This is a genomic window from Bacillus sp. LUNF1, assembly GCF_011008975.1.
Classification (GTDB): domain Bacteria; phylum Bacillota; class Bacilli; order Bacillales; family Bacillaceae; genus Bacillus; species Bacillus velezensis.
On the sequence record NZ_CP048876.1, the window covers coordinates 749213 to 806883 of the forward strand.

57 protein-coding genes and 2 pseudogenes (2 of these 59 running past the window's edge) are annotated in these 57671 nt (G+C 46.8%); 35 read left to right on the forward strand and 24 right to left on the reverse strand.

Annotation, left to right across the window (positions count from 1 at the left end; genetic code table 11):
- The 4 genes from G4O42_RS03810 to nosA all read left to right on the forward strand — a co-directional run.
- On the forward strand, positions 1–479 hold the end of the coding sequence (locus G4O42_RS03810) for a tripartite tricarboxylate transporter substrate binding protein (protein WP_032872280.1). Its footprint begins 484 nt before the window's first position; 479 of the gene's 963 nt are visible here — the last part of the coding sequence; the start codon falls outside the window, past its left edge; it ends in the stop codon at positions 477–479.
- A 193-nt stretch (positions 480–672) separates the two neighbouring features.
- Positions 673–1971, forward strand: a complete 1299-nt coding sequence (gene citM / locus G4O42_RS03815) for an Mg(2+)/citrate complex secondary transporter CitM (RefSeq protein WP_032872282.1) — start codon at positions 673–675, stop codon at positions 1969–1971.
- A 51-nt stretch (positions 1972–2022) separates the two neighbouring features.
- Positions 2023–2817 carry an MBL fold metallo-hydrolase gene (locus tag G4O42_RS03820; RefSeq protein ID WP_014417176.1) on the forward strand — a complete coding sequence of 265 codons (795 nt, stop codon included), beginning with the start codon at positions 2023–2025 and terminating at the stop codon, positions 2815–2817.
- 123 nt (positions 2818–2940) lie between these two features.
- Positions 2941–4032 (forward strand): nitric oxide synthase, encoded by a 1092-nt coding sequence (gene nosA / locus G4O42_RS03825; RefSeq protein WP_032872284.1) that lies wholly within the window; start codon positions 2941–2943, stop codon positions 4030–4032.
- Here nosA and G4O42_RS03830 read toward each other — a convergent pair.
- Positions 4026–4298: an acylphosphatase gene (locus G4O42_RS03830; protein ID WP_032872286.1), complete on the reverse strand. Its 273-nt coding sequence runs from the start codon at positions 4296–4298 to the stop codon at positions 4026–4028. The genes nosA and G4O42_RS03830 overlap by 7 nt on opposite strands.
- A 67-nt stretch (positions 4299–4365) precedes the next feature.
- Here G4O42_RS03830 and G4O42_RS03835 point away from each other — a divergent pair, with 67 nt between their 5' ends.
- Positions 4366–5025 carry an MOSC domain-containing protein gene (locus tag G4O42_RS03835; protein WP_032872288.1) on the forward strand — a complete coding sequence of 220 codons (660 nt, stop codon included), beginning with the start codon at positions 4366–4368 and terminating at the stop codon, positions 5023–5025.
- Between the two features lie 39 nt (positions 5026–5064).
- Here the strand turns inward: G4O42_RS03835 and G4O42_RS03840 are convergent, their stop codons facing one another.
- The 4 genes from G4O42_RS03840 to map form a co-directional block, all read right to left on the reverse strand.
- Entirely contained in the window at positions 5065–5199 is a 135-nt protein-coding gene (locus G4O42_RS03840) for a YflJ family protein (RefSeq protein ID WP_003155609.1), read from the reverse strand.
- 178 nt (positions 5200–5377) lie between these two features.
- On the reverse strand, positions 5378–5533 hold the full coding sequence (locus tag G4O42_RS03845; RefSeq protein ID WP_007610027.1) for a hypothetical protein: 156 nt from the start codon (positions 5531–5533) through the stop codon (positions 5378–5380).
- Between the two features lie 82 nt (positions 5534–5615).
- Positions 5616–5927 carry a DUF3243 domain-containing protein gene (locus tag G4O42_RS03850; RefSeq protein WP_003155607.1) on the reverse strand — a complete coding sequence of 104 codons (312 nt, stop codon included), beginning with the start codon at positions 5925–5927 and terminating at the stop codon, positions 5616–5618.
- Positions 5928–5983: 56 nt separating this feature from the next.
- Positions 5984–6733, reverse strand: a complete 750-nt coding sequence (map, locus tag G4O42_RS03855; RefSeq protein WP_014417181.1) for a type I methionyl aminopeptidase — start codon at positions 6731–6733, stop codon at positions 5984–5986.
- Between the two features lie 164 nt (positions 6734–6897).
- Here map and nagE point away from each other — a divergent pair, with 164 nt between their 5' ends.
- Both nagE and G4O42_RS03865 read left to right on the forward strand, forming a co-directional pair.
- Positions 6898–8280 (forward strand): N-acetylglucosamine-specific PTS transporter subunit IIBC, encoded by a 1383-nt coding sequence (nagE, locus tag G4O42_RS03860; RefSeq protein WP_032872290.1) that lies wholly within the window; start codon positions 6898–6900, stop codon positions 8278–8280.
- Positions 8281–8407: 127 nt separating this feature from the next.
- The gene (locus tag G4O42_RS03865; protein WP_032870670.1) at positions 8408–8851 is read left to right on the forward strand and encodes a YfmQ family protein; all 444 of its coding nucleotides are present in this window, start codon (positions 8408–8410) and stop codon (positions 8849–8851) included.
- Between the two features lie 40 nt (positions 8852–8891).
- Here G4O42_RS03865 and ltaS read toward each other — a convergent pair whose 3' ends face one another.
- Positions 8892–10829 carry a lipoteichoic acid synthase gene (gene ltaS / locus G4O42_RS03870; RefSeq protein WP_032872293.1) on the reverse strand — a complete coding sequence of 646 codons (1938 nt, stop codon included), beginning with the start codon at positions 10827–10829 and terminating at the stop codon, positions 8892–8894.
- A gap of 246 nt (positions 10830–11075) precedes the next feature.
- On the opposite strand from ltaS, the gene G4O42_RS03875 reads away from it, so the two are divergent.
- Positions 11076–11453: a DnaJ family domain-containing protein gene (locus tag G4O42_RS03875; RefSeq protein WP_007610033.1), complete on the forward strand. Its 378-nt coding sequence runs from the start codon at positions 11076–11078 to the stop codon at positions 11451–11453.
- A 9-nt stretch (positions 11454–11462) separates the two neighbouring features.
- Here the strand turns inward: G4O42_RS03875 and G4O42_RS03880 are convergent, their stop codons facing one another.
- From G4O42_RS03880 to G4O42_RS03890, 3 genes are read right to left on the reverse strand one after another with little or no spacing between them, the layout of a single operon-like run.
- Positions 11463–11894, reverse strand: coding sequence for an Hsp20/alpha crystallin family protein (locus tag G4O42_RS03880; protein ID WP_032872295.1), 432 nt, complete (start codon positions 11892–11894; stop codon positions 11463–11465).
- 15 nt (positions 11895–11909) lie between these two features.
- Positions 11910–12152 (reverse strand): spore germination protein, encoded by a 243-nt coding sequence (locus G4O42_RS03885; protein ID WP_013351373.1) that lies wholly within the window; start codon positions 12150–12152, stop codon positions 11910–11912.
- A gap of 14 nt (positions 12153–12166) precedes the next feature.
- On the reverse strand, positions 12167–12427 hold the full coding sequence (locus G4O42_RS03890) for a spore germination protein (RefSeq protein ID WP_032872298.1): 261 nt from the start codon (positions 12425–12427) through the stop codon (positions 12167–12169).
- Between the two features lie 270 nt (positions 12428–12697).
- On the opposite strand from G4O42_RS03890, the gene treP reads away from it, so the two are divergent.
- From treP to G4O42_RS03910, 4 genes are all read left to right on the forward strand, one after another.
- Entirely contained in the window at positions 12698–14113 is a 1416-nt protein-coding gene (treP, locus tag G4O42_RS03895; RefSeq protein ID WP_032872301.1) for a PTS system trehalose-specific EIIBC component, read from the forward strand.
- Between the two features lie 75 nt (positions 14114–14188).
- Positions 14189–15874 carry an alpha,alpha-phosphotrehalase gene (treC, locus tag G4O42_RS03900; protein WP_032872303.1) on the forward strand — a complete coding sequence of 562 codons (1686 nt, stop codon included), beginning with the start codon at positions 14189–14191 and terminating at the stop codon, positions 15872–15874.
- A gap of 21 nt (positions 15875–15895) precedes the next feature.
- Positions 15896–16612 (forward strand): trehalose operon repressor, encoded by a 717-nt coding sequence (gene treR / locus G4O42_RS03905; protein WP_032872305.1) that lies wholly within the window; start codon positions 15896–15898, stop codon positions 16610–16612.
- A 133-nt stretch (positions 16613–16745) separates the two neighbouring features.
- A complete protein-coding gene (locus tag G4O42_RS03910) occupies positions 16746–17411 on the forward strand; it encodes an NAD(P)H-dependent oxidoreductase (RefSeq protein WP_029974056.1) in 666 nt (221 codons plus the stop codon).
- 35 nt (positions 17412–17446) lie between these two features.
- Here the strand turns inward: G4O42_RS03910 and G4O42_RS03915 are convergent, their stop codons facing one another.
- The 3 genes from G4O42_RS03915 to G4O42_RS03925 all read right to left on the reverse strand — a co-directional run bounded on the left by G4O42_RS03915 (position 17447) and on the right by G4O42_RS03925 (position 23846).
- A complete protein-coding gene (locus tag G4O42_RS03915; RefSeq protein ID WP_007408500.1) occupies positions 17447–18208 on the reverse strand; it encodes a YibE/F family protein in 762 nt (253 codons plus the stop codon).
- The gene (locus G4O42_RS03920) at positions 18205–19344 is read right to left on the reverse strand and encodes a YibE/F family protein (RefSeq protein WP_032872307.1); all 1140 of its coding nucleotides are present in this window, start codon (positions 19342–19344) and stop codon (positions 18205–18207) included. Before G4O42_RS03920 ends, G4O42_RS03915 begins: the two co-directional genes overlap by 4 nt.
- Positions 19345–19553: 209 nt before the next feature.
- A complete protein-coding gene (locus tag G4O42_RS03925; protein WP_087920753.1) occupies positions 19554–23846 on the reverse strand; it encodes a multifunctional 2',3'-cyclic-nucleotide 2'-phosphodiesterase/3'-nucleotidase/5'-nucleotidase in 4293 nt (1430 codons plus the stop codon).
- Between the two features lie 220 nt (positions 23847–24066).
- On the opposite strand from G4O42_RS03925, the gene G4O42_RS03930 reads away from it, so the two are divergent.
- A complete protein-coding gene (locus tag G4O42_RS03930; protein ID WP_003155578.1) occupies positions 24067–24582 on the forward strand; it encodes a type 1 glutamine amidotransferase domain-containing protein in 516 nt (171 codons plus the stop codon).
- Positions 24583–24602: 20 nt separating this feature from the next.
- Here the strand turns inward: G4O42_RS03930 and G4O42_RS03935 are convergent, their stop codons facing one another.
- The 5 genes from G4O42_RS03935 to G4O42_RS03955 form a co-directional block, all read right to left on the reverse strand.
- Positions 24603–25634 (reverse strand): LacI family DNA-binding transcriptional regulator, encoded by a 1032-nt coding sequence (locus tag G4O42_RS03935; protein ID WP_032872311.1) that lies wholly within the window; start codon positions 25632–25634, stop codon positions 24603–24605.
- Between the two features lie 136 nt (positions 25635–25770).
- Positions 25771–26655, reverse strand: coding sequence for a shikimate dehydrogenase (locus G4O42_RS03940; RefSeq protein ID WP_032872314.1), 885 nt, complete (start codon positions 26653–26655; stop codon positions 25771–25773).
- A 65-nt stretch (positions 26656–26720) separates the two neighbouring features.
- A complete protein-coding gene (aroD, locus tag G4O42_RS03945; protein WP_032872316.1) occupies positions 26721–27482 on the reverse strand; it encodes a type I 3-dehydroquinate dehydratase in 762 nt (253 codons plus the stop codon).
- 26 nt (positions 27483–27508) lie between these two features.
- On the reverse strand, positions 27509–28702 hold the full coding sequence (locus G4O42_RS03950) for an MFS transporter (RefSeq protein ID WP_007408506.1): 1194 nt from the start codon (positions 28700–28702) through the stop codon (positions 27509–27511).
- 332 nt (positions 28703–29034) lie between these two features.
- Entirely contained in the window at positions 29035–29250 is a 216-nt protein-coding gene (locus G4O42_RS03955; protein ID WP_003155571.1) for a DUF1128 domain-containing protein, read from the reverse strand.
- 155 nt (positions 29251–29405) lie between these two features.
- Here G4O42_RS03955 and G4O42_RS03960 point away from each other — a divergent pair, with 155 nt between their 5' ends.
- The 3 genes from G4O42_RS03960 to G4O42_RS03970 are packed head-to-tail and all read left to right on the forward strand — an operon-like array spanning position 29406 to position 31070.
- Complete coding sequence (locus G4O42_RS03960) at positions 29406–29879, forward strand: low molecular weight protein-tyrosine-phosphatase (RefSeq protein ID WP_012117078.1); 474 nt, start codon at positions 29406–29408, stop codon at positions 29877–29879.
- Between the two features lie 13 nt (positions 29880–29892).
- Positions 29893–30219, forward strand: coding sequence for a hypothetical protein (locus G4O42_RS03965; RefSeq protein ID WP_032872318.1), 327 nt, complete (start codon positions 29893–29895; stop codon positions 30217–30219).
- Between the two features lie 11 nt (positions 30220–30230).
- Entirely contained in the window at positions 30231–31070 is an 840-nt protein-coding gene (locus tag G4O42_RS03970; protein ID WP_032872320.1) for a YihY family inner membrane protein, read from the forward strand.
- 186 nt (positions 31071–31256) lie between these two features.
- On the opposite strand, the pseudogene G4O42_RS03975 reads toward G4O42_RS03970, so the two are convergent.
- A pseudogene (locus G4O42_RS03975) lies at positions 31257–32433 on the reverse strand (MFS transporter).
- A 158-nt stretch (positions 32434–32591) separates the two neighbouring features.
- Between G4O42_RS03975 and cax the strand changes: the two are divergent.
- Together cax and G4O42_RS03985 are read left to right on the forward strand one after the other, a co-directional pair.
- Entirely contained in the window at positions 32592–33647 is a 1056-nt protein-coding gene (cax, locus tag G4O42_RS03980; RefSeq protein WP_007610064.1) for a calcium/proton exchanger, read from the forward strand.
- A 70-nt stretch (positions 33648–33717) separates the two neighbouring features.
- Positions 33718–34512 (forward strand): YfkD famly protein, encoded by a 795-nt coding sequence (locus G4O42_RS03985; RefSeq protein WP_087920754.1) that lies wholly within the window; start codon positions 33718–33720, stop codon positions 34510–34512.
- Between the two features lie 28 nt (positions 34513–34540).
- Here G4O42_RS03985 and G4O42_RS03990 read toward each other — a convergent pair whose 3' ends face one another.
- Both G4O42_RS03990 and yfkAB read right to left on the reverse strand, forming a co-directional pair.
- Entirely contained in the window at positions 34541–35374 is an 834-nt protein-coding gene (locus tag G4O42_RS03990; protein WP_007408513.1) for a mechanosensitive ion channel family protein, read from the reverse strand.
- A gap of 6 nt (positions 35375–35380) precedes the next feature.
- Positions 35381–36502, reverse strand: a complete 1122-nt coding sequence (gene yfkAB / locus G4O42_RS03995) for a radical SAM/CxCxxxxC motif protein YfkAB (RefSeq protein ID WP_032872324.1) — start codon at positions 36500–36502, stop codon at positions 35381–35383.
- A 146-nt stretch (positions 36503–36648) separates the two neighbouring features.
- Between yfkAB and G4O42_RS04000 the strand changes: the two genes are divergently transcribed.
- From G4O42_RS04000 to G4O42_RS04030, 7 genes are all read left to right on the forward strand, one after another.
- On the forward strand, positions 36649–36834 hold the full coding sequence (locus G4O42_RS04000; RefSeq protein ID WP_003155558.1) for an SE1561 family protein: 186 nt from the start codon (positions 36649–36651) through the stop codon (positions 36832–36834).
- A gap of 101 nt (positions 36835–36935) precedes the next feature.
- A complete protein-coding gene (pdaA, locus tag G4O42_RS04005) occupies positions 36936–37727 on the forward strand; it encodes a delta-lactam-biosynthetic de-N-acetylase (RefSeq protein WP_014417202.1) in 792 nt (263 codons plus the stop codon).
- Positions 37728–37937: 210 nt separating this feature from the next.
- Complete coding sequence (locus G4O42_RS04010; RefSeq protein WP_014417203.1) at positions 37938–38858, forward strand: ABC transporter ATP-binding protein; 921 nt, start codon at positions 37938–37940, stop codon at positions 38856–38858.
- Positions 38851–39588: an ABC transporter permease gene (locus G4O42_RS04015; RefSeq protein ID WP_032872325.1), complete on the forward strand. Its 738-nt coding sequence runs from the start codon at positions 38851–38853 to the stop codon at positions 39586–39588. Before G4O42_RS04010 ends, G4O42_RS04015 begins: the two co-directional genes overlap by 8 nt.
- Before the next feature lie 96 nt (positions 39589–39684).
- Positions 39685–40284 carry an undecaprenyl-diphosphatase gene (locus tag G4O42_RS04020; RefSeq protein ID WP_022552759.1) on the forward strand — a complete coding sequence of 200 codons (600 nt, stop codon included), beginning with the start codon at positions 39685–39687 and terminating at the stop codon, positions 40282–40284.
- A 372-nt stretch (positions 40285–40656) separates the two neighbouring features.
- Positions 40657–41370, forward strand: a complete 714-nt coding sequence (locus G4O42_RS04025) for a response regulator transcription factor (protein WP_014417206.1) — start codon at positions 40657–40659, stop codon at positions 41368–41370.
- Positions 41360–42385, forward strand: a complete 1026-nt coding sequence (locus G4O42_RS04030; protein ID WP_032872326.1) for a sensor histidine kinase — start codon at positions 41360–41362, stop codon at positions 42383–42385. The genes G4O42_RS04025 and G4O42_RS04030 overlap by 11 nt, the downstream gene beginning before the upstream one ends.
- A gap of 106 nt (positions 42386–42491) precedes the next feature.
- Here the strand turns inward: G4O42_RS04030 and G4O42_RS04035 are convergent, their stop codons facing one another.
- The 3 genes from G4O42_RS04035 to corA all read right to left on the reverse strand — a co-directional run bounded on the left by G4O42_RS04035 (position 42492) and on the right by corA (position 45073).
- Complete coding sequence (locus tag G4O42_RS04035) at positions 42492–43352, reverse strand: NAD(P)-dependent oxidoreductase (protein WP_032872328.1); 861 nt, start codon at positions 43350–43352, stop codon at positions 42492–42494.
- 50 nt (positions 43353–43402) lie between these two features.
- A complete protein-coding gene (locus G4O42_RS04040) occupies positions 43403–44050 on the reverse strand; it encodes a hypothetical protein (protein ID WP_032872331.1) in 648 nt (215 codons plus the stop codon).
- A 63-nt stretch (positions 44051–44113) separates the two neighbouring features.
- Entirely contained in the window at positions 44114–45073 is a 960-nt protein-coding gene (gene corA, locus G4O42_RS04045; protein ID WP_032872334.1) for a magnesium/cobalt transporter CorA, read from the reverse strand.
- Between the two features lie 106 nt (positions 45074–45179).
- Between corA and G4O42_RS04050 the strand changes: the two genes are divergently transcribed.
- Both G4O42_RS04050 and rlmD read left to right on the forward strand, forming a co-directional pair.
- Entirely contained in the window at positions 45180–46043 is an 864-nt protein-coding gene (locus tag G4O42_RS04050; protein ID WP_032872337.1) for a DNA-3-methyladenine glycosylase family protein, read from the forward strand.
- Between the two features lie 128 nt (positions 46044–46171).
- Positions 46172–47572 carry a 23S rRNA (uracil(1939)-C(5))-methyltransferase RlmD gene (rlmD, locus tag G4O42_RS04055; RefSeq protein ID WP_007408520.1) on the forward strand — a complete coding sequence of 467 codons (1401 nt, stop codon included), beginning with the start codon at positions 46172–46174 and terminating at the stop codon, positions 47570–47572.
- 156 nt (positions 47573–47728) lie between these two features.
- Here the strand turns inward: rlmD and G4O42_RS19900 are convergent.
- Positions 47729–47890, reverse strand: a pseudogene (locus G4O42_RS19900) (aminotransferase-like domain-containing protein); the annotation flags it as partial.
- A gap of 447 nt (positions 47891–48337) precedes the next feature.
- Between G4O42_RS19900 and G4O42_RS04065 the strand changes: the two are divergent.
- From G4O42_RS04065 to G4O42_RS04100, 8 genes are all read left to right on the forward strand, one after another.
- The gene (locus G4O42_RS04065; RefSeq protein ID WP_032872339.1) at positions 48338–48637 is read left to right on the forward strand and encodes a YfzA family protein; all 300 of its coding nucleotides are present in this window, start codon (positions 48338–48340) and stop codon (positions 48635–48637) included.
- Positions 48638–49518: 881 nt separating this feature from the next.
- Positions 49519–50502 (forward strand): tRNA dihydrouridine synthase, encoded by a 984-nt coding sequence (locus tag G4O42_RS04070; RefSeq protein WP_032872342.1) that lies wholly within the window; start codon positions 49519–49521, stop codon positions 50500–50502.
- Between the two features lie 145 nt (positions 50503–50647).
- Positions 50648–51148: a DUF6884 domain-containing protein gene (locus G4O42_RS04075; RefSeq protein WP_032872344.1), complete on the forward strand. Its 501-nt coding sequence runs from the start codon at positions 50648–50650 to the stop codon at positions 51146–51148.
- A gap of 256 nt (positions 51149–51404) precedes the next feature.
- Positions 51405–52406 (forward strand): acetoin:2,6-dichlorophenolindophenol oxidoreductase subunit alpha, encoded by a 1002-nt coding sequence (gene acoA / locus G4O42_RS04080; RefSeq protein WP_032872346.1) that lies wholly within the window; start codon positions 51405–51407, stop codon positions 52404–52406.
- A 1-nt stretch (position 52407) separates the two neighbouring features.
- Entirely contained in the window at positions 52408–53436 is a 1029-nt protein-coding gene (gene acoB / locus G4O42_RS04085) for an acetoin:2,6-dichlorophenolindophenol oxidoreductase subunit beta (RefSeq protein WP_032872348.1), read from the forward strand.
- A gap of 14 nt (positions 53437–53450) precedes the next feature.
- Positions 53451–54644 carry a dihydrolipoamide acetyltransferase family protein gene (locus tag G4O42_RS04090; protein ID WP_032872350.1) on the forward strand — a complete coding sequence of 398 codons (1194 nt, stop codon included), beginning with the start codon at positions 53451–53453 and terminating at the stop codon, positions 54642–54644.
- 14 nt (positions 54645–54658) lie between these two features.
- Positions 54659–56038, forward strand: coding sequence for a dihydrolipoyl dehydrogenase (gene lpdA / locus G4O42_RS04095; protein WP_032872352.1), 1380 nt, complete (start codon positions 54659–54661; stop codon positions 56036–56038).
- A 106-nt stretch (positions 56039–56144) separates the two neighbouring features.
- Positions 56145–57671, forward strand: partial view of a sigma-54-dependent Fis family transcriptional regulator gene (locus G4O42_RS04100; RefSeq protein ID WP_032872354.1) — the 5' portion only. The gene runs 282 nt beyond the window's last position; the window shows 1527 of its 1809 coding nt (coding positions 1–1527); the start codon lies at positions 56145–56147; its stop codon lies beyond the right edge, outside the window.

Genomic DNA, 57671 nt, shown 5'->3' on the forward strand with positions numbered 1-57671 from the left:
ATGACCAGCTCTCCTTTGCGAGAGCGGCGGAAATGGCCGGAATTTCTCCGTTTGATATCCGCTTTTTTCAATACGGGAGCAGCAATGAAGTCATTGAAGCTCTTATCAGCCACGAGATAGACGCCGCCTCAATGACCATTTCAGAAGCGAGAGACGCCTATCGGAAAGGGAAAATCACATTGGCGGCCGTTACGTCGGACAAAAGGCTCTCCGGCTTCAGCGATGTGCCGACATGGAAAGAGCAGGGGGTGCCGTTTGTCTTTGCGCACTGGAGAGGCATCATGGGGCCGAAAGACATGACCGAAGGCGAGATCGCCTATTGGGATCAGGCTTTGAAACAGATTACCTCATCCGCGGAGTGGAAGCAAATGTTGAAAAAACGGGATTGGGAGAGCTTTTACAAAAACAGCAGCGGCGCAAAACGCTTTTTAGAAGAGCAGACCGAGTTCTATAAAGAGATGATGAGCAGCGAAAAATAAGCCTTCCGCATATTTGCGGGGAGGCTTTTTATTTATAAATGAACAAAATGAACGAAAAGGTTATAAAAAATTAAAAATCTTTAAAATCCAAAATATTTACTTCAATATCCAATTCTCATAAGATAGCAAAAAGGCGGATAAAGGGGATCGGGCCTTTAAAATGTAAGCGTATTCATAATAAGGGGGACATACTGTGTTAGCAATCTTAGGCTTTCTTATGATGCTTGTTTTTATGGTGCTGATTATGACAAAACGGCTTTCCGTGTTAACGGCGCTCGTATTAACACCGATCGTGTTTGCGCTGATTGCCGGGTTTTCTTTTAACCGGGTCGGCGAGATGATGATCTCCGGTATTGAACAGGTGGCGCCGATCGCAGTTATGATTATGTTTGCGATTCTTTATTTCGGCATTATGATTGATACCGGTTTATTTGATCCGATGGTGTCGCGTATTTTAAAGCTGGTTAAAGGCGACCCGCTCAAAATTGTAGTCGGAACAGCCGTTTTGACCATGCTTGTCGCACTGGACGGAGACGGCTCGACGACGTATATGATTACGACAAGCGCAATGCTGCCTTTGTATATCATGCTCGGAATCCGTCCGATTATTTTAGCGGGAATCGCCGGTGTCGGCATGGGTATCATGAATACGATCCCATGGGGCGGCGCGACGCCGCGTGCGGCGAGTGCGCTCGGCGTTGACCCGGCAGATCTGACGGGGCCGATGCTGCCTGTCATTGCCAGCGGAATGGTGTGTATGATTGTGGTCGCTTATGTACTCGGAAGGATGGAAAGGAAACGGCTCGGGGTGATCGAATTAAAGCAGCCGTCCCATACAAATGAAACGGCTGCGGCTGCGGAAGATGAATGGAGGCGGCCGAAACTATGGTGGTTCAATTTACTGTTAACGCTTTCTTTAGTGGGATTTTTAGTGTCAGGAAAAGTGAATTTAACCGTGCTGTTCATCATTGCGTTTTGTATCGCGCTGATTGTCAACTATCCGAAGCTTAACGATCAAAGGGAGCGTATTTCAGCCCATTCGAGCAATGTGCTTGCGATCGGTTCGATGATTTTTGCCGCAGGCGTGTTTACCGGAATTTTAACAGGGACGAAGATGGTTGATGAGATGGCCATTTCCCTCGTATCGCTTATTCCGGAACAGATGGGGGGGTTTATTCCGGCGATTGTTGCCTTAACGAGCGGTATCTTTACGTTTCTGATGCCCAATGACGCCTATTTTTACGGCGTGCTGCCCATTTTATCCGAGACCGCCGTGGCGTACGGTGTAGATAAGGTGGAAATCGCCCGCGCTTCGATCATCGGCCAGCCGATTCATATGTTAAGCCCGCTCGTGCCGTCGACACATTTATTAGTCGGGCTTGCCGGGGTCACGATTGATGAGCACCAGAAGTTTGCGATGAAATGGGCGGTTCTTGCTGTTATCGTCATGACGGCCTTTGCGCTCATCATCGGCGCAATCACGATTTTTTAACATAAAACACCCGGTTCGTCGCACACTAAAGGCATCAGAGGAGGTGCCATGATGAGTGATCCGTTTATGCCGCTTTTTTCAGTGAGAAGCGGCGCCGGTTTTAAAGCGGCGGACGGCGTTTACGGATTGACCGTGCAGATTGCGAATGTTTACTTTATCGAAAATCCCTCAGCTCCGCGGGAAATCATTCTGGTTGACGCGGGAATGCCTCAATCGGCGGAGATGATAACAGAAGAAATGAAACGCCGATTCAAAGAGGGGTATCAGCTGAAGGCGGTCATTTTGACACACGGCCATTTTGATCATGTCGGTGCGATTGAAGAACTGCTTGAGCTTTGGAATGTGCCGGTTTACATTCATGAAAAGGAGCTCCCGTACGTCACGGGGAAAGCAGATTATCCGCCTGCCAGGCCCGATGCGAAAAAAGGGCTTGTCGCAAAGCTGTCACCGCTGTTTCCGCGCCATACGATCCGCATTCCGTCCGTTCAGGCACTGCCTTCAGACGGTACCGTTCCGTTTCTTGAAGAATGGAAATGGGTGCATACGCCCGGCCACACACCCGGCCATATTTCATTATTCCGGGATAAAGACCGCGTTCTGCTTGCCGGTGATGCCGTGATCACTGTTGAACAGGAATCGCTTGCGGACGTTGTCATTCAAAAGCAAGAGCTTCACGGGCCGCCCGCCTATTTTACAGCGGATACGCAGACGGCGGCCGCGTCCGTTCAGAAACTGGCCGAACTGGAGCCGGAAGCGCTTTTGACGGGTCACGGAATTCCGATGACGGGAAAAAACTACCGTGAAGATTTGCTTACACTGGCTGAAAAACTGCATTCCGTTTTGTAAAACACCTGCGAAAATCACAGGTGTTTTTTCTATGCAGTTTCCAGTATGATACAAAAAAACCATTGTGTTCACTCCTAAAAACGATACAATGGGAAACAGATGTAAATTGAAGGAGAGAGTTTTTTGAAACATACGGAAATACTTTGGGATGAGGCGAAGGATTTTATTGATGTCTGCTATCAGGAACTCGGAATGGAATCGCAAATCAACGCGCGTCTTCACGCGATAAAAGATGAGATAGATCGGACGGGAAGTTACGTCCATACGGCGGAAGAGCTTGAACACGGGGCGAAAATGGCGTGGCGCAACAGCAACCGCTGTATCGGGCGTCTGTTCTGGCAATCGCTGAACGTCATTGACCGGCGCGGTGTGAACACGAAAGAAGAGGTGCGCGACGCATTATTTGAACATATTGAAATCGCCACGAACGGCGGAAAAATTAAACCGACGATTACGATTTTCCCTCCTGAGCAGAATGGCGAGAAACAAGTGGAAATCTGGAATCACCAGCTCATCCGCTATGCGGGATATGAGACTGAAAAAGGAAGAGTCGGTGATCCGGCATCATATGAACTGACGGCTGTCTGCGAAAAACTCGGCTGGCGCGGGAAGCGGACCGATTTTGATATTCTGCCGCTGCTTTTCCGGATGAAAGGGGACGGGCAGCCGGTCTGGTATGACCTGCCTCAGACGCTCGTGAAAGAAGTGCCGATCACCCATCCGGATATTGAAGAGTTTGCCGATTTAAATCTCAGATGGTACGGGGTTCCGATTATCGCCGATATGAGGCTTGAAATCGGCGGGCTGTCGTACAACGCGGCGCCTTTTAACGGATGGTATATGGGAACCGAAATCGGCGCAAGGAACCTTGCTGACGAAAAACGGTATGATATGCTCAAAAAAGCCGCTTCGGTCATGGGGATTTCCGCCAGCCTGAATACCGACCTATGGAAAGATCAGGTGCTGGTGGAACTGAATAAGGCAGTGCTCTATTCATACAAAAAACACGGTGTCAGCATTGTCGATCACCATACGGCGGCGAATCAATTTAAACGCTTCGAAGAACAGGAACAAGACGCGGGCAGAAAGCTGACGGGCGACTGGACCTGGCTGATTCCGCCGATCTCGCCGGCTTCCACCCACATTTTCCATAAATCATATGACAATACGATTGTGAAGCCGAATTATTATTATCAGGACAAGCCTTATCAGTAACTGATGGAAAAGGTGCGGTACCCTTTCAGACGGTGTGATTCTTCGATGGTTACGCCTGTGACATTTGAGAAGGGGCTGCCTTTTCTGACTGCTTCGGCAAATTGTTTTAACGACTCTTCAGGACCTTCGGCAAGGATTTCCACCCGGCCGTCATCACGGTTTTTTACCCAGCCGGCTATCTTATGTCTGTCGGCTTCCATCTGGACGAAGTAGCGAAAACCTACGCCCTGAACCCGACCGTCTGCAATCATATGATATTGAAGCATGGAAAAACCACCTTTTTCTTACTATGATAAAGGAAAGATATGAGATTTCGCAAAGGATGTGAACGAGGTGACGGAAGACTATTCTGTCTTATCTATCAATCTCGGAAAGCCCGCAATTCATGAATTTGCCGGCAGACAAATCAATTCCGGCATCATAAAGCTGCCCGCAGATTCTCCCGTCATGCTGTATAAAACCCATTTTGACGGGGACGGGCAAGCCGACTTGAAGCATCACGGAGGCCCCGATAAAGCGGTGTGCGTGTATCCCGCCGTGCATTATTCATATTGGGAAACAACGCTCGCGAGAAAACTTCCCGCCGCCGCGTTCGGGGAGAATGTAACGGTCAAAGGACTGGCCGAACAAGACGTGTGGATCGGAGACGTCTTTCAGCTGGGGGAAGCCGTCGTTCAAGTAAGCCAGCCGCGCCAGCCCTGCGTCAAACTCGCGCTCAAATATGGCATCAAAGATATGGTGCTCCGTGTACAGCAGACGGGATTTACCGGCTTTTATTTCAGGGTGCTTGAAGAAGGATATGTCGATCCGCGTCCCGTCCTCAAGCGTCTGTCGAGAGGCAAAGAAAGCATTTCCGTCTGGTATGCGAATGAAGTGAAATATCGTGATTCCGGCAATCTGTCAGCGATTGAAGAAATACTGCGGGAAGAAGCGCTGTCAGAAAGCTGGAGGGAGTCCTTCCTTAAAAAAAGAGACAGGCTCACTAATGTATAGAAAAAAGCCGTGCTGCACTGCCAGCACGGCTGATTTACGTTATGCTTGTTTTTTTGTTTCCAGCAGATTGGCAAGGAAGTACTTTTTGAAGCTTTGAAGCTTTCTTCCTTCATAGTGGGTAATTCCTTTTTTCTTTAACTCTTCTACATACCAGCCTTTACTGCCATAATGCATGTCAGAAAACTCCTTTCTCCGCTCTCCCGCTGGGGAGGTTTCTTCAGTTTTTGCCAAACTTTTGGCATTGTAACATCTATAAAAAGACGATGAAAAGGGATAACGCAAAAACTGAGACTTTCGATTCAGAGATGTAAAGCTTTCTTACATATATATGTAAAGGGCGGTCTTTTCATGCTTAATGGCCGGTTAATTTTAACAGCACCGTTCCGAGTGTCATGATTCCGAAAACGACGCCGAAATAAACCAGCATCCCCTTCTTTTTCTTCACTCCGTAAACGGTGAGAATGATGCTTTCAATAAAGAAAATAAACCCGAAGATAATAAACCACATGTTGAAAAATGGCTCCTTTCACAGACATATGTCCAGTGTAGCACAACTCTTATAACGGAGCATAAAAAAGCCGGGCACTGTATCAGTGTCCGGCAAGTTTGACGAGAAGCTGGGCCAAATGCTGTTTTTCATTGTCATCCGCAATGTCCCACAGTTCTTGTAAGAGTTTTTCTTCCGCATTGCGGGGCTCCTCGTGTTTGGCGAGATAGTCCCCGAGGATGGCGGCGCTTTTGATGATTTTGCTGTCATCCAGACCCAGTTTTTTTCCGGCGGAAATTTTCTGATGAAGGTACGCCTTAAATTCCTCGAAATCCTCTAAAATCTGCTGTTTCGTTACGCCGTGCATGGCGTGTATTTCGTTTTCGATTTTGATTTTTTCTTTATCTTTTTTCATGCGTCTCCCTCCTTCGGGTTAGTTGTTGTATACCTGTTTGGAAGGGAGATGAAACATTACAATGCAGTTAAAATAATCGGTTTGTCTTTTGTGATCACGATGGTGTGTTCCACTTGGGCGACAAGGCTTTTATCCGGCGTTTTATACGTCCAGCCGTCTCCCGTTTCAACAATCGTTTCCGCTTTCGTGGAAATAAACGGCTCAAGCGCGATCACGGTTCCGTTTTTAAGAAGCGCGTTATCAAACGGATCGTAGTAATTCATGATGTGGTTCGGCGCTTCATGGAGGTTTCTGCCGATTCCGTGGCCCGTCAGCGTTTTAATGACGGTAAATCCGTTGGAGCGGGCTTCATGGTAGACGGCTCTGCCGATCTGGTTTTGGCGTTTGCCGGCTTTTGCCTGATCCAATCCTTTCTGAAATGCGGATGCTGCGCAGTTACAAAGCTTTTGCAGACGTTCATCGCCTTCTCCGAGTACAAATGAAATTCCCGTATCGGAATAAAAACCGCCGAACTCCGCCGAAATATCGATATTGACAAGATCTCCGGCTTTTAAGATTTTAGAGGCGCTCGGAATGCCGTGAGCGACTTCGTCATTTACGCTGATACATGTCACGCCCGGGAAATCGTATTCCTTCTCCGGAGCGGAAGCGGCTCCGTGCTCGTCAAGCACCGCCTTTCCGATCAGGTCAAGATCTTTCGTGCTCATGCCGGGCTCGGCTTTTTTCTTCATTTCTTCACGCGCCAGCGCGACAATTCTGCCGATTTTTTTAAGGCCTTCTAATTCTTGATCGTTCGTTACAATCATTGTCATTCCCGCTTTCTATTTTTAATCATCTGATTCAAGCTTACCACAACTGGTTTATAAATAGAAAACCAACAAGCCTTATGTGAATAAATGAAGGAAAATTGGTATAGATCACTAGATAACTTATGTGGTATATTTAAGAAAAAAGAAGGGGGATGGGTAAAATGCTTCAATTTTTGCAAAAACTAGGAAAATCATTTATGCTTCCGATTGCCGTTCTGCCCGCCGTTGGTATTATTTTGGCCATCGGCAGAGAGGACTTATTAAATATTCCGTTCATTTACGCGGCGGGGACCGCGGTATTTGATCATCTGCCGCTGATTTTCGCGATCGGAATCGCGATCGGGATTTCCAAAGACAGCAACGGGGCCGCCGCTCTGTCGGGAGCAATTTCTTATATCATGCTGGACGCGGCTGTAAAATCAATCAATTCGACAAATAATATGGCCGTTTTCGGAGGGATTATCGCGGGGTTAATTGCGGGATACACGTATAATCGCTTTAAGGATACGAAGCTGCCCGAATATCTCGGGTTTTTCAGCGGGCGCAGGCTCGTTCCGATTGTAACGGCGCTGATTACCATTATTTTGGCGGGGATCTTCGGATTTGTGTGGCCGCCGATTCAGTCGGTGATTACGTCTTTCGGGGAATGGATGATCGGGCTTGGCGGAATCGGCGCGGGGATTTACGGGATTTTTAACCGGCTTTTGATTCCGTTCGGTCTTCATCATGTGCTGAATAATATTTTTTGGTTCCAATTTGGCGATTTTCACGGAAAAACGGGAGATCTGGCCCGCTTCTTTGCGAAGGATCCGACGGCGGGAACTTATATGACGGGATTTTTCCCGATTATGATGTTCGGGCTTCCGGCCGCATGTCTGGCAATGATTGCCGCGGCTAAGCCAAGTAAGCGCAAAGCGACGGCCGGAATGATGATCGGTCTCGCGCTGACGGCATTTATTACCGGAATTACAGAGCCGATTGAATTTGCATTTATGTTTTTATCACCGCTTTTGTACGGGGTTCATGCTATATTAACCGGGTTCTCTTTATTTATCGTGAATGTTCTCGGAATCAGGTCAGGTTTTTCATTCTCGGCGGGGGCGATCGATTATCTCCTCAGCTACGGCATTGCCGAAAAACCGCTTTTGCTGCTCGTTGTCGGGCTTTGTTATGCGGTGATCTATTTTGTCGTCTTCTATATGCTCATCAAAACGTTAAACTTGAAAACGCCGGGACGGGAAGATGATGAGGAAGAGGAAGAAGTGCTTAGTGAAGATACGGCCGGTTCCGTCGAAGAACATGCCATGCTCAAGGGGCTCGGCGGCAGGCAAAACCTCGAAACGATTGATCACTGTGCGACCCGCCTCAGGCTGACCATGCAGGATACGTCTCTCATTAATGAGGCGGCGCTTAAAAAAGCGGGAGCAAAAGGGGTTATCAAAACGGGGAATAAAACTGCGCAGGTCATTATCGGGCCGAACGTCGAATTTGTCGCGGAAGAGCTGAGGGAAGCCGTCCGCCGTGACGACCAGAAGCAGACTTGAAAAATCCGGATCACCTAGGTGATCCGGATTTTTTTTTGAACATATATCAAGTTTCACATAATGTACAAAAAACAACGTTTTCTTCTATGTTAAGATTCATGTAGAACAAGTATGGAGATGATGTAAGGTGACATGGATTGCAGTTGTTTCAATTGTTGTCATAAGCCTGATTAAGATTGTGCTGACATGCCTTCCTACCGGAGCGGTGGAATGGATTCTCCGCAAGTTTGAAACCCATTCGAAGCTCAGTGACGCGTCCGCTGCCGTTTCCCTCGGCGGAAAACGTCTGGAAGGCGAAGACAAACGCCGGGTGATTGATGATTTTAACGAAGCCGTGTTTATCGAACGGCATTATATATACCCAGGGGATGAAGAGCGTTATCTTCATCCGCAAAACGGAGCCGATCCGCTTGTCATTAAGACGAGAAAAGGAAAAAAAGATATGACGGTGTTTGTATACAGCTACGAAGACCATGTAGATGTCGTCAAACAGCAGAAAAAGAAAGTCGTCGCTTATTCAGTTCTTTCCGACAGCCTGCAAAAGCGCTCTATGGCCGCCGCCGGGAGCTGAACATAAAAAAGCCAGATCATTGATATGATCTGGCTTTTGTTTATTCTTTTTGATCATCTGCTGAGGAATCTTCACGCTTCGTATAATCGAATTGTGAAGGGTCCACTTTCTTAAAGCCTTTCGGCTGATAGAAACGAAGCAGATCGCCGTTGATGATCTTATCAGACATTTCAAGCTCAGTCTTGACGAGAGAGTCTTCTTTTTTGTCGACTTCTGAATCATCTAAAAGTCTTCCGGTTTTCGTATCGTAATACTTGCCGGACACTTTCGTATAGTTCGGCGAGATGAAGTCTCCGTTACGGAACGGAATGACTTCTCTGTGCTCTTTCGATAAGATATCTGAACCTGACATGAGATAATCTTTCGTATCGACGCCGAGCAGATGAAGAACGGTCGGCGCGACATCGACTTCACCGGCAAATTTATGATTGCGGCCGCCTTTCACGCCGGGAGCGTGGATAAAGAGCGGCACCCGCTGAAGCTGGGCATTGTCGTATTCATTGATCTCATCTTTGCCGAGCACTTTCGCCATCGCTTTATTATGGTTTTCGGAGATGCCGTAGTGGTCTCCGTACATCACGATAATCGACTTATCGTACAGGCCGTCTTTTTTCAGGTCATGAAAGAACTGTTCGATTGATTCATCCAGATAGTTCGCGGACTGGAAGTAATTATTGACGACTGAATCGCCAAAGTCTCCCGCCGGGAAGTCCGTGTCTTCTTTATCCATCCCGAACGGGAAGTGGTTTGACAGCGTAATGAACTTCGTATAGAACGGCTGCGGCAGGCTCTTTAAGAGCGGCATGGATTCTTTGAAATACGGTTTGTCTTTCATGCCGTAGTTTTTCGTGTTTTCTTCGCTCATGTCATAATAAGCGGAATCAAAAAACTTATCGATGCCTTCCGCTTTGTACATTTCGTTACGGTTCCAGAAAGTCTGCGTATTTCCGTGGAAAGCGGCAGACGTGTACTTTTTGCCTTTTAGGATCGCAGGAACGGACTGCAGCGTGTTTTGCGCTTTATTGACGAAAACCGAACCTTGCGACAGCGGGTACAGAGAGTTCTCCATCATAAATTCCGCATCAGATGTTTTACCTTGTCCCGTTTGGTGGAAAAAGTTATCAAAGTAGAATGTTTGATTATCGTGCGCCAGTTTGTTTAAAAACGGCGTCACTTCCTTGCCGTTAATTTTATAGTCAATGATAAAGGATTGCAGAGACTCTAATGAGACGTAGATGACGTTTTTTCCTTCGGCTTTTCCGAAGTAGACGTTGTTCGGCACGTCATAGTTGGCCTTCATATAGTTTTCCACATCCGTTACATCGCTTGAATCGGCAAGCGCGCGCTGGCTGTTTGATTTCACATTCTGCACGGCATCGTAAATCGTAAAGTTGTACGTGCCCAAGTATTTCACCAGATAGTTTCGGTCAAATGAGCGTGTCAAAAGCTCAGGACGGTCGGATTCCGCGACGGCGAGGTTGATCAGGAACATAAGCACGGCGGAAGCCAAAACGATTCTGAATGATTTCTTCGCCGGTTTTTCAGCCGGTTTTTTCATCTTAAGGGCCAAAATAATCAAAATGACGGTATCCAGGAAGTAGAAGGCGTCTGTCCATCTCATTAACGAGAACGCGCTGTCTCCGAGCTGGCCGCCGTTTGTCTTTGCCTGCATCATGACCGGGATGGTAATGAAATCATTAAAGAATCTATAATAGACGATGTTTGCAAAAAGCAAAAAAGACAATAAAAAATGAATCACAATAATGGCTGTCTGCTGTAATTTTTTCTTGAAAAGAAGCCCAAGTCCAAGAAAGAACAAGCTGGAGCTCAGCGGATTCACAAAAAGCAATATTTTCTGGATCGTGTTGTCTATGCCGAGGTTAAAGTTTAAAATATAAGCGACATATGTTTTCACCCACAATAACACGACCGCTATCAAGAAGAAGGCAAGTCCTCTTTCTTTTATAAATGTTTTCATTGTTACACTCCTTTTTTCCGATCACGGTTTACACGGAACGATAGAAAAAACGAACGTAATCAATATACCATGAAACCAGCAAATAGAAAAGGTGGAAAAGGCTCATCGGAAAAAGGGCGAAAAACGCTGTCGCAACGGCGGTTGATCTGTTGAATGACAGCTTTAAAACATATAAATGGAACAAACTGGGACCTATGTTTCCGTATGATCACACCCGGTTTCTATTGAAAAAAGAGGTGAACAGTAATGGATATTGCCCATATCGTGGCTGAAGATAAAATCAAGCGCGCCATTAAGGATGGAGAGTTCGCCGGCATCAAAGGAATGGGAAAGCCCCTGCCGAAAGACGATGCCGCACATCTTCCAGAATCGCTCAGAATGGGCTACCGCATATTAAAAAACGCCGGGATCGCCGAGGATGAAGGCGCGCTGAAGAAAGAGCTGATGACGCTCGATTATTTGATCGCCAAGTGCCGCAATGAACAGGAGCGGGATCACCTGCGGAACAAACGGACGGAAAAACAAGTCAGACTCGACAAACTGACGGAGGAGAAAGCCATGTTCTCAAAACCCGCATCTTCTCATTATAAGGAGAAAGTGTACAGACGGCTGGGCCGCCCGTAAGCCGGCTCTTTAGATTTTTTTCTGAAAAGGAATGTGCTCCATAAGGCGCGGGTAGGAAATGTGGAGCAGGCCGTTTACGCACTGCGCCTGTAACAGGCGGGGCTCAGCCGGTTCAGGAAGCTCAATCGTCTCATCGATTTCCCCGTAATACCGGTTTTGGCAGACGCCCATGTTCTTTGGAAAAAGGGGTGTGATGTTTCCTCTTATATGCAGCCGTGTTCTTGACAGCAGCCCCAATGTCAATTCTTCTTCGTAAACGCCGGGCATTTCCACAATGACAAATGTGTGCTGTTCATCCTGATAAATATCATAAGTCAGGGTGTTTTTTTGTAAGGAGAAAAAATCTTCGGGAGATTTCCGTTTCAGGACATTGGTCCAAAAGTCGCTGGGCTTGTGCTCGTTCGTAATCTCAAGCCACTTTCTCATTTTTTCGATATCCACTTCGGCAGAACCTCCCTATATTTGATTTGCGATCGGCATTGACGGGTTGGCGATCTGATCCTGGTCGCTCACGTCAGGGTCAAGATGGCCCGAATTCAAACATCCGGCGGCCGGCGAAAAATCCCCTAAAGAAAAGTTCGCGCCGACAAGTTTGCTGTTGGCGGTGTGGCTGTTTTGTACGGTCTGACCGATATCGACGTTTCCGTTTTGCGTTGCTCCGTTTACTTTTATATTGACGACGTTAATTTGGTAAGGCATTCATAAAAACCCCTTTAATCTATAGTGGGCGGTATCGGCATAACATTTGCGGTATCTGCGTTTCCGATTTCTGTCTGGTCGTTGACATCAGGATCATTTAACAAGTTCTCCATCATCGATTCTATAGGTGACGTATCGCCGAATGAAGAGTTCAGTCCTTGTGATTTGTTATTTGTGGTGGGACTGTTGTATGCCGCTTCCCCAATCGTAATAGATCCGTTGCCAGAAATACTGTTAATCTTCAAATAGTACAGGTTGATAACAGTGGATGGCATCTCTTCACACCTCTTTAACTTAGTTGTACAGTACTGTATGCTTTTTGTGCTCCTGTTGTGAATTCCGCCCGGACATGTTCCCGATAAAACAAGAAGTCAAGGCCCGGTTCCGGCGGGGCTTTTTTTGTTTCAGGGTCTTTCGCAGTATATTTGTGATGAAAGCGCTATAAAAATAGATTGACGACATGTATATACATCATTACAATAGAGTCATAAACATGTATATACAAGTTTGCGAGACAAAATGAAAACGGTTACGGAGGGGTTGGCATGGGTGAGTTTAACCGGGCTGCGCGGCAGATCGCTGAAGCTGTCGGCGGAATCGAAAATATTGAGGCGGCGACTCATTGTGTGACGCGTTTGCGGTTTGCATTAATAGATGAAACCAAAGTAAACCAAAAAATGCTTGATGCAATAGACATTGTCAAAGGATCTTTTGCGGTAAACGGGCAGTTTCAAGTCGTGATCGGGCAGGGGACGGTCAACAAAGTATATGCGGAATTAGTGAAGGAAACGGGGATGGGTGAAGCGTCCAAGGATGACGTGAAGAAAGCGGCAGCGCAAAACATGAATCCTTTACAGCGTGCTGTGAAAACGCTTGCAGACATCTTTATTCCGATCTTGCCGGCGATCGTCACGGCTGGACTTTTAATGGGTCTGAACAATATCTTAACGGCGGAAGGCATTTTCTACAGCGCCAAATCGATTGTCCAAGTGTATCCGCAATGGGCGGATCTCGCCAATATGATTAATCTGATCGCGGGGACGGCTTTCGCTTTTCTGCCGGCTTTAATCGGCTGGTCGGCAGTGAAGCGGTTCGGAGGAAGCCCGCTTTTGGGCATCGTGCTCGGGCTGATGCTGGTGCATCCTGATCTGTTAAACGCATGGGGCTACGGGGCTGCCGAGCAGAGCGGCGATATTCCGGTGTGGAACCTGTTCGGCCTTGAGGTGCAGAAAGTCGGGTATCAAGGTCAGGTGCTCCCGATTCTGCTGGCGTCTTATTTACTTGCCAGGCTTGAGCTCTTTTTGACGAAACGGACGCCGGAGGGTATTCAGCTGTTGGTCGTCGCGCCGGTGACGCTTTTGGTCATCGGTTTTCTATCCTTTGTCATCATCGGTCCGATTACCTTTGCGATCGGTAACGCGCTGACGGCGGGATTGATTGCCGTTTTCGGCCAATTCTCCGCCATCGGAGGCCTGCTGTACGGAGGGCTGTATTCGGCGCTTGTGATCACGGGGATGCACCATACGTTTCTCGCGGTCGATCTTCAATTAATCGGATCAAAGCTCGGCGGCACATTTTTATGGCCGATGCTCGCATTGTCAAATATCGCTCAAGGATCGGCGGCTTTGGCCATGATGCTGATCACAAAAGATAAAAAACAGCGGGGGCTTTCACTGACGGCCGGCATTTCCGCATATTTGGGCATTACCGAACCGGCGATTTTCGGCGTGAATCTGCGTTACAAATTTCCGTTTGTGATCGCCATGATCAGTTCGGGAATCGCGGGGATGTTCATCTCCGTCAAAGGCGTTCTCGCAAGCTCAGTCGGAGTTGGCGGCGTGCCGGGGATCTTCTCCATTATGAGTCGGTACTGGGGTCCGTTTGCGATCGGAATGCTGATCGTGCTGATTCTCCCGTTTGCGGGAACATACGGGTATGCGCGGCTGAAACGGCAAAAATAGAAAACCTGCGGGGCGCCTTCTATCAGGCTGTCCCTTTTCCCTTTCAATTCAAAACAATACAGGCGGTGAAGAAAAATGAAAAAAGACAGCACACCATGGTGGAAAAAGGCAGTGGTATATCAAATTTATCCGAAGAGCTTTAATGATACGACGGGAAACGGGATCGGTGATCTGAACGGCATTATCGAGAAGCTTGATTATTTGCAGAAGCTTTTGATTGATGTCATTTGGCTTACGCCGATTTACGATTCGCCGCAGAATGACAACGGTTATGACATTCGCGATTACTGCACCATTTATGAAGAATACGGAACGATGGAGGATTTTGAACGCCTTCTCGCTGAAGCGCACAAAAGAGGAATCAAGGTCGTCATGGATCTTGTCGTAAACCATACATCAGTCGAGCATCGGTGGTTCAAAGAAGCGGTCTCGTCACCCGACAGTCCGTATCGGGATTTTTACATTTGGAAAGACGGAAAGGAAGACGGCCGGGCGCCGAACAACTGGGAATCAAAATTCGGCGGTTCCGCTTGGGAGCTCGACCCGGCGTCAGGCCAGCACTATCTGCATTTATTTGATGTGTCGCAGGCCGATTTGAACTGGGAAAATGAAGAGATGAGAAAAAAGGTCTACGACATGATGCATTTTTGGTTCCGGAAAGGGATCGACGGCTTCCGGCTGGATGTGATCAACCTCATTTCTAAAGACCAATCGTTTCCTGATGCCGAGGATGGGCGTGACGGGCGCCCTTATTATACGGACGGGCCGCGCGCGCACGAATTTCTTCATGAGATGAACCGGGAAGTGTTTTCGAAATATGACAGTATGACGGTCGGGGAAATGTCCTCGACAACGGCTGACCACTGCATCCGGTACACAAACCCTGAGAATAAAGAACTCGATATGACCTTTAACTTTCATCATTTAAAAGTGGATTATCCGAATGGTGAAAAATGGGCGCTCGCTCCGTTTGATTTTCTGAAGCTGAAACGGATTTTAGCGTTTTGGCAGACGGAGATGCAAAAAGGCGGAGGCTGGAACGCATTATTCTGGTGCAACCATGACCAGCCGCGGGCCGTATCCAGATACGGAGACGACGGCGTATACCGGACGAAATCAGCCAAAATGCTGGCGGCGGCCATTCATATGATGCAGGGCACGCCTTACATTTATCAAGGTGAGGAGATCGGCATGGGCAATCCGAAGTTCGATGACATCGGCTCATACCGCGATGTCGAATCACTGAACATTTACAAAAAGATGAAGGAAGAAGGCGTGCCCGAAAAAGACATTATCGCCATTTTAAAAGAGAAATCAAGAGACAATGCAAGAACCCCCATTCAGTGGAACAGCGGGCCGCACGGCGGTTTCACGACGGGCACGCCTTGGATTCCGGCGGCGGATGATTATCGGGACATTAACGCGGAAGCGGCTTTGCGGGACCCGGATTCAATTTTCTACCATTATCAGAAGCTCATCAAGCTCAGAAAGGAATATGACATCGTGACTGAAGGAACGTTTGAGCTGCTTGCTGAAGACGATCCGGCAGTTCTGGCGTACGTCAGACACGGCAAGGATGAAAAACTGCTGTGCATCAACAATTTCTACGGGAAAGAAGCGGACTTTACGGTTCCGCTTAAAGACACGGACGGCTGGCGGTTTACGGTGCTGCTGACGAATGATGAACCGAGGGAAGGGCGGCCGGAACGATTGACGCTCCGTCCGTATGAATCGATCGTTTATCATCTGACAAAAGCGTGATACACTAATCTGGGTGGTCAAATGAAAGTGAATAAATACATCACAATCTATAAAGATATGGTGCGGCAGATCGAAAGCGGCCAGCGGAAGGCTGAAGACGTTCTTCCGTCTGAAAATGATTTGTGCGATCAATACGGCACATCACGAGAAACCGTCCGCAAAGCGCTCAATATGCTGGCGCAAAACGGCTACATCCAGAAAATCAAAGGCAAAGGCTCCGTCATATTAGACAGAGAAAAAATGCGTTTTCCCGTCTCAGGCCTGATCAGCTTCAAAGAGCTTTCGGAAACGCTCGGAAAAGAGACGAGAACGACGGTTCACCGTCTCGGGCTGATCCTGCCTCCCTCAGAAGCCGCAAAAGAGCTTGGTACAGAAGCGGATGAAAAGGTGTGGGAAGTCGTCAGATCAAGACGGATTGACGGAGAACATATTATTTTGGACAAGGATTACTTTGTGAAAAAACACGTGCCTCTATTGACAAAGGCGATTTGTGAAGATTCGATCTATGAGTATCTCGAAGGAGAGCTCGGCTTGTCCATCAGCTACGCGCAAAAGGAAATTGTCGTGGAGCCGGCGGGGGAAGAGGACCGGAAGTATTTGGATCTTGGCGGATTCAGCCATATGGCGGTCGTGAAAAACAGCGTCTTTTTGGAGGATACCAGCCTCTTTCAGTACACGGAAAGCCGGCACAGGCTCGATAAATTCCGTTTCGTCGACTTTGCGAGAAGAGAAAAATAAAAACGGACTGCCGCGGCAGCCCATTTTTTTTGTCAGTATCAAAATGAATACTATCCAACAAAAATGTGCGTACTGGTACTTTCAAAAATAATGGCTACAATAGTACATAACGATTGAAAAGGAGAGATCACCAATGTCAGATAAAAAACAGCAGATCATCGAAGCGTATCAATTCAGACACGCCACAAAGGAATTTGATCCTGAGAAAAAAATTTCAGAAAGCGATTTTGAATTCATTTTAGAAACGGGAAGATTATCGCCAAGCTCGCTCGGTTTGGAGCCTTGGAAATTTGTCGTCGTTCAAAATCCGGAGCTTCGTGAAAAACTCCGCGAGTTCACATGGGGCGCGCAAAAGCAGCTGCCGACCGCAAGCCATTTCGTACTTCTGCTTGCCCGGACGGCAAAGGATATCCGTTTTGACGCCGACTATGTCAAAAATCACTTGCGGGAAGTCAAAAAAATGCCGGAAGATATGTATGAAGGCTATATCAGCAAAACGGAAGACTTCCAGAAAAATGATTTCAATCTGCTTGAATCAGATCGCGCGCTGTTTGACTGGGCATCCAAACAGACTTACATCGCCCTCGGCAATATGATGACAGCCGCTGCGCAGATCGGAATCGACTCCTGCCCTGTAGAAGGCTTCAACTACAAAGAAATTCACCGGATTCTTGAAGAAGAAGGACTTCTGGAAAACGGAAGTTTCGACATCTCTGTTATGGCCGCATTCGGCTACCGTGTCAGAGACCCGCGCCCGAAAACAAGATCTGCCTCAAAAGACGTTGTAAAGTGGGTATAAGATAAAAAAAGCTGCCGGGCGTGTCCCGGCAGCTTTTAACGTTTATTTGGTTTTGCTAAAAAACAGGCGGTGATCCAGGACGTAACGGGAATGATGATGCCGATCCCGATTCCGGCGCAAAGAATGGTGACGGCTTCCGCACTGAATACTTTTGAGTTCACTATTTTTTCAGCTGAGTATGATAAGTCTTTAAACCAGATAATTAAAGCCAAATAGCTGCCGAAAAAAGCAAAGAATAACGTATTCGTATTCGTTCCTAAAATATCTCTCCCGATGCTTAATCCGAATGTGTACAGATCTTTTCTGCTCATGGACGGATTATGACTGTAAATTTCCCGCATGGGTGAAGTAATGGAAATCGCGACATCGGTAATCGCCCCAATCGTGCCCATGATGATCATGGCTGCGGTAACCTTCACAAAATCCACCCCGACAAACAGTGTGAATATGCCGATATCACCCAATTCTTCTTCACCGAATCCCTGAATCGAAGTATGTTTTGTTACGGACATAATAAAAAACAGCAGCAGTACAATCGTCAGCATTGCAGAAATAAAGGCGGTTACGGTTTTGACGTTTCCTCCATTAATATAAAAAAGAGTAATGCTGCAGATCACGGCGGAAGAGAGCAATGTTAAAACAATCGGATTGATATGCGGGTCTGTCATGAAAATGATGGTGAGAAAGAGAACTCCGAAATTTAAGAATAACGCAATAAAAGACCTCGCTCCTTTTTTTCCGCCGATGATGACCATTAATAGAAATAAAATCGCCGCGAGAATTACGATGACATTCATGAGCTTGCCTTCTTTCGTTTAATAAAAAAGATAGAAGCATACAGACTGGCGGGTATGGCTAATACGATTCCGATCCCTCCGGCCAATGCTCTGGCTATTTCCAAGGAAATGTTCATAGAAAGAGTGAATCCTATCGGGGAATCATTTTTCAAATACAAAAGCATCATCGGAATAGAGCCGCTTATATAAGCAAAAAACAGAATATTGGTCATCGCCCCCATGATGTCTTTTCCGATCTCCATCCCGGAACGTCTGAGAGCTTGTAATGAGATACCCTTGTTTTCTTCATATAATCCGAAGACAGATGATGTCATGGTAATGGCTACATCCATGACCGCTCCCAGTGATCCGATAAATACCCCGGCCATGAACACCGTGTGATAAGGGCGGGTTAAATACTGCATTTCCTCATATCTGAGACCTTTCTCTCCGGTTGCCAGCATCACCAGATACGTAATCAGCAGGGAAACGAAAGTGCCTGCGAGCGTCGCGGCAATGGCGGCGTATGTTTTCGCGTGAAAACCGCTGACAAGCAGCAATGAGATAACAGTAAAGATGAGAATACAGATACCGCAGATGAAAATTAACCCTATATTAGGATGCTTCCTGTACAAATCTAATGCAAACGACAGTAAAACGGCATTAAACATCAGGCTGACGATCGAAAAGAAGCCTTGTTTTTTTCCGACGATAAGCAAGGTGAAGATGAAAACCCAAGCGATCAGCAAAAGCTGTTTATCCCGTTTTTTATCTATAATGCTTCCCGATATATCCTTGTTTGATGGTTTCCCTTTATCAATAGAAACGAATACTTCATCGCCAATCGAATATTTCTGATCATTCGCTCCGGATGATGAATACTGATTGGACAAATGAATGAGCTGTCCTTTCTGACTGCCGTTTTCAAGTCGGGCAGTGATCGTCTGACTGAAAATCTTATCTTTGTTTTTATGCATGTCCTGTACGTCAGACTGATGTTCCAATGTTGTTTTCGTCACTTTGGCAATCGGCCGCTCATAAAAAGAAGCGTTGTGAGTGACGAAAATGAGCGAGCTGATAAAACAGAGCGCTGTTATCACGTAAAACAGCTTTTTCTTGTAAGACATGCGGTTTCGTTTGTTTCCTGTTATCTTCAAAAAAAGTCCTCCAAACAGGCGGCGCCGTGTGAAAGAGAGGCCCTGCCGTGAAGTGTTAAACGATGCGGATGCAGTCTTTCGCGAATAACGGTCATATTTTATCATTCGGCCGTACGGCTGTCGACTCAGAAGGGGACCGAGAGAAAAAGCTCCCCTGATTTCAGATCAGGAGAGCTCTTGGGATGAACCGCACGATAAAAGCGGTCTTTTTATGCTTCGTTCACTTTTTTTGCTTTTCTTCTTTGATGCAGATACAGTGCCGTTCCGAGCGCGCTGATGAGTAACCCGGCAAGAAGGATGGAATACATCGTCGTGGCCGTATCAGGAAGCAGGCCGCCCGGCGATACCCCGTCCTGTGCAGGGCCGGATGACGGTTTTTGTCCGCTTGGCTGCTTTCCGGAGCCGTGGTCTCCGCTTGTCGGCGGCGCGCTCTTCGTGTTTGCGTTTAATATGGTGTATTCACTGAAATGATTTGTATAGCCCGTGACGAGATCGTGTGAAACCGAACCGTTGTCTGTTTTTGTATAGACGTTCTTTTTCCGGTCTACATGGTAAATGCCGGGCTGTTTCGCCTTTTTCGTATTCTCAATGCGCAGGGTGAGCTTTACCGGCGCTTTGAATGTTTTGATGTCTTTGTTTTTCTGCTTCATTGTAAAGTCGTATACATTTGAAAGCGCCCCGCTTACTTTTCCTTTCGGCGTCACGCCGAATCGTGTATCAGCTGAAGCAGCGTTTGCCATCGGCATTTTCATGCTGAACTTGTCATGCAGGATCGTAAGGGAAGAATCCGATGTTCTGTCCTTTAACAGGCTGATTTGTTTTTTTGTCACGCTGAGATCAATCGGCTTTTTGGCGCCGTCATTCTTATCGTAATACACGATCGGCGTGTTGGCGTTTTTGGCATAAACGGCAAATGCGCTGTCATCTTCAAGCGTCCACGAACCGTTTTTTTGTTTCGTCGGCAGGTACACTTCCTGCGCGCGGCCGTCAACTTTCGGTTCCACCGCTTTTCCCGCTTTTTCAAGCTGCTCGGTGAAGACCTCATAGTCGACAAAGCCAAGGTCTTCTTTATGGGACGCTTCGTTAAAGACGGAATATCCGTCTCCGCCTTCACCGACAAAGTTACTGGTGGCGACTCTGTATGTCTTCTTATCAGAAATCGGCTTTACGCTGCCGTCATCCTGTACGGCCGCAGCTTGAAGAACGCGGTGTCCCGGCTTTTTATTCAGTGTAAACGTGTATGTTAAACCGGCAACTTGAGGGAAGGCGCCGCCTTGAGCCTCAATTCCGCTTAACCCTTGTTCCAAGGCTTGTTTGATCTGTTTGCCGGTTAAATCCGCGACGTAAAGCGTGTTGCCGAACGGCATTACATTCAGCACATCGCCGAGTGTGATGTCTCCTTTATCAATGCCCGCGCGGATGCCGCCCCCGTTTGTGATCGCGATTTGGGCGCCGGCCGCTTCCTTCGCTTTTTGCAGCATGCCGTCCGCGATGAAGTTTCCGAGATTGGTTTCTTTGGAGCGGACATGCTCGCGCTGGCCGTCAAGTGCGACCTTCGTTGAGCCGACTTTTTCATTTTTGACTGAGACGAGCTCTTTTTTAAACGGATCAAGCTCTTTTTTCAGACCCGGGTCTTCTTTCGTCTGCTCGTTCACCGGCAGCGCTTGAAGAGAGGATTGTTCCGGCAGAACGACGCCGTTTTTGTCAAATGCGACATCGACACGGCCTAAATATTCGCCGTATTCTTTTGCCTGAGCGACGATGGTCGGCTCTTCGTTTTTAACAATTTCCATTTTATCTACAAGCGTATGCGTATGTCCGCCGACGATTAAGTCGATGCCTTTTACTTTTTTGGCAAGATCGAGATCACGCTGATGCCCGATATGGGTCAGGGCGATAATTTTATTGACATGTTCTTTGTTCTTTATTTCTTTTACCGTATCTTGTGCGGATTGGAAGGCATCATGAAAGACAATGCTTTTTCCCGGGCTTGATGTGACGGACGTATCTTCTGTCGTTAAGCCGAATACGGCGACTTTTTCTCCGTTTACATCAAGCAGAATATATGGATAGATGCCTGCTTTTTTCTTTTTCCCTGCCGTAAATGTGTCTGCTTTTTTCATGAATGGTCTGAGTTTTGACTCTTTGGACACATCGACATTTGAGCTGACGAGCGGGAAGTCAGGCGCTTGGAAATCGTATTTTCCGGACGGGTCAGCCGCGCTCCCGTTACCGCTCAGGAAGCTGGCGAGAGCACCCGGTCCTTTATCAAACTCATGATTTCCGAAGGTCATTGCGTCGTAGCCCATGCTGTTCATCAATTTTAAATCAGCCAGCCCCTGCCACTTTGTGAAATAGAGATCGCCTGAAAAAACGTCTCCCGCATCCAGTAAAATGCTGCGGTCGGTTTCGCTTCTGATTTTCTTGATTTTCGTCATCCGCCTCGCCGCGTTATCAAGGTGGGCGTGCGTGTCGTTTGTATGCATAACGGTGAGTTTCCATGCATCATCTTTCGGCGGATCTGTGCCCGGTTCATCATCTTTGAATTGGAGCTTGTACTGTCCGTAGCCCGCGTTTTGTGATTCACCGATATAGGCGACGTCATCTGCGCGGTCGGCAAACGGCTTTGCGGCCAAGGAAGATTCAAATGTCAGGTTTGTCCCTTTGACCGGAAGGATGGACCAGTTATGATCAGCCTGCGGATTAATCGTTTTCTGCTGTATGATGTAATCCATTAAGACCTGCCTGTTCTCATCGGCTGATGAATATACGATTTTATCATTGCTTAAGTGAGGGAATCCTCCGCCGCCTGAAGCGCGGTAATTATTTGTGACGATCAGAAATTCCTGCTTGGCGCTGACGGGCTTTCCTTGATAAGAAAGGTTGACGATCCGGCTTGCATCGGGATGAATGACTGTTCCGTTTTCGTTGTATTTCGCCGGTTTTGTGACATCGACCTGATAGGTGACACCGTCAATGACATCAAAATTGTATGAGCGGTAGGCATCATTTAAAAGCGCTTGGCTGCCGCCTTTTGCCTGATCGATCTGATTAAATTGCCCCGCGGACATTTCGAGCCAGTCCTTCACTTCGCTTCCGTTCAGCTTGACGATCTGAACCGTGTTGTCATACAGGTACAAATCGCCGATATTTTTGATGGCGAGGTCGCCTGCGGAAATGTTTGTATAGTAGTTTGAGCCGTTCCGCCCGCCGGCTTTAAACGGGGCGCCCGCCGAGAGGATAGGCAGATCTTTGTATTCCGTATCCTTCATCTTATTTTCGGCGTACCATTTTTGCGCATCCGTTACGATTTGAATGGACGGATCATCTTTGACTTGGGCGAAGAAACTGTTGATATCGGCTTTTGTCTGGCCGACGGGTTCTCTGATGTATTTCAAAGTGCCTTCGTGCGCTTTTTTGACGGTATTGACGACGGTTTCGTTTTCCGACGTCACATTGCCGGCAATCGGCTCGATGCTGCCTTTTGCATCTTCCACATGCCACGCGCTGTCTGTTTTTTTAAGCCGGAGGTCGATGACGCCCGCATATTTGCCCCAGCTGCTTGACATAACAACGGGGATGCCGTTAATCGTGCCTTTATCGACGTCGAATTGATCAGCGCCTTTGTATTCGGCATCAGGGAAAAGCCCGTGCTGATGGCCGGATACGATCGCGTCAATTCCGGCGACTTTCGTTGCCAGGTCAAAAACGGCGTTTTCCGCTCCGGAAGACTGCGCTTTTTTTTCGATGCCGCTGTGGGCGAGGGCGATGACGATATCGGCTCCTTCAGCTTTCATTTTCGGAACGGTTTTCTTTGCGGATTCCACAATGTCTTCGACCTGAACGTGGCCTTCGAGATTTTTCTTATCCCACGTCATGATTTGGGGAGGAACAAAGCCGATGTAGCCGACTTTTATCTGATGCTTGCCGCCTTTTTCATCCGTGACGGTTTTGTCTTTTATGACATAAGGCGTATAACGGTTTTCGCCGCTTAATGTTTTCACATTGGCGTTGACGATCGGATAATCAGCGCCTTTGATTGTCCCGTCCAGAAATTCAAGCCCGTAATTAAATTCATGATTGCCGAGTGTTCCTGCGTCATAATGCAGACTGTTCATCACTTCAATGATCGGATGGGTCTTTGCGCCTGAAATGATATCATTTTTCTCATATTTTACGGCGTATTCTCCGAGGGGATTCCCCTGAATCAGGTCTCCGTTATCGACAAGCAGCGTATTCGGGTTTTCGCGCCTGTGCTTCTCAATAAGCTGAGCCGTTCTGGCCAGCCCGAATTCCGTTGTCGGTTTGTCGCTGTAGTAATCGTAGTCCATCATGTTAGCGTGAACGTCAGTTGTGGCTAAAATGCTGAGATTCACACTGGAGGATTTGTTTTCTTCTGCTTTAATGGGTGATGTTGGGAGGATTAGACTAAGTATCATAACTAGGGGCAGCAGAATACGGAGTGTCATATTGACGCTGCATCGTCTTTTCTGTATTCTCACCTGTTCTCCACCTTTCAACAAATTTTGTCATGCAGTACCATTGTAAGAATATTTTGTGAAAGTTCATATAGATTTCATGATGATTCTTGTAAAAAGATGAAAAATGAGGATAATGACCTATGTAAAACGGATGAGCGGCAAACGCGTTACCTATGTTTGATGTTAGTGTGGCTGGGGTACATAGATTTATGTAGACTTCATCAAGCAGGAGGTAGTAACTATGGGTAAAAAAATTGCAGTTGTATTAACGGATTATTTTGAGGATGTCGAGTATACTGAACCTGCGAAAGCTTTTAAAGATGCAGGTCATGAATTAACCGTAATTGAACAGGAAAAAGGAAAAACAGTCAAAGGCAAACAAGGGGAAGCGGAAGTGAAAGTGGACGCGTCCATCGATGATGTGAATCCGAAAGACTTTGACGCATTGCTGATCCCGGGCGGATTCTCTCCTGACATGCTGCGTGCGGATGACCGTTTCGTCCAATTTGCCAAAGCGTTTATGGATGATAAAAAACCGGTGTTCGCCATCTGCCACGGACCTCAGCTTCTTATCAACGCGAAAGCATTGGACGGGCGCAAAGCGACAGGATTTACTTCTATCCGAATCGACATGGAAAACGCGGGCGCGAATGTGGTGGATGAAGAAGTTGTCGTCTGTCAGAACCAGCTGGTCACAAGCCGCACACCGGATGACATTCCGGCATTCAACCGCGAATCATTAAAACTGCTTGCGTAATATAAAAGCGGAGCGCCGTATCAGGCGTTCCGCTTTTTTTGTGAAGATTCCCGGATGACCAGCTCAGGCGCCAGAATAATGCGTTGTTTTTTGTGCTGGGAATTGGTGATTTTATGATGCAGCAATTGAGCCGCTTCTTTTCCCGACTGCCGCGGAAAGGAAGAAACGGTTGTAAGCGGGGGATAAGAAATTTCAGCTTCCGGCACGTTATCAAAGCCGACAATGTCAATATCTTCGCCCGGAATGAGCCCGGCTTTTCTGATCCCTTGCATGACGCCGAACGCGACCAAATCACTGAAGCAGAAAATCGCGGTCGGGCGCTCAGACCGGCGGAGGAGCTCCGTCACGGCTTCACAGCCTGCTTCGCGGGTCGGCGTGCTGTCAATGACATAGTCATTTTTTACTTCCAGATCCGCTTCACGGAGCGCTTTTTTAAACCCTTTCATACGTTTCGTCCATGTTGACGAGTGCTTCACGCCGCCCAGAAACGCAATCTCCTGATGGCCTTTCTCAATGAAATGACGCACTGCCTTATAGGTGCCTTCCTCATAATCGGCTCCGACAAAATCACAGTCGGCATCGGCAATCTCCCTGACGGCGAGCACGACCGGAATGTCAAGCTGCTCAAGGCGGGAAAGGGTTTCCTCAGCCGTACCTGAAACCGGACACAAAATCAATCCGCCTACCCTGTGCTCCAGCATGGTCGAGATCAGCTGCTCCTGCTTGGCGACGGAATCAAATGTCGTGCCTAACAGCACCGTTAATCCGACTTCCTCAAGCGTATTCTGAACGCCGATCAGAAACTCTGAGAAAAACGTATTGGAAATGTCAGTGATAATCAATCCTACCGTTGTGGACGTCTGTGATCGTAAATTCGCGGCAACCCGATCATATACGTACCCCAGCTCCCGCATGGATTGCAGCACTTTCTCACGGGTCGCTTCGGAAATTCGGGGATTATTGCGGACAATTAATGAAGCGGTGGATGTTGAGACGCCGGCATGCTCAGCGACCTGCTGCAATGTCACCCGGCGTTTTTTTTGCTGTTTCATACGTCGCATTCCTCACTTGGTTTTTATTCGTTACATCCATTATAAGCGTTTTGGAGGCTGAGAAGAAAGAGAGAGGGGGAGAAAATGATAAAGCGCCGGAAGACGGATTGTCCTTCGGCGCTTCTGTCACAATAGGTTATTCAAACATTTGCTCTTTAATATACTGAACCGGCATTTCACGGCCTGTCCAATATTCAAACGCCATGGCGCCCTGCCAAAGCATCATGCCGAGGCCGTTAATGGTGTTGCAGCCGGCCGCTTGAGCTTGTTCAAGCAATTTCGACGTCACGGGGTTGTAAACGACGTCTGTCACAATCAAATCAGGACGGAGCATGGATGTATCTTCAATGACGCTCAAGCCTTCAAGCGGTTTCATACCGACACCCGTTCCGTTTGTGAAAATATCGCTTGAAGCGATTTCAGCACGCAGCGCATCTTGATCTTCGAGCGGGAAGACTTTCGCTTTGCAAGAAGATCCCTTCATTTCTTCATTGATGATGCGGACGTTTTCTTCCGCTTTTTCGAAAAACGCGTCATTGCGGGCGAAAATAGAGATTTCTCCGAGGCCTTCCAATGCGGATTGAATCGCTATCGGAGTGGCGGCCCCGCCGGAACCGACCAGCGTCATTTTTTTGCCTGTGATATTGATGCCGTGTTCTTTTAAGTTGCGGACGTATCCCATACCGTCAGTGGAGTGTCCGATCAGTTTGCCGTTTTCATTAACGACTGTATTCACCGCGCCGGTGAATTTCGCTGAATCCGCGAGTTCATCGAGGTAAGGGAGAATGTTCATCTTGTTCGGCATCGAGACATTGAATCCTCTGACGTTTAAGGCGCGCATTCCCGTTACCACATCTTCCAGCTGTTCATTGCCGACTTCAAACGCGAGGTAAGCGTAGTTCAATCCTAATTTTTTAAACGCCAGGTTGTGCATCGCCGGAGATAAAGAGTGTCCGATCGGTGTCGCGAATAATCCGATAAGCTGAGTTTTTCCGTTAATCCGTCCTAATTCTTTCTTCATGATGTATTCCTCCGTAAGTCCATTCATTTGTTTTTCATCCCGCTTTGAGGGCAGAAAAACGCTGATTACATATGTTTATTTAAAATGCTGAGTACGCTGCGCAATTCTTCAACGGGAATCTGTCCGGGCGCTGATGCTTCTTTGCCCGCTCCGAACGTGCACGCTGAGCCGAAGACTTCGCCGGCCAGGCGGCTGATCAGGCCTGTCCCCGCCATTGACATTGTGATGATCGGCCGGTCCGCGTATTGTGTTTTCATCGTGTGAGTGGCATCCAATAAGACGAAAACATCTTCAGTGCTTTGCGGCATCACCGCGATTTTCGGAATGTGCGCGCCGTACGCCTGCATGTTCCGCAGCCGGGAAATGATTTCTTCTTTTTTCGGTGTCTGATGAAAATCATGATTGGACATGACGACATATACGCCGTTGTCTTCAGCGGTTTTCACAATTGATTTGACTTCCGCTTCTCCCGTAAACAACTCAACGTCCACAAGGTCAATGTGTTTTGTTTCGATGGCGGTTTTAAGCAATTCAATGTAAAAGCGATCATCAATAACTTTATTTCCGCCTTCTTTATGAGTTCTGAATGTGAAAAGCAGCGGTGTTGCGCCTGCGGCTTTCCGCAGCTTTTCAAGCATGCTTTTTACGGCGTTCAGGCTGTCAACGTGCTCGTACACATCCGCCCGCCACTCAATGATATCCGGGCGAAGCCTGTTGACGGCTTCAATTTCTTCGAGCAGTTCTTTCTCTCCGGCCGCCATCAGCGGCACAATGATCTTCGGAAGCCCTTCGCCGATGACCGTGTTTCTGATCGTGATAGATTGCATGATAAATCCTCTCCCTTAAAAAATAGTCAGGCTTTCATCACTTGCTTAAAGCGGATTCCGATAAACAATGCGAGAAGGGCGCTGACGGCCGCAATTCCGATATCAAGCAGAAAAACAGGCGTCAGGCCGGCCGCTTTGGATATCGCTCCCGTTACAAGCGGAATGACAATAAAAGATAAGCTTGATGCTATATTAACAAAAGATGTGATCGTACCTTTATTTTTAGGGAATAAAACAGCCATAACCGTCATCGCCAATTGCAGAATGCCCGCAGTTGAAAGTCCGATGACAAAGGAGCTGATGACCGATACGGCCGGCTGATGAATGAAAATCAGAGCAAGCAGCGCGATTGCCGCGATCACAGGGTACAGCACCATTACCGTAATCGGCTGAATCACTCTGTTTAACAGCACAGCCAGCAATAATACGGATACAAGCGCCCCGATGCTGTAATAGCTCAACAATTTGACGGCCTGCACCTCAGGCATGCCCAAAACGGTTTGCCCGAACTTAGGAAGCCATACTTGAACGAGCATAAACAGCGCCGTAGATGAAAAGCCTAACAGAATGATCGCAAGACCTTCGCGCCATATCGACGGCTGTGATGTGAACGCGTCATCAGACGGAGAGGCTTCCGTCCGGCCGCCGTCTTCTTTTTGCTTATGATTCGGAAACGGAACTTTTAACAGGAAAAAGCCGTTCAGGAAGAAAATAATGCCCGGTACGAAAAACGTCCAGCCGTAAAACAAATGCCTGTCCGCAATAAACGCGATAAAAAACGGAAGCACCGTCGCACCGATGGATACAAACGCTTTGATTAACACGGTTGCAGAGCTTGCGTTTTTCGGAAATCCTTCAATAAGCGCCGGATATGTCCCGGAATCCAAAAAGGAATTGGCGATCCCGGCGAAAATGGCGAAGATAAACGCGGCCGTGTAGTTTGTCGAAAGCGGAATTCCGATTAGGAAAATCAGATACAGAAAGGCGCCCGACACGATAAACGGCCGTCTCCCGAATGTATCCGAAAGCTTCCCGGCAAACAGAAGCGAAATCAGCTTTCCGATCCCGATGGCGGAGACCAAATAGCTGACCCCGGCTGCGGATGTATGAAGCTGTTTTGATAATGCCTCCATATTGGATGCGATAATAATATTGATCATGCCCAGCAGGAAATAGTTAATATAAAGACCCGCTGCCATTTTGGTGTATATGTTTTTCATGATGACATCCCCTAATGCGGTTAATAAAGAATTAAATTATTTTTTAAATTGATAAGCGCAGATCCATTCCCCTTTATTGAACCACTGCCTTTCTTTGAAAACTGTTTGATAAAACGGCTGCTGAGACAAACTTGAATAACGCTGATATCACAATGAGTATATCGTTCTACTAAATAAAAAAAGATAAGCGGCCCGCTCATTTAGTATATCGTTCTACCAAGTTCACAGTTACTATACTCCTTCTTTTTATATGTGTCAAACCGATGAACTTTTATTTTTTACTTTTTTAAATCAAAAAAGACCCGCCGTTTTTCGGCAGGTCTGACATGGGTTTATTTTCTGAGAGAGGCGAGCTCCTCGGCAATGGCCTGCATTTCACTCGGGCTGAATGATGCTTTTTTCATCACCATTTGATGAAGGTATGTAAGATCTTCTATTTTTTCATCACTGAAATCTTCCGCTCTGATGACACCGACATTGAGCATGTTGAGCTTTTGCGAAATGTCTTCAATCATTTTGTTTAACGTTTCTGTTTGTTGGCTCGGCAAATTCATGCATCCTTTCATGACCGTTTTCGTACCCTTTATTCTAACAGAATTCATTTAGAATAAAAGCTTATTTCCACAGCCGCAGAAAAGTTGCTAAGATGATGATAAGGTTTTTGATCCTCAAAATGCGGGGAAAGAATAGGGAGGTTATTGATATGATACATGTGCTGTTTGTCTGTCTGGGAAATATTTGCCGGTCGCCTATGGCAGAGGCGGTATTTTCTGATATGGTGAAGAAAAACGGGCTGAACGGGCAGATTAACATTGATTCAGCGGGAATCGGCGCCTGGCATGCGGGAAATCCGCCGCATGAAGGGACAAAGGAGATCCTAAAGAAGAAAGGGATCAGCGCAAGCGGCATCACGGCGAGGCAGGTCCGTGAGTCTGATCTGACCGATTTTGATTACGTCATTGCGATGGATGCAGAAAATATCGGACATCTGCGCAGCATGGCCGGTTATAAAAAAGCGGCGCCGCGTATTGCAAGGCTGCTTGATTATGTACCGGAGTCGGACCTTGCGGACGTGCCCGATCCGTATTATACCGGGAATTTCAGCGAGGTGTACGCTTTGGTCGAGTCCGGGTGCCGTCATTTGCTGGAGACAATAAAGAAAGACCATCACTTATAAGGGGGATTGACCGATGAAGCAGACACGCATCATGGCAAAAGCGATTCTGATCGGCGCTGCCGCCGGCGGAGCACTGTCCTTATTACATAAGCCCACGAGAGAGGGATGTTTCCGGAACATGGACGCGTGCAGGCGCCGTGCGGCATTTTACCGAAAACATCCTGAAGCCCTGAAACAGCAGGCTTCCGCAAAACTTGATCAAGTGAAAATCATCGCCAATACCGTATCGGAAGATCTGAGTTTTTTAAACGGGCAGATCACCAAGCTGAAGCAGACGACGCCGCAGGTCATTGACCTGTTAAAAGAAACGAAGGAGCATTTTTCGAAAAACGATCATTGAGGTGGGATGTCATGGGTTTTATAAAAGAGCTGTTTGCAAGGTTTTCACTGCATGAAGGACAAAGTAAATCGGCGGAGCTGGCGTATTTTTTCCTGCTGTCATTGTTTCCGTTGATGATTTTCATGCTGACGCTCACCGCCTATCTTCCCATATCGGCAGAAGACGTGCTCGGGGCGGTCGATCAATACGCGCCCGACAGCGCCATGTCTATGGTGAAATCCATAACGGAGCAAACGCTGAACAAGCGCAGCGGCGGGCTTTTGTCATTCGGGATTATCGCCGTCATCTGGTCGGCTTCGAATGGCATGAACGCGATTGTCAGAGCATTTAACCATGCCTACGAAGTCGAGGAAAACCGCTCATTTATCATCATTCGCCTGACCTCAATTTTTTTAACCATCGCGATGGTGGTTACGATTTTAATCGCACTGCTTCTGCCGGTGTTCGGCAGAGAAATCGGAATGCTGGCCGCAGATTTCATCGGCGCTTCCGGCCTGTTTTTGCAGGTGTGGTCGGTTGTCCGCTGGGGTATCAGTCCGCTTATCCTGTTAATCGTGTTTACCGCGCTTTACATTTTCGCGCCGAATAAAAGGCTTTCCCTCCGTTTTGTCCTGCCGGGAGCCGTATTTGCGGCAGCCGGCTGGATTATCGTCAGTATGCTGTTCTCATTTTACGTCGGCACCTTTGCCAACTACAGCGCCACATACGGGAGCATCGGGGGAATTATCGTCCTTATGATCTGGTTTTACCTTACGGGAACACTGCTGATTTTAGGAGGAGAAATCAACGCGCTTTTACATAAACGTAAAAAGCTTCCTGATGAAAATCCGTACCGCGGGAGCAAGCTATAGAGGAACGGATGACGTTCAAGCTGAAAAACGGAGGGAATCGGCTATGACCAAGCATACGAAAAAAGGCGGAAGCCATAATAAACAAAATTCAAAAAACGGCCCGAAGAATAAAACAAGCGGAAGCGCTAACGGGCAGAACGGATACCACTAGAAAGAAGCCGCCTGACTTAGATCAGGCGGCTTTTTTTATGAGGCCGGAAAAGAATGGGATTCGGATGCGGGACTGTGCTTTGTTTTCCCGAAGACGAGCGCAAGCCAAATACAGACCAGAATCACCGTAATAAAGTAAAACAAATTGGCGCTTTCAAACCGCTGCATATACCAGCCGCCCGCCACCGGGCCGATCATGCTGCCGAGGCTGAAGGAAATGCCGCAGAGCAGATTGCCCGCCGGCAGCAGATGGGACGGCAGCAGGTCGCTCATATAGCTGATGCCGAGAGAAAACATACTGCCGACCGCCATTCCCGCCGTGAAAAAGCAGCAGCCGATGACAGAAGGCGACGGAAACAGTCCGGCCGTCAAAAAGCAAAGGGCACCCGTTAATAAGATGACGAGCAGGACACGTTTTCTCCCGAATCGATCGCTTAATAAACCGAGAGGGAACTGGAATACAATACTTCCGATGGCAAAAGCGGGCAATATCAGCGCGACGGCATCGACTGATATGCCTAAACGCAGGGCGTACACGGGAAAGCTTCCGTTCAGCGCCGTTTCTAAAAAACCGTACCCGAAAGCCGGGAGAAAAGCGACCCAGCCGAAAAGAAGGGCGCGGTAAAACCGTTTTGCGCTATTGTCCCCGGATGTTTCATCCGGACCTTGCGCCGGGTACTCATTACGTAAGACAAATACAAACAGCCAGGCGGCAAGACTGATACAGCCGGATACGATGAACGGAAGGGACGGACTTGTTTTCACAAGAGGGACCATGAACGGGCCGACAGCGAATCCGAGCCCGAAGGACAGTCCGTACAGCGAAATGTTTCTTCCTCTGTTTCGGGGCGTTGACTTTGACGTCACCCACGTTTGGGTTGAAAAATGCAGCATATGATCCCCGATTCCGATAAAGAGCCGAAGAAAAAACCATAACCATATGGATTGAAGCCAAATAAAACTGAATAAGCTGATGATAACAAGAAATCCGCCCATGACCATCAGAGGTTTGAACCCGAGCTTGCGCAGCGGGGCCTCCATAAACGGCGACGCCAGAAGCACGCCGATATAAAGGCCGGTTGCGTGAAGTCCGTTTATGGCTGCTGATTCCCCGTTCGTTTCAAAAATGACGGAGATCACCGGCAGAAGCATGCCTTGGGAAAATCCGGAGATGGAAACAAGCAGAACCAAAATAGAAGTACAGTCGTGACATCGCGTATTTCTCCTTCTTCAGTATCTTTCTTGATCGTACACGGATTTGTCGCGTCCGGCAACCTGAAAATGCCAATTCGGGCTGCCGCGGAAGTGTAATTGAGGGAGTTTTTGAGAAGGATATAAAAAGACTCATTCGAAAAAAGGAGCCAGGCAGATATGAATCGGATTTTTTTCTTTACGGCTGCGGCGGGAGTGCCGCTTTCAGTCATCGGCGGCCTGATGCACTGGCCGTCAGCGGTTTTGTTTATTATTTATTGCTTGACGATTATTGCGCTTGCAAGTTATATGGGGAGAGCGACTGAATCTCTTGCCATTATCGCGGGACCGCGGATCGGCGGTCTGCTGAATGCCACGTTCGGCAATGCGGTAGAGCTGATTATATCGCTTTTCGCCTTAAAAGAAGGGCTGACGGGCATCGTGCTTGCTTCACTGACCGGTTCGGTGCTCGGCAATCTTCTGCTCGTCGCGGGATTGTCGTTTTTTATCGGCGGTTTGAAATACAAGCGGCAGGAATTCAATATTCATGATGCCCGGCATAATTCCGGCCTGCTGATTTTTGCCATTATCGTAGCTTTTGTCATTCCCGAAGTGTTTTCCATGGATATGGGGGAAAAAAACAAGCTTGATTTGAGTGTCGGCATCAGCATCATCATGATCCTTTTGTACGTGGCGGCTCTTTATTTCAAGCTCGTCACCCACCGCGGTGTTTATCAGCCGAATCAGCCGGAGGCAAAGGTAGAAGAGGAGCAGCCTGAGTGGTCGGGGAAAAGAGCGACAGCCGTCTTATTTATTTCAACCATTATCGTCGCCTACATATCTGAAAACCTTGTCCATACGTTTCATGCGGTGGCTGAACAGTTCGGCTGGAGCGAGCTGTTTATCGGGGTGATTATCGTCGCGATCGTCGGAAATGCCGCAGAGCATGCGTCGGCGATTATTATGGCGTACAAAGACAAGATGGATGTCGCCGTTGAAATCGCGGTAGGCTCGACTTTGCAGATCGCCATGTTTGTGGCTCCGGTTCTTGTGATCTGTTCCATCTTTTTTCCGGTCAATATGCCGCTTGTATTCACATTGCCCGAGCTTGTCGCGATGATCTCATCCGTCCTTTTGATGACGATGATTTCAAATGACGGTGATTCGAACTGGTTTGAGGGGGCTACGCTCCTTGCCGCTTATGTCATCATGGCGATCGGTTTTTTCCTGCTTTAACCTGTAAAAAATGCGGATAACAACGATTGCGGAGGAAAAGACTAAAGGAAAATGCTATAGAAAGAGTGATATGATGAGAAAGCTGTTTCATGCCACACTGATTCTGCTGTTATCCTTTAGTTTTTTCGCAACGCCGTCTGCCGATGCAAAAAAACCGTTTAAAGTTCCCAACTCTGTCGTAAGCATTTCAAAGGAAAATACGTATCCGAATGCTTCACAGGATCAGCCGATGCTTCAGCCGAGCAAACTGGCAAAGGAATTGTTAGATACATCCGAGATCAACATCGAAAATCCGCATCTGATAAAGATGCTGAATGAATCCTCGGTTTCCGGTTCACCGCTTGCCATCGGATACCGGGCGACAATATTTCTCGGGAAATGGGCGCTCGGCTATCAATCGAACGAAACGGTCGCCAACTGGGAATATAAAAAAATCAATACGAACAGAGCGGATAACCGGGGCGGGCAGCAAACCGCGGTTATCTCATACGCCCAAGAACAGCAATACAAAATCAAAGGCGGGCTCACTGCGAAGGTGCCGAACGCAGAAGACGTAAAAAGCATGATGATGCAAAAAGCGATGAAGAAAACAAAACTGCCGCTCGCGTTTGAAACGGTTATCGGCGCAGGCACAAAACGCGATCAAACCTACAAAATTTCTCCGCAGCGGCTCGGCTACCTGCACGCCTACGCTCCGGCCGTTAATGAAAAAGGAAAAGTAACATACGGTGAAGTGTATTTGGTGCTGAAAGGCAGCAAGCGGAAACTTGTCGTCAAAAATGTGACTTCGCAAGGAATCGGGGCTTGGATTCCGGTGCAGGATCACGTCACATTCGGTTTTCAAATGACAGCGCAGCCGAGATAAATAAAAAAAGCTGATTCCGGTTCGGGAATCAGCTTTTTTGTGTGTGATACATTTCCTCAAGCAATTGCACATTGTTGTTGTACAGCTCCCGGGCAAGAACGCGTCTCACCGCAAGGCTCGCCGAGAAGTATTCTGTGTCTTGAACCATGCCTTTGACAGTAAATTCTATGCCTCTTGTCAATTTGTTCAGGCTCATAATTCCATGTACTTGAAACGGCTCCGTCGCATTGAGAAATTCATCCCGCTTCAGTGAATCGCGAAGCTCATCATTGAGCATGTCGCAGGCTTTTTCTAAGACGGCATATACCCGCTCGGGATCTTCCTTGTAACTGATCACGACGGATTCGGTAATCCGCATAAAATCAATGTTATAGTTTTGAAGCTGTCTGACCTCACCGTTTGAAATGGTAAGCAGCTTGCCGGTCCACTCACGGATCTGGAGGGAACGGAGTCCGATTTCTTCGACTGTGCCGTTGAACAGATTGTTAATCGTCACGTAATCGCCTTTATGAAGCTGGCGTTCGTATATCAAAAAGACACCGGCCAATATGTCCTTGATTAACGACTGTGCGCCGAAACCGATGACGATACCGGCAACACCCGCCCCGGCTAAAATTCGGCCGAAATCATGAACGAATAAAGAAATGACGTAAAAGATAAAACCGATCGTCGCCGTATACTGGGTGATGGACCGGACGAGGCTTTCAATCGTTTTCCCTTTCCGTTCCTCTAAGAAATCCGTGCGTTTAAATAACACCTGGACAAAGCGGTTGATCAAAAAAACACCGGCGTAAAGCACGAGAGCGACGATGATGATCTCAACCACTTTGCTTTTCAAAATGTCCGTAATTGTCGTTTCCATCTTCTGTTAACCTCTGGCTTTTCGTAATGAAAAATCCGTATCCTGATAATAACTGTTTTTGACAAGGACGTTCGGGCCGAGGCACCGGACGTTTGTGCAGCGGCAGTTCAGCTCTTTGCTCAGCTTCGTCTGTCTCCACTTGTCATATGCTTCAGGAAGGCTGTCTGTTTTAATATTGCCGAGCGGCGGTGTATCGCCGAAATCCGTGACAATGATATTTCCGTCAAAAATGTTGACATTCAGGCGGGAGCGGCCGTCAGGGTCGTTTCGCACCGTAACGTTTTTTGCTTCCCGCAGGCGGCGGAGGAGCTTCTGGTCTTCTTCATCAGGGCTGCATGCGTAAAACGGGAGCGTACCGAACAGCATCCATGTCTCTTCATCGCGAATGTCGAGCAGATGATGAATAGCCTGTCTCATGTCCGTCAGGCTGAGTGATTCAAGCGCGCTGGCGAAATCACTCGGATACATCGGATGGACTTCGTGCCGCTGGCATTTCATTTCTTCCGTAATCTGCCGGTGAATATGTTCAATATGCGGCAGCGTCCGTTTGTTCAGCATCGTTTCCGCTGAAACCATTACGCCTGCTTCGACAAGCGTGCGGCTGTTTTCAATCATTTTGTCAAAATAGCGCGCCCGCTGTTCAAATGTCGGTTTCTTCTCCATCATCGCAAATCCGATGTCGGCAAAGTCCTCGACCGTTCCCCAGTTGTGAGAAATGTGAAGAACGTCCAAATAAGGAATAATCCGTTCGTAGCGCCCGATATCAAGCGTCAGGTTTGAATTGATCTGTGTACGGACGCCGCGTTCATGCGCATATTTTAAAAGCGGGACGACGTATTCCTTTACCGATTTCAGCGAAAGCATCGGTTCGCCGCCCGTAATGCTGATAGAGCGTAACAGAGGAATTTCATCAAGCCGCTTTAATAAAAGGTCGATCGGCAGCGCATTCGGGTCTTTCGGCTGGAGCGTGTACCCGACGGCGCAGTGCTCGCATCTCATATTGCACAAAGTCGTCGTTGTGAATTCAACGTTCGTCAGTTTCATATCTCCATACTGGTCGACATCCATGTACGCTTCCCAAGGATCGTACTCCGGTGTGATCGGACGCAGTGTTGTGTTTTGTGTCATGACTATCTAACTCCTTTATAAATGGGGCATACTAACGTCTGCCAACTGTTAATTTTAGACCTGATCTGCCAAGATCGCAAGTAGCGGAACCATTGAAAAACGGCAAAAAATACGCTACCATTATAAAAAATGAATGGAGTGGAAGTATGGGGAATGCAGTAAACAGCAAAGATCAGCAGCTCGATTACCTGAAGAACAGACTCGATATGTTTATGAATGTCATTGATTCATTAGACCCTGAATCAACGGACGTTGAAGATATAGACCGGCTCATCGGCATGCTTGATGATCTGGAAGCAAAATACGAACGCTTTAAAAAGGATTGGGAATAAACCCCGGCGGAATGCCGGGGTTTTTCTTTTTCCATAATGCGGCTGTATAAAAGGGCAGGGCCTACTGCAAAATAAGGAAAAATGCAGAAGGAGTGCTGGTCATGAAATGGTTTTGTTCAATTTGCTGCATGGCCGTTTTACTTGCGGGAGGCATCAACAGCGCAGAAGCCGTGCCGAATGAACGGATAAACTGGGGCTTTAAACGCAGCGTCAATCATCAGCCGCCGGATGCCGGCAGACAGCTGGACAATCTGGTCAAAAAATATGATGCCTTTTATTTGGGCAATACGAAAGAAAAGACCATCTATTTAACGTTTGATAACGGATATGAAAATGGGTACACCCCGAAAGTGCTTGATGTGTTAAAAAAACATCACGTCACGGGCACTTTTTTTGTCACAGGTCATTTTGTGAAAGAGCAGCCTGATTTGATTAAACGGATGTCAAAGGAAGGCCATATCATCGGCAATCATTCTTTTCATCATCCTGATCTGACGACAAAAACGGGCGATCAGATTCAAGACGAACTCGATTCCGTCACGGAAGCTGTGTACAACATTACCGGAAAGCGGGACAACCTGTATCTCCGTCCGCCGCGCGGCGTATTCAGCGAATATGTCCTCAAAGAAACGAAGCGCCTCGGCTACCAAACCGTTTTCTGGTCCGTCGCATTTGTCGACTGGAAGGTTAACGAGCAAAAAGGGAAACAATATGCCTATGATCACATGATAAAGCAGGCGCATCCCGGCGCGATCTACCTTCTTCACACCGTTTCAAAGGACAATTCAGAAGCTCTGGACGATGCCATTACCGATTTGAAAAAAGAAGGCTACACGTTTAAAAGCATTGATGACCTGATGTTTGAGAAAGAAATGAAGCTGCCGTCTTTGTAACGGGAAGCGCCTCATCATATAGTCTTATCTTGATGCAGGCGTCAAAACCCTTACGCCATAAACATCACTGAGATGAAACCTGCTCCCAGTTAAAGGGGGCAGGTTTTTTTGCCCCTCTAATTAAGAGATAGTTAAGAAATAGTTAATCCCCAGTTAAAAACGCATTCCTATACTATTGTACATAAGCATTAGGAAAGTAGGTCTGGATCAATGCCGGAAATAATTAAAACGACAAATTTAACAAAAGTTTATGGAAAACAAAAGTCAGTTGATAACCTCAACATAACAGTTAATGAAGGTGATATTTACGGGTTTCTGGGGAGAAACGGGGCAGGTAAAACAACGACAATAAGAATGCTGCTGGGGCTGATAAAGCCTACTCATGGAAAGATTGAGATATTCGGTGAGGATTTACATACGAATAAGAAAGACATTCTAAAAAGAATTGGTTCAATTGTAGAAGTACCAGGATTCTATGGAAACCTCACGGCTAAAGAAAACCTTGAAATAAATGCCAGGATCGTTGGAATTCACAAAAAAAATGCAATTGAAGAAGCATTAGAAATTGTGGGATTAGAGAATGAAACCAAAAAGCTTGTAGGCAAATACTCTTTAGGAATGAAGCAAAGACTTGGCATCGCCCGATCTCTTCTTCACTATCCGGAATTACTAATATTAGATGAACCGACGAATGGTTTAGATCCGATTGGGATTAAAGAGATGAGAAGGCTCATTAAAACATTAGCTGAAGAAAGAAAAATTACTCTGCTGATATCGAGCCATATCCTGTCTGAGATTGAACAATTAGTTGATCATTTGGGCATTATTCACGAGGGAAAACTGTTAGAGGAAACCGAATTTGATACTCTCCGGAAGAGAAATCGAAAGTTTCTTGAGTTTCAAGTTTCGAATGATAATAAAGCTGCGATGCTTTTAGAGAAACATTTTCAGATCTTTGACTACGAAGTACATGGTGACGGAATTATCCGCATTTTCTCGCATATTGGACAACAGGGAGCAATTAATAAATTACTTGTTCAGAACGATATTGAGGTGTTTAAAATTTTGATGAGTGAAGACCGCCTGGAGGATTATTTCACAAAATTGGTTGGGGGTGGAACCATTGGTTAATCTGTTATATGCAGAGTTACTAAAACTCAGAAGGTCTGCGATGCTTCTAATAAGTACGATAGGAGCTTCGGTCGTCCCATTTATGGTTGTCGTTGCATCCTATGTACAGATAAAGACTGAGAATCCCGCTCCTGTCATAAAATTTCATGAACTTTTCAGCAACGCTAACTTATATACAGTCTTGGTAGTGGGGGTCCCGCTGTATGGAGTTGTTGCCGCTTATATTTTTAACAGGGAATACATGGATGATACACTGAAAAACCTTTTAACCATACCCGTTTCCAGAATCAATCTGATACTTAGTAAACTATTGCTGCTATTTATCTGGATATTCTTTTTAACTTTAGTTGCGTGGGGGCTTACTTTATTACTGGGTGTGATCTTGCAATTCCCGGATCTCAGCCAATCACTCATACTCAAATCATTTTTGCACTTTTCAATTGGGGGAATTTTACTATTTGTTTTATCAACACCTATTGTTCTGATCACAGTTGTTCTAAAGAATTACGTACCTACCATTATTTTTACAATCCTAATTACTTTGATAAATATTATGACAGCTAACTCAGAACACAGAGGATTGTTCCCGTGGGCAGCAGCCGGAGACATTTCAATGAATACGCTTCTCCCTACTTATCCTCCGGAGTACTCCTATGCAGGAATTGCCCTAATCTCAATATTGGGATTTGCTTCCTTGGTGATCTATTTTAACAAAGCGGATATACATTAATGTTTATGAAAGACTTTCAAGTGAAAAGCCGATTGATTTGTGCCGCATAAATTCCGTGAAAATATAAATGAGTGTTTAAATAGGAGGATGGTATAAGTGTCTTTTTCAGAGATGAATATGACCGCTTTTCGTGCTGTAAACGATCTGGGAAAAGAATATCCATTTCTAAACTCAGCAATGGTCATACTTGCTGAATATGCAGTGTTTATTTTAGCACTCGTTATGCTTGTTTTCTGGTTTACCCGAAATGATAGAAACAGAATGATGGTCATACAGGCGGGAGCGGCATTCATTATAGCAGAGATGATCGGGAAAATTGCCGGTCAACTCTATTCCAATCATCAACCATTTGCAGTTCTTTCAAATGTTAACAAACTGGCAGATCATGCGGTGGATAATTCATTTCCAAGCGATCACACCATCCTATTCTTTTCTATCTCATTTTCTTTTTGGCTTGTATATAAAAAAACAGGCTGGATCTGGATCATATTTGCGCTTAGTGTAGCTGTTTCACGCATATGGGTAGGTGTACACTATCCTTTCGATGTTGCTGCAGGAGCTCTTTTTGGAATTATATCAGCTGTGTTATCGTATTGGATTGTACCAAGGCTTGCATTGACTAAAAAAGTTCTTACTCTTTATGAAAAGGGGGAGGGCTGTATTTTACCCCGAAAAGAGAGGTCGAAAAATGTTTAGGCGGATGAGAAACACCTGTATGAACCAGGTGTTTTTGTTCGTTCGAGCACAAACAAAAAACTCATATTGATGATTGATCAACAGGTAATAATTTAGCGGATAGGGGACAAATTCCCGACATAAAAACATAATCGAAATACTGATCTTGTTGGAATTAGGGCTTACTCTTTAAATATCATGACGTTTGTGTCAAAGTTATATTTGGAAGCTGAGCGTTACAATTTTCATAAGCCGACAATTTGAATACACCTGTGTTTATATAAAATACTGAAAATTGGCTAAAAGATCACATGATAGATTGCATATCATGTAATAATGAATACCCACTGTTACTTACATAAATACAAAAAATATGAAGGCGGGTGTCATGAAGTGAAAGAAATTCGTGTCCTTATCGCTGATGATGAAAAAGTGATCAGAGATTTATTAAAAAAATACATTGAACGGGAACTTTATTTAGCAGATGTTGCAAAGGATGGACAGGAAGCTTTGGCATTATTTGAACAAAATACTTATCACCTCGTAATATTGGATCTCATGATGCCAAAAATGGATGGGATTGAAGTATGCAGAAAACTAAGAGAAAAAACCAATGTGCCAATACTTATGCTTACTGCAAAGGACCATGAAGCTGACAAAATTGTAGGGTTGAGTATAGGAGCAGATGATTATATTACAAAACCTTTTAGCGTAAACGAGGTTGTGGCCAGAATTAAGGCACTGATGAGAAGGTTTTTCATTTTAGGGAGCGGCAGCGGAACAGAAGAGAAGCCGCTGCTGAAATATAAAGGTTTATCAATTGATGTGAAAAGATATATCGTATGCGTTGCAGGTGAAGAAATATCATTAACCGCAAAAGAGCTGGAGCTGCTGAAATTTATGGCTTCCAATCCGGAACAGGTATTTACGAAGGCTCAGTTGTTTCGGAATGTTTGGGGCAATCATTACTTAGAAGATGACAATACCGTGATGGTTCACATAAGAAAGCTGAGAAAAAAAATAGAAAAAGACCCATCTAATCCTCAATTTATACAAACAGTTTGGGGAATAGGATACAAATTTGCAGGTGAGAAAGATGAGTCGTAAAATCATATATCTTATGTTTCTGCAGATTACACTGATTTGCCTCAATTGTTTATATGACTGGCAGCACCAAGAGCTTAACACTGTTAAATTGGTTGTCTATGGTCTGCTGATCGGTTTGTCTGTAATCCTTATTACAATTTACTGCAAATTCAACAATGAGCTCATTCAAATGATCCATGCGGTTAAGCGGACATTAAATGGGAACTTAACGACAAGAATATTTGCGAATGGGGCTCCGATATTTAATGAAATGGTTTTTTCAATAAACGAATTGATCGAGAAGTTAGAGAAAATACAGGTGGAAACGATTCAAACGCACGCAGCGAGAAAAAGCCTGTTATCAAGCATATCACACGATATTCGCACACCGCTTACATCAATTATAGGATATTTAGATGCGTTGAAAGACGATATTGCAGCCTCGGAAGAAGAAAAGAAAGAATACGTAAACATTGTTTCAAAGAAGTCGAATCATTTAAAGCAGTTAATTGATGAAATATTTAACATGGCTAAACTGGATGCAGATGAAATGCCGATGCAGCCAGATATTATTGACTTTTCTGAAATAACCAGAGAGTTATTGATTGAATACTTGCCGGAGATAAAAAGAAATGAATTAGAGCTTAAAATAAATATTCCTGAAAGAAAGTGTCTTATTATGGCGGATCGTCTAAGTATCGTTAGAATTATTGAGAATATCTTGAAGAATGCCATCCTTTACGGAAAAGAAGGAAAGGTTCTTGGCATAGAACTTAAAGAGAATGACAAAGAATTTGAACTGCTGATCTGGGATAGGGGGCCGGGGATACCAAAGACAGAATCAGAGAAGGTATTTGAGAGGATGTACAGGGGAGACTTATCCAGAAGCTCAGGACACTCGGGAAGCGGTTTAGGACTCTCAATTGCCAAAGCATTAATTGAGAAAAATCAAGGGAGAATATGGGTTGACAGCACCCCTTATATAAAAACAACATTCGGCATTGCATTTGGAAAAATAAAATTAATACGGACATGAATGGAATGATTAGAAAGAGAAACAGACGCTTATAATAGCCAAGAAACCAATGTGTTAGAGAACACATTGGTTTCATTTTTTCCTAAACGGGAGAGGTTTTCACTGCTTATTTGATACATTTAATCAGTGCAGCCCAATCCAGATCCCCGAAGCCTTGTGCGATCCCGCTTTCAAAATGGCTCTTGGCCAGCTCGGCAAGAGGGAGTTTTGCGGAAACCTGTTCTGCGGCGGCGAGCGCCAAATTGGTATCCTTCAGCCCTAAAGACATTTTGAAACCGGCCGGCTCAAATTTCTCCTCAGCCATGATCGTGCCGTAATTTTGATAGACGGGAGAGCCAAAGAGCGCGCCGGCAATTTCTAAAAATTGTTTCCGTTCTAAACCGAACTTCTCCATCATTAAGAATGATTCAGATAACGCCTCCAGCATAGAAACGAGCAAGAAATTGACGCTGATTTTCGCGGCATTGGCGGTCTTTGTTTCTTCACCAGTGTCAAATACTTGCTGACTCAGGATGTTAAGCAGCGGTTCGGCCTTTTTCTTCGCTTCCGCCGGTCCGGCTGTGATGATGCGAAGCTCAGCCTTCTCGGCGGCATCGGGGCGGCCGAGGACGGGAGCGGCGATAAAGGACTGCCCTCTGCCCGAATGTGCGGCGGAAAGCTGTTCTGACAGCGCCGTACTGATCGTGCTCATTGAAATATGAATGCCGTTTTCAGATAACCCGGCAATAATGCCGCAAGCTCCGAAAGTCACGTCTGTTACGGCTTCATCGTCTGACAGCATGGACAGCACGATATCTGCATGTTCAGCTGCCTGGCGGGGCGTTTCGGCATATTCGGCCCCTTTTTCCAGCAGGTCAGCCGCTTTTTCTTTCGTCCGGTTATATACAGTCAGGCTGTATCCGGCTTTTATGATATTTTCGGCGATGGGGCGGCCCATATTGCCGAGTCCGACGATGGCGATCTTCATTTCACAGTCCCTCCAATGAAAAGTTTTCCACCATTATACATGCAAAATGGTTATTCTGCTGTGTACAGGATTGCCACTTTCAGTTCAGGTTCTGAAGACCATCCGGAGTCTGAGGCGGCTTTCCCCTTATAAAATCCGCTAAACCGCGTTTTAATGATTGTTTTTGAACGGGGTTTTACAGTGAACGTTTTTGAGTTGAATGTGACGTCCTTTATGTTTTCTGATAAATCCGGGGTGACAGAAATGGTTTGTTCCCCTTTTCCGTAATGATTGATATAAAGCGTGCAGCTCATGCCCGCTCTTTTTCGCTCAACCAGATGACTGCATTCGCTGCGGTGCTTCAAATATTCGACAGCCTCTTTTTCGGGCGCGAACTGTTTTAAGGAAAAAGCGGCATATTCGGTGGCAGGACTGATACCGGAAGCGGCCCCCATACTGAGAAAGATCAGAAACAGCCCCGCCGCGGGAAGCGTCCGCCTGAACGCGGCGGCACACCAGATTAACGCCGCAAAGTAAAGCACGACCCCGGGAATGACGGAGATATGGGCTCCATCTTCCGACCAAGAGGAAAAGCCGAGTAACTCAAAGATGTAATCAGACACCGTGCGGCCGTTATACAGCGGGGCAATGGACATGACACTGAAAGCCAGGAGGACAGAAGAAATGATTTTGTGAGAAAAGATGGTAACGGCGCACACCTCTTTACGTTTTTTTCCAGACTATCATGTTTTCTCAAAAAAAAGAACAGCCGGCAGCCGTTCTTACTTGAAAATATTAAACCAGCCTTTGCGAGCGAACCAAAACAGCATGGCGGCCACAAGGACGGCCATTACGCCCAAAACGATAAAATACCCGTATTTCCAATGAAGTTCAGGCATGTTATCGAAATTCATGCCGTAAACCCCCGCGATGAACGTCAGCGGGATAAAAATGGTCGAGACGATGGTTAATGTCATCATAATGGCGTTCATCCGGTTTGAATTCAGCGTCACATAGCTGTCCCGCAAATCTGAAGTCATATCACGGTTTGACTCGATCAGCTCAGCCAGTTTTAACAGGTGGTCATAAATATCGCTGAAATACGCTTTCGTTTCACGGCTTTCTCTTACATGGTCAAGGCTCAAAATCCGGTACATTAAATCGCGCATCGGAATGATCGTCCGCCTCAGGTTCAAAAGATCAGTCCGCAATTCAAACACTTCATTCATTAAAGTGCCGTAAGATTTATGGGTTCTGCTGTCTTCAATTTCATTCAACCGGTCTTCAATTTTGTACAGCACGGGGAAATATTCATCGACAAGCTGATCCATAATCATATAAGTGATGTGCCCGGGCCCTTTTTTGGCTAATCCCGGAGAAGCGAAAAAACGTTCTCTCACCTTTGAGACGCCGGGCGATTCGTGCAAATGGAAGCTGACGATGAAACGGTCAGACTGAAAAATGTCCACCTCTTCCATTTCCAGTGTGTCCGGGTTCAAGGCGTGGAGCACATAAAAACGGTAGCCGTCATAGTGGTCGATTTTCGGCCGCTGCATGTGCTGAAAGCAATCCTCGATCGCAAGCGGATGAAAATGAAAATAATCCCGCAGCAGCTCGGTTTCATGCATCTCAGCGCCGAAAAAATCAATCCAGTACCATGCGATGTCCGGTTGTTCTGTACGTGATAGGGGGATATTATCTAATATCTCATTATGTGTTGTGATTGCGGTTATATGTATCATAAACAACCCTCCGCCTGCCATTATATCATGCGGCGTTATGAAGAAAAGTATACGAATTGCCGCTCGGCCGCTTCATGATATACTTGGACAAAAAGGGGTGGAGCATATGTGGAAGGAAATGGTTTCGGTCACACCGCCGTATCATTTTGATAAAGTCCTTGAAAGGCTGTCGCTCGATCCGCTGAATGCGGTCGATCTTAAAGCAAGGTCAATCAAAGTGCCGCTCAGAACACGGGACGGTAAACTGTCCGTCATCACGGTTCAAGGGGAAGGCACCGCCGCAGACCCGGTTTTTCTCGTCAGCGGAGAAACGGACCGCAAAGAGATGATTGAACGGATCAAACACATTTTTCAGTGGGAGCAGCCGCTTCAGCCTGTACTTGATCATTTCTCAAAAACAAATCTGTCGGCGCTTTTTGAGGAGCATGCGGGAACCCCGCTCGTCTTGGAATATGACGTCTACAACTGTCTCATGAAATGCATCATCCACCAACAGCTCAACCTTTCCTTCGCTTTTACTTTAACGGAACGGTTCGTCCATGCCTTCGGTGAACAAATAGACGGCGTCTGGTGCTATCCCGAGCCGAAAACGATCGCGGCGCTTGATTATCAGGACTTGCGGGAGCTCCAGTTCAGCATGAGAAAAGCGGAATATGCGATTGACATTTCACGGATGATTGCAGACGGAGCGCTCAATCTGGCGGAACTTTCTCATTTATCGGATGAAGACATTATGAAAAAGCTGATCGCCATCAGAGGCATCGGCCCGTGGACCGTTCAAAACGTGCTCATGTTCGGCCTCGGCCGCCCGAATCTGTTTCCTTTGGCGGACATCGGCCTGCAAAACGCCGTCAAACGCCGCTTCGCTCTAGAGGATAAACCGTCAAAAGACATGATGCTCCAGGTAAGCAGGGAATGGGCGCCGTATTTAAGCTATGCGTCCTTGTACTTGTGGAGAAGCATTGAATGAAAAAAGGAAACTTCCAGTGAAAAACATGAAGGAACCGCCGGCTGCATGTTATACTGAAAAGATGTGATATTTCAAATCAGCCGTTTTCCCATGAGAAAGGCTTTATATAGAAACGGAGAGAAAAAAACGTGAATCAACATCAAAAAAAGGCGCCTGCCGAATTGAAAATCGGACAGACATTTCCGCTGACCATCAAACGTCTCGGCATTAACGGAGAGGGCGTCGGCTATTTTAAGAAAAAAGTTGTCTTCGTACCCGGCGCTCTGCCAGGGGAAGAAGTCGTTGCCGAAGCGACAAATGTGCAGCCGAAATTTTCAGAAGCACGCGTCAAAAAAATCCGCAAGCCGTCTGAACACCGCGTCACGCCGCCATGCCCGGTCTACGACCAGTGCGGCGGCTGTCAGCTTCAGCATCTGGCATACACCCAGCAGCTTCGCGAAAAACGCGACATCGTCATTCAGTCTCTGGAACGTCATACGAGATTCAATGTCGAAGAAATGAACATTAAAGATACGATCGGAATGGACAACCCTTGGAATTACCGGAACAAAAGCCAGTTCCAAGTCGGACGCTCGCAAAGCGGCAGCATCATTGCCGGCTTATACGGACTTGATTCCCATAAAATCGTCCCGATTAAGGAATGCATTGTCCAGCATCCGGCGACAAACAAAACAACGGGTATCGTCCGCCGTATTTTGGAAAAACACAACGTATCCGTTTATAACGAACGAACCAAAAAAGGCGATGTCCGCACCATCGTGACGAGAGTCGGTTTTGAAACAGGCGAAGTGCAGGTCGTGCTTGTCACCGCGAAAGAGACACTGCCGAATAAAGACGAGATCGTCAAAGCCATTCAGAACCGTCTGCCGGAAGTGAAATCGATTATTCAAAACGTCAATGGCGCGCGCACATCCGTCATTTTCGGTGACAAAACAAAAGCGCTGGCCGGAAGCCATGCCATTCAAGAAGTGCTCGGTGACGTGTCATTTGAACTGAGCGCCCGCGCCTTCTTCCAGCTCAACCCTGAGCAGACGGTCAAGCTGTATGACGAAGTGAAACAAGCGGCTCAGCTGACAGGAAAAGAAAAAGTCGTAGACGCGTATTGCGGCGTCGGTACGATCGGCATGTGGGTTTCAAGCGGCGCAAAAGAGATCCGCGGCATGGACGTCATTAAAGAATCAATTGATGATGCGAAGAAAAACGCCAAAAAACACGGCATCAAAAACGCGGCATATGTCACAGGAACAGCCGAACACTGGCTCCCGAAATGGACGAAAGAAGGCTTCCGCCCTGACGTGGTCATCGTCGACCCGCCGAGAACCGGCTGCGACAGAACATTTTTAGATACCATCAAAAAAGTAAAACCGAAGCGCTTCGTATACGTATCCTGCAATCCTTCCACACTGGCGAAAGACTTGCAGACGCTATCGAAGGACTATCGCGTCGAATATATTCAGCCTGTGGATATGTTTCCGCAGACGGCTCATGTGGAAGCCGTGGCGAAGCTTGTTTTGAAATCGTCTAACTAAAATAAACAATTCAGACCTGGATTTCGGTAAATAAACAATTCCGATTTCCGGGTCTTTTTCATGTTTTGCCCTTGTCCTATCTGTCTTTATTTAACTGATAAAAAGAGTTGAAAAAACGTATGGAAAAGCAAGTGAAAAACAGCCAAGCAGGCTGCTTTCTATTAACACTTTCTTTTTTCCGTTTGGAAACGGCATTACAGACAAAATATGAAGATCTTGTTGTGAACCAGAAGCAATAACAAGTCGTTCAAGTTCCGTGAATACTTGTAATCTCAGTTAATATTTTGTGAACTTCTTTCTTAAAGAATAAAGTCCCCGACACTCATCGGCACATCTACTATTGGCGATAGTTGTAATAAATGATAAAAAGGAGGTGAAACCGAATGAGAGATATTGGAACCTCAACAACTGAACGAAGGTTCTGAAGTAGAAACTGTAAAAGACAAGGTTGCTTACTTACACTAATCACAACGGCAGTTGGCACATCACTATCAGCAACAACTGTGGATAAAAGATCAAACAAACTAAAAAAGCATGTTTCGTCGTTATACATGATATGAAAGCCTAAACAGGAAAAAAGGCCCCCGATTACTTTCCTTATTACTAAAAAAGAAATAAATCCGAGGCGGAAACGCAAGTGATAACAACTATTACAGTAATACCTGCGATGGTTATATCCTTAATAAGTAATTATCGCGACAATCATTCTTCATCATATAATGATGTTAGATTGACACTAGGCTAAAAAGTATTGGAGAAAAGGAAATGGATAAAGTAAACAAAAAACGACTGTTATTTAAAAGAAGTTGGTTTCAAACGTTGTTGGCATTTTTAGTTTCACAGCTTTATTTTAATTTTGCAGTATTAACGGGATGGGGTCCTAATTATAGAGAAATGAATGGATTCCCAGCAAACATAGTTGAACTGGATTTCTTTCAAACATATCTTTCATTCTATGATAATCCATGGTTTAATATTGTCACTGTTTTCTTGGGGGTTTTCACTGTTATACAAATAATTACAGGTGTAACAAAGGATATTCGAAATAAAAGCAATAACTTCTGATGCCTTATTTAATGATGAAAGAAAATGAATACTTTCTTATTCTTATGAGTGAGGACTGCGGCACTTAGTCAGCAGTCTATTTTATTGGTTTTGGATCAGGATTACCGAATCGTAACCTTATACATTGTATAAAGATATTAACATATGGGGTTTGAAAGCCAATCGCCCTTTAGTACATATACTGTATAGAGCCAGAAGCCACTTGCTGCGTTGGTTATTTCTAAACCATGAGCAAATCTCAAATGGTCCAGATTGAAGTTTTGAATTCTTTTAAGTAAGAGTTTATTTTCTCTTCTCATCCTCCTTACTCCATACCATCCCCAACTCAATTTGCATAATTAAATCTCTTGAAATTAGTTTTCCGCAAAATGATATTGAGATAAGGATATGGTGCAGCGTTAAATATTTTATCTTCGATAACAGGACAATTATTTTGCATTGGTAATAGGGAGAACTCTTATGATATTCTATTTAGGTTGGAATCCTTTTTGTCCAAAAAGAGCAAAAGTAAGGCCGCTAAGTAAGATGAAGGTCAGCGCTACTATTAATAAACCACAATATAAATAAAAAAATAGGTGTAGATAATCTTCACACTTTTTTCTCTCTCAAACCCTTTTAAAGGTTAAGGAGTTGACTGAGTTGATCAGAAATGAACGATATGGGGTTAACTTTAGCGATAGTCTATTACGTTAACTCAATTAAGGTGTTCTGCTTCAGTTTGCTTTTCACTTTTTAACGTGTAAAAAGTGAAATGTTCAAAATTTACTATCGTTTGATAAGAAGTGCTGACACATGCTATAAGTGTAAAAGAAGCATGGTCAGTTTTTAATTTTGGGATAAAGGTTTGGCTGTATCCCATCATGAAAGGATTTGGATTTGTTATGACAGATAATTTCTGGCGTGAATTACCGCGGCCATTTTTTGTACTGGCACCAATGGAAGATGTGACGGATGTCGTTTTTCGCCATGTTGTGAGTGAAGCAGGCAGACCTGATGTGTTTTTCACAGAGTTTACAAACTCAGAAAGCTATTGTCACCCGGATGGGAAGGATAGTGTGCGCGGCCGTTTGACTTTCACGGAGGATGAACAGCCGATGGTTGCCCACATATGGGGAGATAAGCCTGAAAACTTTCGCCAAATGAGTATTGGGATGGCGGAATTAGGGTTTAAGGGCCTGGATATCAATATGGGCTGTCCTGTACCTAATGTGGCGGGGAATGGAAAGGGAAGCGGCCTGATTTGCCGTCCTGAAGTTGCAGCCGAATTAATACAGGCGGCGAAAGCAGGAGGTCTGCCGGTAAGTGTGAAGACCAGACTCGGCTACACGGATATAGACGAATGGCGCGGCTGGCTGACACACATACTGAAACAAGACATTGCGAATCTTTCCATTCATCTGCGTACAAGAGCGGAAATGAGTAAAGTAGATGCGCATTGGGAGCTCATCCCGGACATTAAGAAACTTCGTGACGAGATAGCGCCAGAGACCCTTTTGACGATCAATGGAGATATTCCTGACCGGGAGACCGGCTTGAAACTCGCTGAACAATACGGTGTTGACGGGATTATGATTGGACGAGGCATTTTTACTAATCCATTCGCCTTTGAAAAGGAGCCGAGAGAGCATAGCAGTAAGGAATTGCTTGATCTTTTGAGATTGCATCTGGATCTTCATGATGAATATTCAAAAGCAGAAGCTCGAGCATATAAACCGCTCCCTCGCTTTTTCAAGATATATCTCCGCGGATTCCGGGGAGCAAGTGAATTAAGAAATCAATGCATGAATACAAAGTCAACAGATGAAGTGCGTGCATTGCTCGATGACTTTGAGAGAAAGTATCTTGATGGGATGGAGCAAGAGTGACATAAACAACTCTTCATCCGGCCCGGAGTTCGGTTTGAATTCCGGGTCTTTTTGTGTGCGGCTTTTACCCAGACATATCCGTCATGCAGAAATAAACGAATAATGGTACATTGATAGGAGATACATCATAAAGGGGGAGAGAAAAATGAAACGACTGTGCATCATCCCCTGCGGCAAGAAAAAAATTTGGGATGTCCATTCAGATACAGGTCCGGTAAGGGCGGAAGACGCTTATCTCAGCCCGTTTCATCAGGCGTGCGAGCAATATGCGAAAGCATTTTTCGATGAGTGGGTGATTTTGTCGGCGAAGCACGGATTCCTTCGTCCGGATGATATTGTTCCCGGAAATTACGATGTCACTTTTGGAACCGGTCATCCGGAGATCATGGCAGCGGACGAGCTGCGCCGTCAATTTCATGAAAAAGGCTTTTCCGACATCGAAGAGCTTGTCATGCTTGGCGGGAAAAAATACCGAAGCGTCCTAAAGGCCGTCATCGGAGAGCATCAGCATATCACCTGGCCTTTGTCATCGTATAAAGGCATTGGCTACATGCTTCAAGCGCTGAATCGGGCTGTTGAAGAAAAGCATGAACTGCAAGCACGCGGATATGAAAAAAAGAGTGTAACCACTCAAACGCCGCGATAGACTGTATGCAGAAGAATGAAGCAGTTAAAAGATTTCCGAGGAAATAAATACGTCGATCATTGTCAAAGACAGGGTGATGCCCGGTCTTTTTTGTATGCCATAAAACGAGACAAAGGGAACAGATCGAGACAAAATGAGACACCTGTCTCAAACTGTCTCCAGTGTAAAAATAAAAACATTCATTTTCCGGGCTCCAAAGGCTGGCACACTTCTTGCATTTGTATATGTGAACCCTAAATAGAAGGAGGCGCACAAAATGGAATTGTTAAAACGAGAAGACTTGTCATTAACTGAGGAGAAAGCGCTGTGGATGTACCAAAAGATGCTGGAAATCAGGGGCTTTGAAGACAAAGTGCATGAACTGTTCGCGCAAGGAGTGCTTCCCGGATTCGTCCATTTGTATGCCGGTGAAGAAGCGGTAGCTGCAGGCGTGTGCGCTCATTTAGATGATGGCGACAGCATTACAAGCACGCACAGGGGACATGGTCATTGTATCGCTAAAGGCTGTGATCTGGACGGCATGATGGCGGAAATATTCGGAAAAGCGACCGGACTGTGTAAAGGAAAAGGCGGTTCTATGCACATTGCGGATCTTGATAAAGGCATGTTAGGCGCAAATGGAATCGTCGGGGGCGGCTTTACGCTCGCATGCGGATCAGCGCTCACGGCTAAATATAAACAAACTAAAAATGTAAGCGTTTGCTTCTTTGGAGACGGAGCCAATAACCAAGGGACCTTCCATGAAGGGCTGAACTTAGCGGCAGTATGGAACCTTCCTGTCGTGTTCATCGCCGAAAACAACGGCTACGGCGAAGCCACGACATTTGAGTACGCGTCAGCCTGTGATTCAATCGCCGATCGGGCGGCTGCCTATAACATGCCGGGGGTCACGGTGGACGGAAAAGATATTTTAGCGGTTTATCAGGCAGCCGGGGAAGCGATAGAAAGAGCAAGAAACGGCGGAGGCCCGTCTTTGATTGAATGTATGACTTACAGAAACTACGGCCATTTCGAAGGGGATGCCCAAACTTATAAAACAAAGGATGAAAAGACTGAGCATCTTGAAGAAAAGGATGCCATTCAAGGCTTTAAAAACTATCTTCTAAAAGAAACAGATGCAAATAAACTGTCAGACATCGAACAGCGTGTCAGCGAATCGATTGAAAAAGCCGTCTCGTTCAGCGAAAAGAGTCCATATCCGAAAGAGTCGGAGCTGTTGACAGACGTCTACGTGTCATATGAAAAAGGGGGAATGTGAGATGGCGAGAGTCATAAGCATGTCGGACGCGATCAATGAAGCAATGAAGCTTGCGATGAGAAAAGACGAAAATGTGCTTGTAATCGGTGAAGATGTCGCCGGGGGAGCGGCGGTCGATCATTTGCAGGATGATGAAGCATGGGGCGGTGTACTCGGGGTCACAAAGGGGCTCGTACAGGAATTCGGGCGCAGCCGAGTGCTGGACACACCGATTTCTGAGGCGGGCTACATGGGTGCGGCCATGGCTGCGGCATCCACGGGGCTGAGACCGATTGCGGAACTGATGTTTAACGATTTTATCGGAACGTGCTTTGACCAAGTGATCAACCAAGGGGCGAAATTCCGCTATATGTTCGGCGGTAAAGCGCAAGTGCCGATCACCGTCCGCACCACATACGGAGCCGGGTTCCGGGCAGCCGCTCAGCATTCGCAGGCGCTGTATGGCCTGTTCACCAGCATCCCGGGTCTGAAGACGGTTGTGCCGTCCAATCCATATGACGCCAAAGGTTTGCTGCTTTCGGCAATAGAAGACAATGATCCGGTATTCTTTTTTGAAGACAAAACGTCCTACAACATGAAGGGTGAGGTGCCGGAAGATTATTATACAATTCCGCTCGGAAAAGCGGATATCAAACGCGAAGGCAGCGACATCACGCTGTTTGCGGTCGGCAAGCAGGTTAATACCGCGCTTGAAGCGGCTGCACAGCTTTCTGAGAAAGGCATCGACGCCGAGGTGCTTGATCCCCGGAGTCTGTCTCCTTTAGATGAGGAAGCGATTTTCACATCGTTAGAAAAAACAAACCGGCTGATCATCATTGACGAAGCCAATCCGCGCTGCAGCATCGCCACGGATATTGCTGCGATTGTCGCCGATAAGGGCTTTGATTTGCTTGATGCGCCGATTAAGCGGATTACAGCGCCGCATACACCGGTACCGTTTTCGCCGGTGCTTGAAGATCAATATTTGCCGACACCAGACCAAATTGTCAGCGTCACGCTTGAATTGCTTGGCGAGCCGGCAATGAATTAAAGGAGGGATATAGAATGGCTGTAAAAGTAGTAATGCCGAAGCTGGGAATGGCGATGAAGCAAGGTGAAGTATCCGTCTGGAATAAAAAAGTCGGCGACCCGGTTGAAAAGGGAGAAAGCATCGCCAGCATCAACTCGGAAAAAATAGAAATGGAAATAGAAGCGCCTGAAAGCGGCACACTTCTTCACATTAAAGTCAAAGAGGGAGAAGGAGTCCCGCCGGGAACGCCCATCTGTTATATCGGGGAAAACGGCGAAGAAGTGCGGGAGAAGGAGGCGCCGGCTCCTGAAAATGCAGGGAAACCGCAATCTGAACCTGAACATATTCCCGCTCCCAAAGCCGTGCAAAAGCGTAAACACCGCGTGAAAATATCTCCCGTTGCCCGAAAAATGGCGGAGAAAGCCGGGTTGAAAGTTGATATGCTGAACGGGACGGGGCCCGGAGGCAGAATCGTAAAAGCTGACGTCATCAAGGCCATGAAGACGGAATCTGAACCGCAGTCTTCGGTTCAGACGACACAGCCGGAGGGAAAACCGGCTTCAGCGATGAGAAAAGTGATTGCAGACCGAATGCACAAAAGCCTGCAAAACAGCGCCCAGCTGACGCTGACGATGAAAGCGGACATTACGGAGCTTGTAAAATGGCAGCAGCAGCTCGCCGACAGCGCGAAAAAGCGGAGCGGTGTTAAACTGACGGTCACACATTTCGTATCCCGGGCCGCGGTGCTTGCGCTGAAACAGCATCCTGAGCTGAACAGCTCTTATCAAGAGGAGCGGATCATCACCTATCCATATGTCCACCTCGGGATGGCGGTTTCTCTTGAAAACGGTCTCGTCGTGCCGGTGATCCGGGATGCGGAAAAGCTTTCATTCCTTGAGCTTGCGGAGCACATCAGCACATCGGCACGCCGGGCGCGGGAAGGCAATGCTTCCGGAGATGATCTGCACGGATCGACATTTTCTATTACAAATCTCGGGGGTTACGGAATCGAGCATTTCACCCCGATTCTTAATCCGCCTGAAGCCGGTATTCTCGGAGTAGGCGCAAGCTATGAAACGCCTGCGTTTAAAGGAGATGAGCTTGTCAAAAGCACCATGCTGCCGCTGAGCCTTACCTTTGATCACAGAGTATGTGACGGCGCACCGGCTGCGGACTTCCTGAAAACGGTCAAAGCGCTGCTTGAAGAGCCGGCCGGATTGATTTTATAGAGAGGGTGAAGAGATTGACACTAGCCATTATCGGCGGCGGGCCTGCCGGATATGCAGCTGCCGTGACTGCCGCGCGGAGGGGAGAAGAAGTCGTTCTGATCGACAAAGGGCCGCTCGGAGGCACTTGTCTCAATGAGGGATGCATCCCGACAAAGTCGCTTTTGGAAAGCGCGAATGTGCTCGATAAAATCAGGCATGCAGATACATTCGGCATCGAACTGCCGCAAAACATTACACTCAATTGGGCCCGCATGCAGGGGCGCAAACGGCAAATCGTCAGCCAGCTCGTGCAGGGAATTCAATACTTAATGAAAGCAAATCAGATTAAAGTCATCAGCGGGACAGCTTCATTTCTCACAGAGCAGACATTGCTTGTTGAAGGAGAAGGAGGCGCAAAAGACATTCTGGAAGCGGATCGGATATTGATTGCATCCGGATCTGAACCGGCGGAGCTGCCGTTTGCCCCATTTGACGGCGATTGGGTGATCGACAGCAAAGACGCGCTTTCTTTACAGAAAATCCCTTCTTCCCTGCTTATTGTCGGGGGAGGTGTGATCGGCTGTGAATTTGCCTCTTTATTCAGCCGGTTTAAAACGAAAGTGACGGTGATTGAATCGGCTGACCGGCTGCTCCCGGCAGAAGACGGGGAAATCGCCGCCGTTTTTGAAGACTCTTTAAGAGACAGCGGGGCTGATATTCAGACAAAAGCCGTCCTTCAGCGGATTGACAAAGAAAGGAAAACCGCCGTGTGGACAAAAGACGGCAAAGAAATTGAGGCGCAGGCTGATCACGTTTTGGTTGCAATCGGGAGAAAGCCGCGTTTGCATGGCTTGAATCTGGAGCAGGCCGGCATCCGGTATTCTCCGCGCGGCATTGAAGTCAATGACCATATGCAGACCAATGTGCCTCATATATACGCATGCGGCGATGCGGCCGGAGGAATGCAGCTCGCGCATGCCGCCATTCATGAAGGAATCACAGCCGCCTCGCATGCCTCGGGAAAGGACAGCAAAGTCAATATGCGGGCGGTGCCCCGCTGTATTTATACATCGCCGGAAATGGCCGCTGTCGGGCTGACGGAAACACAGGCGAGAGAGACATACGGAGATGTGAAAATCGGAGAATGCTCATTTTCTGCTAACGGAAAAGCGTTAATTAAACATCAGCATGGCGGCAAAATGAAAATCATTGCCGAACCGGAATTCGGAGAAATCGTCGGCGTGTCAATGATCGGGCCGGACGTGACGGAATTGATCGGTCAGGCGGTCATGATGATGAACGGTGAAATGACGGCGGATATGTCGGAGCACTTTATCGCGGCGCATCCGACTCTGTCAGAAACGCTTCAGGAAGCCCTGCTGAATGTCACCGGACTTGCGGTGCATTCCGTATAACCGGAATACCCTTTCTCAGATGAGAAGGGGTGTTTTTCGTTGAAAGCGCTTTATTTTTCCCCTACAATATATGAAAAGATGGTCTGAACAGGGGGGAGCGAATACAATGAATGTCATTCGGAATGATTTTAAAACCTGGAAGCGCTTTGTGAAAGAAGGTGTGCTTGATGAATCCCGTATTCAGAAGCGGGTGGCCGCCTCATGGCACCGCTGCAAAAAAGCCGACGTCAACCCTTATCTCGAAAAGGGGCCGAATGTGATGCCGGCAGATCATTTAGAAAGGCAGGCCGAGAAGCATTCATTATTTTTAGCAGCCTCAATGCCTCATGCAGAAAGAATGAAAACGGCAATGCGGGAAATGGAAATGATGGTTCTCCTGATTGATTCAGACGGCGTTGTCCATTCAGTTGACGGCCACCCGCGCACCATTCATGAAGCGAACCGCATCAATTTCTTAAAAGGCGCCCGCTGGACGGAAACGGCCGTCGGCACGAATGCAATCGGGACGGCTCTTTATACAAATGAGCCGGTCATGATACACGGCTCTGAACATTATTCGCTCGCTTCTCATCAATGGAGCTGTTCCGCCGCGCCGATCCGTTATGAAGACGGGCGGCTGGCGGGTGTCATTGATATTTCCTGCCCCGCCGCCCGCGCTCAGCCTTTTATGCTCGGAATTGCCTCCTCCATCGCTTATACGGCGGAACGGGAGCTTGCCCTAAAGATCAAAATGACAGAACTTGACATGATCAGCAAATTCACCGGGCTGACCCGGTCACACGATCCGATCGTGCTTTGCAATGAAATGAGCCGGGTTATCGCCGCAAGCCGTCCCGTTCAGCATTTTACCGGACATATGCTGCGCGAGCTTGAGGAACAGGGCTATCACATCAAGCAGGCGAAGCGGGAGGAGAACGGTTACACATGCGTTTATTTATCCAAACGAGAAGAAAAGCCGTCTTTTATATTCCATGGTGCGGCAGGCAAAAGCCCGTCATCCCGACATATGCTTCAGCAGCTGGAGCTTGTCGCCCGAACGGACGCAACCGTTTGTCTTACGGGAGAAACCGGGACGGGAAAGGAGGTTGCCGCCCGGGCGATTCATAACAACAGCTCCAGGAAAAACGGCCCGTTTATCGCCGTCAATTGCGGAGCGGTCCCCGAAAAGCTGATTGAAAGCGAACTGTTCGGCTACTCGGAAGGCGCCTTCACCGGGGCCAAACGGAAAGGACATAACGGCGCTTTGCAAAAAGCCGATAAAGGCACGCTTTTCCTCGATGAAATCGGAGAAATATCACACTCCATGCAGGTCGCTCTGTTACGGGTGCTGCAGGAACGGAAAGTCACCCCGGTCGGCGGGACAAAAGAGATTCCCGTTGACATCAGAATCATCACTGCCACCCACACTGATCTGAGACAGCTTGTCGAATGCAAAAAGCTGAGAGAAGATTTATTTTACCGGCTTCACGTCTGTCCGATCCATCTCCCTCCATTAAGAGAACGCACCGAAGACATTCCCGGCCTCTTCCTTGAATTTCAGCGAAATCGCGGCTGGCGGGGGGAGCTTCCTGATGACTTTTTAGACCTATTAAAGAGCCGGAAATGGCCGGGGAATATCAGGGAATTGTTTAAT

Coding starts and splice junctions, on each gene's coding strand:
- G4O42_RS03820 (WP_014417176.1), top strand. CDS start 2,023: ATGAGTGATCCGTTTATGCCGCTTTTTTCAGTGAGAAGCGGCGCCGGT.
- G4O42_RS03830 (WP_032872286.1), bottom strand. CDS start 4,298: ATGCTTCAATATCATATGATTGCAGACGGTCGGGTTCAGGGCGTAGGT.
- G4O42_RS03840 (WP_003155609.1), bottom strand. CDS start 5,199: ATGCATTATGGCAGTAAAGGCTGGTATGTAGAAGAGTTAAAGAAAAAA.
- G4O42_RS03845 (WP_007610027.1), bottom strand. CDS start 5,533: ATGTGGTTTATTATCTTCGGGTTTATTTTCTTTATTGAAAGCATCATT.
- G4O42_RS03850 (WP_003155607.1), bottom strand. CDS start 5,927: ATGAAAAAAGATAAAGAAAAAATCAAAATCGAAAACGAAATACACGCC.
- map (WP_014417181.1), bottom strand. CDS start 6,733: ATGATTGTAACGAACGATCAAGAATTAGAAGGCCTTAAAAAAATCGGC.
- nagE (WP_032872290.1), top strand. CDS start 6,898: ATGCTTCAATTTTTGCAAAAACTAGGAAAATCATTTATGCTTCCGATT.
- ltaS (WP_032872293.1), bottom strand. CDS start 10,829: ATGAAAACATTTATAAAAGAAAGAGGACTTGCCTTCTTCTTGATAGCG.
- G4O42_RS03875 (WP_007610033.1), top strand. CDS start 11,076: ATGGATATTGCCCATATCGTGGCTGAAGATAAAATCAAGCGCGCCATT.
- G4O42_RS03885 (WP_013351373.1), bottom strand. CDS start 12,152: ATGCCTTACCAAATTAACGTCGTCAATATAAAAGTAAACGGAGCAACG.
- G4O42_RS03890 (WP_032872298.1), bottom strand. CDS start 12,427: ATGCCATCCACTGTTATCAACCTGTACTATTTGAAGATTAACAGTATT.
- treP (WP_032872301.1), top strand. CDS start 12,698: ATGGGTGAGTTTAACCGGGCTGCGCGGCAGATCGCTGAAGCTGTCGGC.
- treC (WP_032872303.1), top strand. CDS start 14,189: ATGAAAAAAGACAGCACACCATGGTGGAAAAAGGCAGTGGTATATCAA.
- treR (WP_032872305.1), top strand. CDS start 15,896: ATGAAAGTGAATAAATACATCACAATCTATAAAGATATGGTGCGGCAG.
- G4O42_RS03910 (WP_029974056.1), top strand. CDS start 16,746: ATGTCAGATAAAAAACAGCAGATCATCGAAGCGTATCAATTCAGACAC.
- G4O42_RS03915 (WP_007408500.1), bottom strand. CDS start 18,208: ATGAATGTCATCGTAATTCTCGCGGCGATTTTATTTCTATTAATGGTC.
- G4O42_RS03930 (WP_003155578.1), top strand. CDS start 24,067: ATGGGTAAAAAAATTGCAGTTGTATTAACGGATTATTTTGAGGATGTC.
- G4O42_RS03935 (WP_032872311.1), bottom strand. CDS start 25,634: ATGAAACAGCAAAAAAAACGCCGGGTGACATTGCAGCAGGTCGCTGAG.
- G4O42_RS03940 (WP_032872314.1), bottom strand. CDS start 26,655: ATGAAGAAAGAATTAGGACGGATTAACGGAAAAACTCAGCTTATCGGA.
- aroD (WP_032872316.1), bottom strand. CDS start 27,482: ATGCAATCTATCACGATCAGAAACACGGTCATCGGCGAAGGGCTTCCG.
- G4O42_RS03950 (WP_007408506.1), bottom strand. CDS start 28,702: ATGAAAAACATATACACCAAAATGGCAGCGGGTCTTTATATTAACTAT.
- G4O42_RS03960 (WP_012117078.1), top strand. CDS start 29,406: ATGATACATGTGCTGTTTGTCTGTCTGGGAAATATTTGCCGGTCGCCT.
- G4O42_RS03965 (WP_032872318.1), top strand. CDS start 29,893: ATGAAGCAGACACGCATCATGGCAAAAGCGATTCTGATCGGCGCTGCC.
- G4O42_RS03970 (WP_032872320.1), top strand. CDS start 30,231: ATGGGTTTTATAAAAGAGCTGTTTGCAAGGTTTTCACTGCATGAAGGA.
- cax (WP_007610064.1), top strand. CDS start 32,592: ATGAATCGGATTTTTTTCTTTACGGCTGCGGCGGGAGTGCCGCTTTCA.
- G4O42_RS03985 (WP_087920754.1), top strand. CDS start 33,718: ATGATGAGAAAGCTGTTTCATGCCACACTGATTCTGCTGTTATCCTTT.
- G4O42_RS03990 (WP_007408513.1), bottom strand. CDS start 35,374: ATGGAAACGACAATTACGGACATTTTGAAAAGCAAAGTGGTTGAGATC.
- yfkAB (WP_032872324.1), bottom strand. CDS start 36,502: ATGACACAAAACACAACACTGCGTCCGATCACACCGGAGTACGATCCT.
- G4O42_RS04000 (WP_003155558.1), top strand. CDS start 36,649: ATGGGGAATGCAGTAAACAGCAAAGATCAGCAGCTCGATTACCTGAAG.
- pdaA (WP_014417202.1), top strand. CDS start 36,936: ATGAAATGGTTTTGTTCAATTTGCTGCATGGCCGTTTTACTTGCGGGA.
- G4O42_RS04010 (WP_014417203.1), top strand. CDS start 37,938: ATGCCGGAAATAATTAAAACGACAAATTTAACAAAAGTTTATGGAAAA.
- G4O42_RS04030 (WP_032872326.1), top strand. CDS start 41,360: ATGAGTCGTAAAATCATATATCTTATGTTTCTGCAGATTACACTGATT.
- G4O42_RS04035 (WP_032872328.1), bottom strand. CDS start 43,352: ATGAAGATCGCCATCGTCGGACTCGGCAATATGGGCCGCCCCATCGCC.
- corA (WP_032872334.1), bottom strand. CDS start 45,073: ATGATACATATAACCGCAATCACAACACATAATGAGATATTAGATAAT.
- G4O42_RS04050 (WP_032872337.1), top strand. CDS start 45,180: ATGTGGAAGGAAATGGTTTCGGTCACACCGCCGTATCATTTTGATAAA.
- G4O42_RS04065 (WP_032872339.1), top strand. CDS start 48,338: ATGGATAAAGTAAACAAAAAACGACTGTTATTTAAAAGAAGTTGGTTT.
- G4O42_RS04070 (WP_032872342.1), top strand. CDS start 49,519: ATGACAGATAATTTCTGGCGTGAATTACCGCGGCCATTTTTTGTACTG.
- G4O42_RS04075 (WP_032872344.1), top strand. CDS start 50,648: ATGAAACGACTGTGCATCATCCCCTGCGGCAAGAAAAAAATTTGGGAT.
- acoA (WP_032872346.1), top strand. CDS start 51,405: ATGGAATTGTTAAAACGAGAAGACTTGTCATTAACTGAGGAGAAAGCG.
- acoB (WP_032872348.1), top strand. CDS start 52,408: ATGGCGAGAGTCATAAGCATGTCGGACGCGATCAATGAAGCAATGAAG.
- G4O42_RS04090 (WP_032872350.1), top strand. CDS start 53,451: ATGGCTGTAAAAGTAGTAATGCCGAAGCTGGGAATGGCGATGAAGCAA.